Origin of the sequence: Coleofasciculus sp. (genome assembly GCF_046565525.1) — a bacterium.
Classification (GTDB): Bacteria; Cyanobacteriota; Cyanobacteriia; order Cyanobacteriales; family Coleofasciculaceae; genus Coleofasciculus.
On record NZ_JBKHUP010000026.1, the window covers coordinates 1 to 57,671 of the forward strand.

52 protein-coding genes and 1 tRNA gene (1 of these 53 running past the window's edge) are annotated in these 57,671 nt (G+C 45.6%); 20 read left to right on the forward strand and 33 right to left on the reverse strand.

The features are described 5' to 3' along the window. Window positions 1-166 precede the first annotated feature (166 nt). A tRNA-Arg gene (locus ACLGGO_RS11550) sits at window positions 167-240 on the reverse strand. Window positions 241-715: 475 nt separating this feature from the next. Between ACLGGO_RS11550 and ACLGGO_RS11555 the strand changes: the two genes are divergently transcribed. From ACLGGO_RS11555 to ACLGGO_RS11585, 7 genes are all read left to right on the forward strand, one after another. Next, window positions 716-1,375 (forward strand): Npun_F0813 family protein, encoded by a 660-nt coding sequence (locus ACLGGO_RS11555; RefSeq protein WP_446334516.1) that lies wholly within the window; start codon window positions 716-718, stop codon window positions 1,373-1,375. Between the two features lie 129 nt (window positions 1,376-1,504). Then, the gene (locus ACLGGO_RS11560) at window positions 1,505-2,545 is read left to right on the forward strand and encodes a hypothetical protein (RefSeq protein ID WP_446419423.1); all 1,041 of its coding nucleotides are present in this window, start codon (window positions 1,505-1,507) and stop codon (window positions 2,543-2,545) included. A gap of 8 nt (window positions 2,546-2,553) precedes the next feature. Next, window positions 2,554-3,579 (forward strand): hypothetical protein, encoded by a 1,026-nt coding sequence (locus ACLGGO_RS11565; protein ID WP_446419424.1) that lies wholly within the window; start codon window positions 2,554-2,556, stop codon window positions 3,577-3,579. 201 nt (window positions 3,580-3,780) lie between these two features. Then, the gene (gene bchI, locus ACLGGO_RS11570; protein WP_446334519.1) at window positions 3,781-4,875 is read left to right on the forward strand and encodes a magnesium chelatase ATPase subunit I; all 1,095 of its coding nucleotides are present in this window, start codon (window positions 3,781-3,783) and stop codon (window positions 4,873-4,875) included. A gap of 338 nt (window positions 4,876-5,213) precedes the next feature. Beyond that, on the forward strand, window positions 5,214-6,008 hold the full coding sequence (locus tag ACLGGO_RS11575; protein WP_446334520.1) for an ABC transporter ATP-binding protein: 795 nt from the start codon (window positions 5,214-5,216) through the stop codon (window positions 6,006-6,008). Window positions 6,009-6,211: 203 nt separating this feature from the next. Further along, window positions 6,212-7,444: an RNA-guided endonuclease InsQ/TnpB family protein gene (locus ACLGGO_RS11580; RefSeq protein ID WP_446336354.1), complete on the forward strand. Its 1,233-nt coding sequence runs from the start codon at window positions 6,212-6,214 to the stop codon at window positions 7,442-7,444. A 28-nt stretch (window positions 7,445-7,472) separates the two neighbouring features. After that, the gene (locus ACLGGO_RS11585) at window positions 7,473-8,876 is read left to right on the forward strand and encodes an MlaD family protein (RefSeq protein WP_446419425.1); all 1,404 of its coding nucleotides are present in this window, start codon (window positions 7,473-7,475) and stop codon (window positions 8,874-8,876) included. Window positions 8,877-8,932: 56 nt separating this feature from the next. Here the strand turns inward: ACLGGO_RS11585 and ACLGGO_RS11590 are convergent, their stop codons facing one another. Continuing rightward, window positions 8,933-9,238, reverse strand: a complete 306-nt coding sequence (locus tag ACLGGO_RS11590; RefSeq protein WP_446336349.1) for a DUF3288 family protein — start codon at window positions 9,236-9,238, stop codon at window positions 8,933-8,935. Window positions 9,239-9,674: 436 nt separating this feature from the next. Here ACLGGO_RS11590 and psaC point away from each other — a divergent pair, with 436 nt between their 5' ends. Further along, entirely contained in the window at window positions 9,675-9,920 is a 246-nt protein-coding gene (gene psaC / locus ACLGGO_RS11595; protein WP_006616272.1) for a photosystem I iron-sulfur center protein PsaC, read from the forward strand. Window positions 9,921-10,301: 381 nt separating this feature from the next. Beyond that, a complete protein-coding gene (gene glmS, locus ACLGGO_RS11600) occupies window positions 10,302-12,254 on the forward strand; it encodes a glutamine--fructose-6-phosphate transaminase (isomerizing) (protein WP_446337045.1) in 1,953 nt (650 codons plus the stop codon). On the opposite strand, the gene ACLGGO_RS11605 is transcribed toward glmS, so the two are convergent. Next, window positions 12,237-12,380 carry a hypothetical protein gene (locus ACLGGO_RS11605; RefSeq protein ID WP_446419426.1) on the reverse strand — a complete coding sequence of 48 codons (144 nt, stop codon included), beginning with the start codon at window positions 12,378-12,380 and terminating at the stop codon, window positions 12,237-12,239. The two genes, glmS and ACLGGO_RS11605, sit on opposite strands and share 18 nt — an antisense overlap. A gap of 250 nt (window positions 12,381-12,630) precedes the next feature. Here ACLGGO_RS11605 and ACLGGO_RS11610 point away from each other — a divergent pair, with 250 nt between their 5' ends. Continuing rightward, a complete protein-coding gene (locus tag ACLGGO_RS11610) occupies window positions 12,631-12,840 on the forward strand; it encodes a hypothetical protein (protein ID WP_446337047.1) in 210 nt (69 codons plus the stop codon). 8 nt (window positions 12,841-12,848) lie between these two features. On the opposite strand, the gene ACLGGO_RS11615 is transcribed toward ACLGGO_RS11610, so the two are convergent. Next, window positions 12,849-13,901 carry a pentapeptide repeat-containing protein gene (locus ACLGGO_RS11615; RefSeq protein WP_446419427.1) on the reverse strand — a complete coding sequence of 351 codons (1,053 nt, stop codon included), beginning with the start codon at window positions 13,899-13,901 and terminating at the stop codon, window positions 12,849-12,851. A gap of 1,295 nt (window positions 13,902-15,196) precedes the next feature. Here ACLGGO_RS11615 and ACLGGO_RS11620 point away from each other — a divergent pair. The 3 genes from ACLGGO_RS11620 to ACLGGO_RS11630 all read left to right on the forward strand — a co-directional run bounded on the left by ACLGGO_RS11620 (window position 15,197) and on the right by ACLGGO_RS11630 (window position 18,560). Then, window positions 15,197-16,219 (forward strand): CHAD domain-containing protein, encoded by a 1,023-nt coding sequence (locus ACLGGO_RS11620; protein ID WP_446419428.1) that lies wholly within the window; start codon window positions 15,197-15,199, stop codon window positions 16,217-16,219. Between the two features lie 134 nt (window positions 16,220-16,353). Continuing rightward, window positions 16,354-17,001 (forward strand): Crp/Fnr family transcriptional regulator, encoded by a 648-nt coding sequence (locus tag ACLGGO_RS11625; RefSeq protein WP_446419429.1) that lies wholly within the window; start codon window positions 16,354-16,356, stop codon window positions 16,999-17,001. A gap of 947 nt (window positions 17,002-17,948) precedes the next feature. Next, on the forward strand, window positions 17,949-18,560 hold the full coding sequence (locus ACLGGO_RS11630; RefSeq protein ID WP_446337108.1) for an alpha/beta hydrolase: 612 nt from the start codon (window positions 17,949-17,951) through the stop codon (window positions 18,558-18,560). A gap of 69 nt (window positions 18,561-18,629) precedes the next feature. Here the strand turns inward: ACLGGO_RS11630 and ACLGGO_RS11635 are convergent, their stop codons facing one another. The 3 genes from ACLGGO_RS11635 to fraC form a co-directional block, all read right to left on the reverse strand. Continuing rightward, window positions 18,630-19,412 carry an ABC transporter permease gene (locus ACLGGO_RS11635; RefSeq protein WP_446337051.1) on the reverse strand — a complete coding sequence of 261 codons (783 nt, stop codon included), beginning with the start codon at window positions 19,410-19,412 and terminating at the stop codon, window positions 18,630-18,632. 56 nt (window positions 19,413-19,468) lie between these two features. Beyond that, complete coding sequence (locus ACLGGO_RS11640; RefSeq protein ID WP_446419430.1) at window positions 19,469-20,488, reverse strand: DUF5357 family protein; 1,020 nt, start codon at window positions 20,486-20,488, stop codon at window positions 19,469-19,471. A 79-nt stretch (window positions 20,489-20,567) separates the two neighbouring features. Next, window positions 20,568-21,128: a filament integrity protein FraC gene (gene fraC, locus ACLGGO_RS11645; protein ID WP_446337053.1), complete on the reverse strand. Its 561-nt coding sequence runs from the start codon at window positions 21,126-21,128 to the stop codon at window positions 20,568-20,570. A 250-nt stretch (window positions 21,129-21,378) separates the two neighbouring features. Here fraC and ACLGGO_RS11650 point away from each other — a divergent pair, with 250 nt between their 5' ends. Further along, window positions 21,379-22,512: a cob(I)yrinic acid a,c-diamide adenosyltransferase gene (locus ACLGGO_RS11650; RefSeq protein ID WP_446337054.1), complete on the forward strand. Its 1,134-nt coding sequence runs from the start codon at window positions 21,379-21,381 to the stop codon at window positions 22,510-22,512. A gap of 57 nt (window positions 22,513-22,569) precedes the next feature. Here the strand turns inward: ACLGGO_RS11650 and ACLGGO_RS11655 are convergent, their stop codons facing one another. The 6 genes from ACLGGO_RS11655 to holA all read right to left on the reverse strand — a co-directional run bounded on the left by ACLGGO_RS11655 (window position 22,570) and on the right by holA (window position 26,450). After that, the gene (locus ACLGGO_RS11655) at window positions 22,570-23,271 is read right to left on the reverse strand and encodes a cytosine deaminase (protein WP_446419465.1); all 702 of its coding nucleotides are present in this window, start codon (window positions 23,269-23,271) and stop codon (window positions 22,570-22,572) included. Window positions 23,272-23,304: 33 nt separating this feature from the next. Then, window positions 23,305-23,670: a Lin0512 family protein gene (locus ACLGGO_RS11660; RefSeq protein ID WP_446419431.1), complete on the reverse strand. Its 366-nt coding sequence runs from the start codon at window positions 23,668-23,670 to the stop codon at window positions 23,305-23,307. Between the two features lie 58 nt (window positions 23,671-23,728). Continuing rightward, window positions 23,729-24,166 (reverse strand): urease accessory protein UreE, encoded by a 438-nt coding sequence (gene ureE / locus ACLGGO_RS11665; protein WP_446337060.1) that lies wholly within the window; start codon window positions 24,164-24,166, stop codon window positions 23,729-23,731. Window positions 24,167-24,192: 26 nt separating this feature from the next. After that, window positions 24,193-24,663: a DUF4168 domain-containing protein gene (locus ACLGGO_RS11670; protein WP_446337061.1), complete on the reverse strand. Its 471-nt coding sequence runs from the start codon at window positions 24,661-24,663 to the stop codon at window positions 24,193-24,195. A 115-nt stretch (window positions 24,664-24,778) separates the two neighbouring features. Then, window positions 24,779-25,261: a DUF4168 domain-containing protein gene (locus ACLGGO_RS11675; RefSeq protein WP_446419432.1), complete on the reverse strand. Its 483-nt coding sequence runs from the start codon at window positions 25,259-25,261 to the stop codon at window positions 24,779-24,781. 208 nt (window positions 25,262-25,469) lie between these two features. Continuing rightward, window positions 25,470-26,450 carry a DNA polymerase III subunit delta gene (holA, locus tag ACLGGO_RS11680; RefSeq protein ID WP_446419433.1) on the reverse strand — a complete coding sequence of 327 codons (981 nt, stop codon included), beginning with the start codon at window positions 26,448-26,450 and terminating at the stop codon, window positions 25,470-25,472. A 33-nt stretch (window positions 26,451-26,483) separates the two neighbouring features. On the opposite strand from holA, the gene ACLGGO_RS11685 reads away from it, so the two are divergent. Further along, window positions 26,484-27,272 carry a DUF1868 domain-containing protein gene (locus tag ACLGGO_RS11685; protein ID WP_446337064.1) on the forward strand — a complete coding sequence of 263 codons (789 nt, stop codon included), beginning with the start codon at window positions 26,484-26,486 and terminating at the stop codon, window positions 27,270-27,272. 369 nt (window positions 27,273-27,641) lie between these two features. Here the strand turns inward: ACLGGO_RS11685 and aroF are convergent, their stop codons facing one another. The 5 genes from aroF to ACLGGO_RS11710 form a co-directional block, all read right to left on the reverse strand. Then, complete coding sequence (aroF, locus tag ACLGGO_RS11690) at window positions 27,642-28,700, reverse strand: 3-deoxy-7-phosphoheptulonate synthase (protein WP_446337066.1); 1,059 nt, start codon at window positions 28,698-28,700, stop codon at window positions 27,642-27,644. Between the two features lie 133 nt (window positions 28,701-28,833). Then, entirely contained in the window at window positions 28,834-29,310 is a 477-nt protein-coding gene (locus ACLGGO_RS11695) for a photosystem II biosynthesis protein (RefSeq protein WP_446337067.1), read from the reverse strand. Window positions 29,311-29,326: 16 nt separating this feature from the next. Further along, the gene (gene rpsO, locus ACLGGO_RS11700; RefSeq protein WP_446419434.1) at window positions 29,327-29,596 is read right to left on the reverse strand and encodes a 30S ribosomal protein S15; all 270 of its coding nucleotides are present in this window, start codon (window positions 29,594-29,596) and stop codon (window positions 29,327-29,329) included. A 93-nt stretch (window positions 29,597-29,689) separates the two neighbouring features. Then, window positions 29,690-30,124 (reverse strand): Holliday junction resolvase RuvX, encoded by a 435-nt coding sequence (ruvX, locus tag ACLGGO_RS11705; RefSeq protein WP_446337109.1) that lies wholly within the window; start codon window positions 30,122-30,124, stop codon window positions 29,690-29,692. A gap of 74 nt (window positions 30,125-30,198) precedes the next feature. Beyond that, on the reverse strand, window positions 30,199-31,443 hold the full coding sequence (locus tag ACLGGO_RS11710; protein ID WP_446419435.1) for a GNAT family N-acetyltransferase: 1,245 nt from the start codon (window positions 31,441-31,443) through the stop codon (window positions 30,199-30,201). Window positions 31,444-31,814: 371 nt separating this feature from the next. Here ACLGGO_RS11710 and cruF point away from each other — a divergent pair, with 371 nt between their 5' ends. After that, window positions 31,815-32,753: a gamma-carotene 1'-hydroxylase CruF gene (cruF, locus tag ACLGGO_RS11715; protein WP_446419436.1), complete on the forward strand. Its 939-nt coding sequence runs from the start codon at window positions 31,815-31,817 to the stop codon at window positions 32,751-32,753. A 43-nt stretch (window positions 32,754-32,796) separates the two neighbouring features. After that, complete coding sequence (gene cruG / locus ACLGGO_RS11720) at window positions 32,797-33,969, forward strand: 2'-O-glycosyltransferase CruG (RefSeq protein ID WP_446337071.1); 1,173 nt, start codon at window positions 32,797-32,799, stop codon at window positions 33,967-33,969. 158 nt (window positions 33,970-34,127) lie between these two features. Here the strand turns inward: cruG and rnhA are convergent, their stop codons facing one another. Then, the gene (gene rnhA / locus ACLGGO_RS11725) at window positions 34,128-35,027 is read right to left on the reverse strand and encodes a ribonuclease HI (RefSeq protein ID WP_446337072.1); all 900 of its coding nucleotides are present in this window, start codon (window positions 35,025-35,027) and stop codon (window positions 34,128-34,130) included. 365 nt (window positions 35,028-35,392) lie between these two features. Here rnhA and ACLGGO_RS11730 point away from each other — a divergent pair, with 365 nt between their 5' ends. Beyond that, on the forward strand, window positions 35,393-37,516 hold the full coding sequence (locus ACLGGO_RS11730; RefSeq protein ID WP_446419437.1) for a DNA polymerase III subunit gamma/tau: 2,124 nt from the start codon (window positions 35,393-35,395) through the stop codon (window positions 37,514-37,516). 160 nt (window positions 37,517-37,676) lie between these two features. On the opposite strand, the gene ACLGGO_RS11735 is transcribed toward ACLGGO_RS11730, so the two are convergent. After that, window positions 37,677-39,095 carry a glycosyltransferase gene (locus ACLGGO_RS11735; RefSeq protein WP_446419438.1) on the reverse strand — a complete coding sequence of 473 codons (1,419 nt, stop codon included), beginning with the start codon at window positions 39,093-39,095 and terminating at the stop codon, window positions 37,677-37,679. Between the two features lie 135 nt (window positions 39,096-39,230). Here ACLGGO_RS11735 and ACLGGO_RS11740 point away from each other — a divergent pair, with 135 nt between their 5' ends. Then, window positions 39,231-40,448, forward strand: a complete 1,218-nt coding sequence (locus ACLGGO_RS11740) for a bifunctional sterol desaturase/short chain dehydrogenase (protein ID WP_446419439.1) — start codon at window positions 39,231-39,233, stop codon at window positions 40,446-40,448. 93 nt (window positions 40,449-40,541) lie between these two features. On the opposite strand, the gene ACLGGO_RS11745 is transcribed toward ACLGGO_RS11740, so the two are convergent. From ACLGGO_RS11745 to galE, 13 genes are all read right to left on the reverse strand, one after another. Continuing rightward, window positions 40,542-41,843 (reverse strand): glycosyltransferase family 4 protein, encoded by a 1,302-nt coding sequence (locus tag ACLGGO_RS11745; protein ID WP_446419440.1) that lies wholly within the window; start codon window positions 41,841-41,843, stop codon window positions 40,542-40,544. 14 nt (window positions 41,844-41,857) lie between these two features. Beyond that, the gene (locus tag ACLGGO_RS11750) at window positions 41,858-43,405 is read right to left on the reverse strand and encodes an ArnT family glycosyltransferase (protein ID WP_446419441.1); all 1,548 of its coding nucleotides are present in this window, start codon (window positions 43,403-43,405) and stop codon (window positions 41,858-41,860) included. A gap of 514 nt (window positions 43,406-43,919) precedes the next feature. Further along, window positions 43,920-44,774, reverse strand: a complete 855-nt coding sequence (locus ACLGGO_RS11755) for a class I SAM-dependent methyltransferase (RefSeq protein WP_446419442.1) — start codon at window positions 44,772-44,774, stop codon at window positions 43,920-43,922. Between the two features lie 10 nt (window positions 44,775-44,784). Then, a complete protein-coding gene (locus ACLGGO_RS11760; RefSeq protein WP_446419443.1) occupies window positions 44,785-45,540 on the reverse strand; it encodes a class I SAM-dependent methyltransferase in 756 nt (251 codons plus the stop codon). Window positions 45,541-45,588: 48 nt separating this feature from the next. After that, entirely contained in the window at window positions 45,589-47,118 is a 1,530-nt protein-coding gene (locus tag ACLGGO_RS11765; RefSeq protein ID WP_446419444.1) for a glycosyltransferase family 39 protein, read from the reverse strand. A gap of 55 nt (window positions 47,119-47,173) precedes the next feature. Then, on the reverse strand, window positions 47,174-47,926 hold the full coding sequence (locus tag ACLGGO_RS11770) for a class I SAM-dependent methyltransferase (RefSeq protein WP_446419445.1): 753 nt from the start codon (window positions 47,924-47,926) through the stop codon (window positions 47,174-47,176). 85 nt (window positions 47,927-48,011) lie between these two features. Continuing rightward, on the reverse strand, window positions 48,012-49,295 hold the full coding sequence (locus ACLGGO_RS11775) for a glycosyltransferase family 2 protein (protein WP_446419446.1): 1,284 nt from the start codon (window positions 49,293-49,295) through the stop codon (window positions 48,012-48,014). A 27-nt stretch (window positions 49,296-49,322) separates the two neighbouring features. Further along, on the reverse strand, window positions 49,323-50,393 hold the full coding sequence (locus ACLGGO_RS11780; RefSeq protein ID WP_446419447.1) for a glycosyltransferase family 2 protein: 1,071 nt from the start codon (window positions 50,391-50,393) through the stop codon (window positions 49,323-49,325). A 45-nt stretch (window positions 50,394-50,438) separates the two neighbouring features. Continuing rightward, window positions 50,439-51,722 carry a glycosyltransferase family 2 protein gene (locus tag ACLGGO_RS11785; RefSeq protein WP_446419448.1) on the reverse strand — a complete coding sequence of 428 codons (1,284 nt, stop codon included), beginning with the start codon at window positions 51,720-51,722 and terminating at the stop codon, window positions 50,439-50,441. Between the two features lie 16 nt (window positions 51,723-51,738). Further along, on the reverse strand, window positions 51,739-53,547 hold the full coding sequence (locus ACLGGO_RS11790; protein ID WP_446419466.1) for an ABC transporter ATP-binding protein: 1,809 nt from the start codon (window positions 53,545-53,547) through the stop codon (window positions 51,739-51,741). 20 nt (window positions 53,548-53,567) lie between these two features. Beyond that, window positions 53,568-54,707, reverse strand: a complete 1,140-nt coding sequence (locus ACLGGO_RS11795) for a glycosyltransferase family 2 protein (RefSeq protein ID WP_446419449.1) — start codon at window positions 54,705-54,707, stop codon at window positions 53,568-53,570. After that, window positions 54,682-55,866, reverse strand: a complete 1,185-nt coding sequence (locus ACLGGO_RS11800; RefSeq protein ID WP_446419450.1) for a glycosyltransferase family 2 protein — start codon at window positions 55,864-55,866, stop codon at window positions 54,682-54,684. Before ACLGGO_RS11800 ends, ACLGGO_RS11795 begins: the two co-directional genes overlap by 26 nt. A 23-nt stretch (window positions 55,867-55,889) precedes the next feature. Continuing rightward, complete coding sequence (gene galE / locus ACLGGO_RS11805; protein WP_446419451.1) at window positions 55,890-56,972, reverse strand: UDP-glucose 4-epimerase GalE; 1,083 nt, start codon at window positions 56,970-56,972, stop codon at window positions 55,890-55,892. 258 nt (window positions 56,973-57,230) lie between these two features. Between galE and ACLGGO_RS11810 the strand changes: the two genes are divergently transcribed. Beyond that, window positions 57,231-57,671 carry the 5' portion of an AAA-like domain-containing protein gene (locus ACLGGO_RS11810; protein ID WP_446419452.1) on the forward strand. The gene runs 2,097 nt beyond the window's last position, so 441 of the gene's 2,538 nt are visible here — the first part of the coding sequence; it begins with the start codon at window positions 57,231-57,233; its stop codon lies off the right edge, out of view.

Sequence of the window (57,671 nt, forward strand, 5' to 3'; positions counted from 1 at the left end):
TGAGCTGTTGGCGAAGCCTTCGGGAAGGGTACGCTCACTCGCTTCGAGGAGGGGGAATCCTGGCGAATTTTGTTGAATTAACACCCAACTCCCGGACATCGTCCGGCTGAGTTTGGCTAATGCTAATATCTGCCTGTGTCTGATCACCTTTTCCCCAATTTCAGAGCGCCCTCGGTAGGACTCGAACCCACGGCCAAAGGATTAGAAATCCCTTGCTCTATCCACCTGAGCTACGAGGGCATAGATTTATAATACAAAAAATAGACACCTAACTGGCAATATTCATCAACCAATCGATCCCAATCCGAGCGATCGCTGTTGAACTTAACTTTAGTTCAGGGTAGCAAAAATATAGGATATCGTTGATGTAGCATTGTAACCGACATTGGTTTTTATGTGTGCCAGGTGCTTTTCGGTGATATTTGAGGAAACTAAAGACTCAAGCAGCTTAAGGTCAAGGTAGACTACTATAAACCAACATAACGGATCAATACTTGTGTCAACTACCCCACCCATACCTTGGGGTATGGAAGAGGTATCTAGTTGAGAAAAACGAAAAACAGATGAGTTGCCAGTTTAGGGAAATAGCGAGAGCGCCAACGAACCAAGCTGTGCTTCTGTGTCACTCGCCCAAGTCCCAAACAAGATAGTTAATTAAATTACAGCCCGTCCTATAGCACCACCCTAGCTCGGTCAGGAGTCATTTGCCAGTGTTATGTTTATTCTCAAAAGGCAGGATGTTGAAATTTCTAGCATTCAGCACCCGAAGCGAGAGCAGCAAATCCCGATTCTCACTTATCAGGGGCAAACCTTTCGCTTGATTAGCGTGTTTCGCGCTCATCAGGAAGAAGAAGCCCGCTCCTTTTGGCGAGATTTGACGGATAATCAGGGAAAAGCTTGTGTTTTATTAGAAGAACCTGACCGCTTTAGTGTGTGGGGAAAAATCCGTCTGGAGCAATTGGGTACAGAAGGCGGTCCAGATACCAAAATTGTTCCCTATACCCAAGCCTGTCTCCTACTCCTGCAAACGGTTTACCTCGATGTGGAAGATTTGCTCGGGAATAGGCAAGCGGGATTATTTCAGAAGGATATCACAGAAGTCTTTCAACAATGGCATTTTCCTCAAGCCGATTCGCCAGAAGCCGTGAATCACTTACTGACTGTCGATCCCCTCAACACTCTACAGGTTCCGCCGTGGGAAGAACACCATCTAATCACGCTATTGCAGGAACTCTATCGCTTGGGGAAGGAATACTTTGGCAATGGGAATTTTGCCGAAGGAGTGGGCGATATCTTGCAGGATATGCAAGCAACTGAGCAAAGTCAGTTTATGGAGTGGCTCAAATCCTCTCCCCTAGGGAAATTGTGGCGATAATGGATGACGTTGGATAAATAAATGTATCATAGACAGTCCTCAAGATGGCATTTTAGGGCATCAGCCGCTAAGGTTTATAGAATAAGTACTGTGTAATTGCCATTGTTAGGGATCTCAAAATAAAGCATTATGAGCAGCTCAGTAGATAAGTCATCTGGAACTCAATCCCTACTGACCGGTCAGAATATCGTCTATGCAGGAATTGCCTGGGCAGTCGTGTCCATGTTGTTTTTTCTACTGTTTAGCGTCAAAGCACCGGGAGAAGATTATCCCTTTTGGTACTCCTTTAGCACGTATCTCCTAGAATGTTTGCCCTTCTTAGGAGCTGCTTTACTCTGCTATAGAAATTGGCGTAGCCCCCAGATTGCCAGTGGACGCAATGTCTGGCTGGGAATCGGTTTGGGTATGTTTTTTTACTTTATCGCTAACTTGATATTTGGGATATGGGAGCTATATTTTAGTCTTGATCCAGATGTATCTCCTGCCGATTTCTTTTATGTGATTTCTTATATCTGTATTGGTTGGGGCATGATCTTAGCCGTTCTGCCGAGGCGCTTAAACTTAGAGTGGAAGCAATGGCTAACGGTAGGATTAATCGCCGCTTTGGGTATTGCCTTGGCAGTTTGGGTTTTATTAGCTCCTCCTGTAGCGGTAGAGTCAGAGGCTGAAACTTCTCTCTGGCTGAGAACTGAGCAAGCAACAGAAACACCATCTCCCCTATTGGTTGCCTCTACCGTACCACAGGTTGCAGTTAGCCCAACTGAACTAGCTGTAACGCCTGCAGCTGAGGCTCCAGAAGCCACAAACTTGCCCAGTTGGGTGATTTCCCTGGACAAAGCACTAAGTCCCCTCTCTAGAACGTTGAATTTTGTCTACATCGTTTTCGATGTCTTCCTACTCATCATTGCCTCAACACTTTTGTTAGCATTTTGGGGGGGGCGCTTTGCCCAATCATGGCGCATGATTGCAGCGGCAACGTTTTCCCTCTACATTGCGGATATGGGGTTTAAAGTTTATGATGCTCTGGCTAAGGCTCGTGGTCAGGAATATGAAAGTGGAGGTCTCCTGGATGTCTTCTTTATATTTAGTGCCGTACTTTTTGCCATAGGCGCTGCCCTGGAATATGACGTATCAAGTCGTTCTCGCCGCAGTTCACGTCGGCGAACTTAAAATTAGCTATGAGTCCCAGAAAACTAACTGAAACCGACAAAAAAGATATTTTGAACTTGTATCGACGGCCCGAAGAGACCACCTCAACCCTGGCTGATCGTTATGGTGTAAGTAATTCAACGATTAGCCGCCTGCTCAAAAGCAGTTTGTTAGAGTCAGACTATGAAACACTCATCCAGCAAAAGCGAGCCAATCGGACGCCAGGGACGGGGACGTCAGGGGCGAAGCCAAAACCCAAGCTATTGGAACGGATTGAACCTAAATTTTCGGTTACCCCCTCTCCCCAACCCTCGATAGAATCAGAAGACGAAAAATCAGAAGATGAATCGTCAGTATCTGAGGATGCAAATCAACGTCGGCGGCGCAGGCGTTCTTCTGTCATCGATCAATTGGATACAGAGTCCAAGGCAAAACAAGGTGAGTTGCCTCTGGACTTTAATCGCACAGAAGCTCAAAGGGATACAGAAGACTCAGAAGACCTGATTGAAGAGATAGAGCAGGTAGAAACCAACCCCTTAGAGAAGTTGCTGGATGATGAAGATTTAATGGATTTAGATGAGGATTTAGATGAGGATTTAGATGAGGATTTAGATGAGGATTTAGATGAGGATTTAGATGAGGATTTTGAGGAGGATTGGGACGAAGACGAGGAAGATATTGCTACTCCAGAACCTCTGACCACGACTTATGTTCCCAGTGGTGCAAATGTTCAGGTCTTACCCCTTTCGGAAGCTTCTTTTCCGAAACCCTGTTATTTAGTGATAGACCGGGCAGCCGAGTTAATTGCGCGACCTCTGCGAGAATTTAGTGACTTGGGACGTATTCCGGCTGAGGAAGTCCAGCAACAAACTTTGCCAGTTTTTGATAATCATCGGGTGGCACGACGTTTTTCCAACCGTTCCCAGCGCGTGATCAAAGTTCCTGATGGGCAAATGTTACAGAAAACCTGTTCTTATCTACAAGCCAAAGGAATTACCCGCCTTTTGATTGATGGTCAGGTTTATTCCTTATTGGTAGCACCGTTGCTGGAATAGGGACAGATGCAAGTGATTCGTCATTGGTCATTTGTTGATTGGGAGACAGGGAAATTATACCGGGCTACCCCAACAAGGGCGGGTTGAGTTCAGTTAGAGGGTGTCTCCAAAATGTTCTCAGTAAAACCCGTCCCTACAAATTGGCTCCTCTGTGGCACAATAAAAGGCGTGATTTAGAAGATCGGTTATCAGGTAATCAAAGTGAGTCTGACTGCCCAAGCCCCTAAGACTGCTCGCCGCGTCGTTTTTCCGTTCACTGCCATTGTGGGTCAGGAAGAAATGAAGCTGGCTCTCCTGCTGAATGTCATTGACCCCAAAATTGGTGGGGTGATGATTATGGGCGATCGCGGTACGGGTAAGTCCACCACCATTCGGGCGTTGGCTGACTTGTTGCCAGACATTGAGGTGGTTGCCGACGATCCCTTCAATAGCGATCCCAACGAACCCGACTGGATGAATAGTAATGGAGGAGTAGAATCTGCTCCAACCGTTAAGAAAAAAGTACCGATGGTTGATCTGCCTTTAGGGGCAACCGAAGACCGAGTGTGCGGCACGATTGATATTGAAAAGGCATTAGCCGAAGGGGTGAAAGCCTTTGAACCCGGACTGTTAGCCAAAGCCAATCGCGGAATCCTCTATGTGGATGAAGTTAATCTGCTTGACGATCACCTAGTTGATGTGCTACTCGACTCGGCTGCCAGTGGGTGGAATACAGTCGAACGAGAAGGCATTTCTATTCGCCATCCGGCTCGTTTTGTGTTAGTAGGTTCTGGCAACCCGGAAGAAGGAGAACTGCGTCCGCAACTCCTTGATCGGTTTGGTATGCACGCGGAAATCCGCACCGTCAAAGAGCCAGCCCTGCGGGTCAAAATTGTGGAGGAACGGGCGGCGTTTGACAAAAATCCATTGGATTACATCAAAGAACACCAAGCGTCCCAAGAGACTTTGCAGCAGCAGATCGTCAGCGCCCAGACACAACTGCCCCACGTTGAAATGGACTATGACATGCGGGTGAATATTTCTGAGGTTTGCTCAGAATTGGATGTCGATGGATTGCGAGGGGATATTGTCACCAACCGTGCTGCAAAAGCTCTGGCTGCTTTTGAAGGGCGCACGGAAGTCACAGTCGATGATATTCGTCGGGTGATTACGTTATGCTTGCGTCACCGCTTGCGGAAAGACCCCTTGGAGTCGATTGACTCAGGCTATAAGGTGCAAAAAGCCTTCTGTCGTGTATTTGGGTTGGAGGCAGAATCAGAAGCGGATTCAGCTATGGCAGCGAGTGGTTCTCGTTAATGAACTCCCTACCCATCCCCACCGTCTCGTGCGGTGGGGATGGATAGGGAGAAAATTTACTTTAGGGGCGGGTTTAGATGCTTTCCTTAGAGGAAATACTGATAACATTTCAACAAAACCCGCCCTTACTCAAAATGCAGATGTGTTTCTTCTCATGTAGCACCATCCTGCGCTAAGACAGTAGGAACGAGGTTAATCATGATCGCGATCGCTAATTGTAAGTAGTTGGACACAATTAAAACTTTTCGACTGGTAGGAATCACCGCACTTCTCTGGTGGTGAGGATGTTAACCCAGACTCCCGCGAATAGCTTGAAACGGCTTTAACCCTCCCAATTCATGCGAAATCCCACTAAAGAACCACTGATTGAACTAAAGGGAGTCTCCAAGTCCTTTGGGGGTAACGTTATCCTGGATAATGTTGATCTGACCATTTATCAGGGTGAAGCCTTAGGTATCATTGGACCCTCTGGAACGGGTAAGTCTACAATTCTACGCATGATGGCGGGTCTAATGCCACTGGATGCAGGTGAAATCTATGTGCAAGGACAAAAGCGTTCTGGTTTAATTGAAGATGCCAAAGACCCAATAGGCATCGGTATGGTGTTTCAGCAGTCCGCTCTGTTTGACTCGTTAACTGTGCGTGAAAATGTGGGGTTTTTCCTCTACCAGCATTCTAAACTGTCTGAGGAGCGGATTCGGGAATTGGTGGATGAAAAGCTAGAGATGGTGGGGTTACCCGGAATTGGTGATCAGTATCCGGCTGAACTATCAGGCGGGATGCGTCGGCGGGTGAGTTTTGCCCGGGCGATTATGACCAACCCCGATCATCCCCAAGATAACCCAGAAATTTTACTCTACGACGAACCTACTGCTGGACTTGACCCCATCGCTTCTACTGTGATTGAGGATTTAGTCCGTCAACTTCAAGGTGCTGAAGGCGGATGTAAGACTCATGTTATGGTGACTCACCAAGAGAGTACCATTCGCAACACCACAGACCGAGTTGTTTTTCTCTACAAAGGCAAGGTACAGTGGCAAGGTCATATCAGCGAGATTGATACAACCGATAATCCTCTGGTGCGACAATTTTTTAGTGCCAGTACTAGCGGACCGATTCAGGTGGTTGGTTAGGATAAAGGCAAGGGCTTGATCGGTCATTTGTCATTATCGTCTATCCAGGCAAATGCCCGTCAATTCACCACCTAAATCGCGAGGGGAATCTTGCTTCAACCTTCACGAAGTGGAGGTAAGCCTTTGGGGGAGAGCGGGAAATGCCAACGCTAAACGCCCGAAGTATTTCCAGTTATTTCCCGCTAGTTGGTACAATGGTAGCCATGAAACAAGTCCTCACGATAGTCATAAAGCTTCAACCCTCCCCTGAACAGGTTGCCAAATTAGAGGCAACCCTTCAGGCGTTTGCGGATGCTTGCCACTACGTGAACGAACATACAGCACCAAAACTGACTAACAAAATTGCTATCCAATCTTTGACTTATCAAACCATTAAAAGCCAATTCAATTTGGTAGCCAATATGGCAGTCAGAGCTTGTGCAAGAGTAGCGGCTAACCGAAAGGTTGCCTTTTCCAAGGGTAAGCCTGTTAAAGGCTTTATACCAAGCAGTATGGATTGTGACAAGGACTTGTTTCGACTTCGTGAACACGACTGGACGGTAAGCCTTGCCACCATTCATGGTAGAGAGCGAGTTAAGTTAAAGCCAGGTAATTACCAAAGAGGAAAACTCAAAGGGAGGAACCCGACTTCAGCTCAACTGTGTAAGCACCGCGACGGTCAGTTCTACCTGCATATTCAGATTAAGGATACCCCTCCAGACCCAAAAAATACCGATAAGGTAATTGGTGTCGATTTAGGGCGTCGCGACATTGCTGTTACGTCAGAGGATGAAAGGTGGGACGGCTTGCATATCCAGTCGGTGCGAGATAAGTTTTCCAGAGTTAGAGCATCTCTCCAGAAAAAAGCCTCGAAAGGCACGAGAACAACTCGACGTAGATGTCGAGTTGTTCTGAAACGGCTGTCGGGGAGGGAGAAGCGCTACCAACAATGGCTCAACCACAACATTTCCAAGTTGGTGGTCAAACGAGCAGTTGAGTTAAGTGCCTCAATTGCTATAGAAGACTTAACAGGCATTAGAGAAAGAACTAACCAGCAACCGAGAAACAAGACTGAGCGAAGACACTCAAATTCGTGGGCGTTCTATCAACTGCGAACGTTTATCGCGTATAAAGCCAGGAGTGCTGGTGTTCAAGTTATCCCAATTCCCCCTGCCTATACTTCCCAAATGTGTCACAAGTGCCTGCATATTCATCCGATAAAAGGAAAGTCTTACCGTAGTGGCAAGACTTTTAAATGTGGGCATTGTGGTTGGCATGGGGATGCTGATTTCAACGGAGCCAATAATATTGCACTTGTGGGGCTGTCTATAAACCAGCCTGGAGGCACGGGGTTGTCGTGCAAGTTAAATCGAACTGTCGAATATGTTCAGCTTGGCTTGTTCGATGACTTCAGGGCTACTGAAAACCCAGACCTCTGCGATAGCAGGTCTGGGTAGTTTATTAAGGGTACAGTGAGGAGAAACCATGCGATCGCGAACCGTTCGAGAAGGCTCCGTTGGCTTATTAATTCTAGTTGGATTGGCAGTGTTTGTCGGCTTGGTCGTTTGGATTCGGGGTTTGAAGTTTGGCGATAGCAGTTACAGCTTTGTCGTTAACTTTCCTGACGTCGCCGGGATGAAAGAAGGAGCCACTGTGCGCTATCGCGGGGTTGATGTGGGCAACATTACGGATATTCAAGCCACAACCAATGGCGTTGATGTCACCATTGAAATTGAATCAGAAGACTTAGTGATCCCAGAGGATGTCGCCATTGAAGCCAATCAATCAGGTTTAATTGGTGAAACCTCGGTAGACATTACCCCACTCCAACAATTGTCCCCTAGTATCCAATCGATGGAGCCTCTGAGTCCTGAATGTAATTCGGATGTGATTATTTGTAGCGGTGAGCGGATTCAGGGTGAGATTGGGGTGAGCTTTGTTGAACTTCTCCGCAATACTGATCGCTTGACCACCATCTACACCGATCCCCAATTTTTTAATAATATTAACGACCTCGCCCAAAATGCCTCCCTCGCCGCCAGTGGTATCGCTCAACTTGCGGGTGAATTATCCTTATTATCTCGTTCCGTGCGCCAAGAAGTCGGCGGCTTTTCTCAGGCGTCTGATGCGATTACGACGGCGGCTACCCAGACGACTCAACGCATTGGCAATACGGCGGAGCAATTTAGCCAGACAGCCGTTCAACTCAATCGATTAATTGCCTCAACGAATGATTTAGTCAGCAGAAATCGGGCGGTTTTAGGCGGAACTTTAGCCAGTGTTAGTGAAAGCAGCGAACAGTTGCGCGTTCTGTTAGGCGACTTGAGACCTGCTCTAGAAAATGTCAACACGACTATTGATTTAGTGAATGCACGAGTCGATCAAGCGGATATCAGCAACATTATCGAAAACGTTGAAACCGCCTCCGAAAATTTAGCTACCCTCTCCGCTAATGCGACTGAGGTATCTGCTGATTTGCGCGATCTCTCTAATTCGTTGGACAGTCCCAGCACTGCTATAGTATTGCAACAGCTATTAGACTCAGCACGGGTAACCTTTGAAAATACGCAAAAGATTACATCAGATTTGGAAGATTTAACGGGTGATCCTAGGTTCCGTCAAAATCTCAAAGAGTTAGTCAACGGATTGAGTGAACTTGTCTCCTCCACGGAACAGTTAGAACACCAAATCGAAGTAGCGCAAGTTGTAGAAGCCGCCAGTGCTGAAATTACAACAGCGGCGGTTAAGGTAGTGGATCAATCCCGTGAGCATGATCTAGCATCCATTAATGAGGAGTTGGTTAAGTCTGAACATCGACTCAATCACCATCAACATATCCTGAAAAAATTGCCGCCAATCCCCAAAAAGCAATCGGTGGATACAGAGTGAGGGTAAGGGGCGATGGAAAGTCTCAACTATCAGATAAATGTAATGATAGCTTAATTCTAAGTCCAGTCATCTTGGCTATCTACAGACTGGGGTTGCTTGGAAACTTGACCTTGGCTGTGAATTTGACGGGTTAACTCAAATAACTCGTCTTCTGTTAAATTCCACTGCTGAAGAATCCGCTCAAGCCCCTGTTGAATCTCCCTAGCGCCAGGAAACCGAGAATAGCGAATCCGTAACCGCGCCAATTCCGTCAACTGGTAATCCGTCGGATCAGCTTTTATTTTCAATAGACTATCCACGATCGCGCGATCGCTCTTTTCTTGCGGATGGTTTTGATCTTTGTTTTCTAGAATTGATGACATAATCTAACTTGACTTTTGTGCCGTTATTCTTTATGTATCCGTTTTCAGTTCACCTCAGATGTTACAGAGTTTAAAGTTCTGTAACTTAATGCTCAAACAGATGAGAGCGCTGCGGTAAACTAAGCCTTAATCCATTGTCTGTTTTACCGCGATCGGCGAGAAGACTCCTGTGATCATCTTTGATTAGACGGCGAGAGCGATCGCCCGTGTGTGAGCAGATCCATCTGCAATAATAGATTGCGTACTGTCACAGAACCTACCGTTAACCTGAATAGGGATTAACGGGGGCTTGTCAAAAGTTGGGGCTGTGCTCAGCTTACCTGAGTCATCAGGTAAACGGTATACCATTAGAATCCCTGAGTATCCCTAATTGGGATTAGCGTGGGGAGGATATCTAAATCAATCACCGATAACTCTCGTTTGGAGTCGTTATTCTATGTCTCATAGCGTCAAAATTTACGACACTTGCATTGGTTGCACCCAATGTGTGCGGGCTTGTCCCCTCGATGTGTTGGAGATGGTACCCTGGGATGGCTGTAAAGCTGGTCAGATTGCCTCTTCTCCACGTACCGAAGATTGCATCGGTTGCAAGCGCTGCGAAACCGCTTGTCCGACCGATTTCTTGAGCGTTCGAGTTTATCTTGGCGCTGAAACCACCCGCAGTATGGGTCTTGCCTACTAAGGGTGTTTTGAAAATCAGTCTATACTATTGTAGGGGTATGGCTGCATTAGGATTCAAGCGATCGCTTGCATGGTAATGCTGCTGTGTCCTTACTCAGAAATTGCCAATTTTTCAGTAAATTGAGATACAAAAAGGCAAGTTTGGGAGGGACACGACATGTCGTGTCCCTTCTACAGATGGCACTTCAACGGTAAAGCCTGTGCGTAAGTCGTGGTAACGATTCTTGACGTTTCCACGGATTGCCCTCTAGCCTATGGGAATGAGGGGGTTTGGGGGAGCTATAGAACCTCATCCTCAACGCAACGAAGTGGAGTACAGTGGGGGTGCCTTCACTCCCCCAAGGAAAAAACAGGTATTCAATTTTGAGGAGGGAGCGGTTCAATGTGTGGAATCGTCGGCTATATCGGCACGCAACCAGCGACAGATATTTTAATGGCAGGGTTAGAACGACTCGAATATCGAGGCTATGATTCTGCTGGAATTGCCACCGTCGGGGAAGGAAAAATTCAGTGCGTTCGCGCTAAGGGTAAACTCTATAATTTACGGGAAAAACTTGAACGCACCGAGAACCAAGCCAGACTCGGTATTGGACATACCCGTTGGGCAACTCACGGGAAACCCGAAGAATACAACGCCCACCCCCATACCGACACCCATCATCGCGTAGCCGTGGTGCAAAATGGCATTGTGGAAAACTATCGGGAATTACGGGAAAGCTTAAAAAAACGGGGACATGAATTCCGTTCTGATACCGATACCGAAGTGATTCCCCACCTGATTGCCGAATTTCTCCCCGAACCCTCAACCCCTGATTTTCAAAACCCGAATGCCTTGCTAGACGCCGTGCGCCAAGCGGTGAATCAACTCCAAGGTGCGTTTGCGATCGCACTTATTTGTGCAGACTATCCCGATGAACTCATTGTTGCACGACAACAGGCTCCTTTAATCCTGGGATTTGGTCAAGGGGAATTCTTCTGCGCCTCCGATACCCCCGCCCTTGTCCCCCACACCCATGCAGTGTTGAACCTAGAGAATGGGGAACTAGCACGGTTAACCCCCCTAGGGGCAGAAGTCTACAACTTTAACGGGGAACGTCTTCGCAAATTCCCCCGCACCCTCAACTGGAATCCCGTACAAGTGGAAAAACAGGGATTCCGTCATTTCATGCTCAAAGAAATTTTCGAGCAACCGGGTGTGGTGCGAACCTGTTTAGAGGCTTATGTTAACAGTAATTGGTCTGTGGGAGAAAAGGATGGCATTACCCCAATACCTGATCAAAACCAAGTCGCCGGAGAAACCCCATCCACAACCACGCCGATACAATTGGGACTTCCCGAATCCTTGTATGAGAACTTAGAACACGTTCAGATATTGGCATGTGGCACCAGTTGGCACGCCAGTCTGGTGGGGAAATACCTGCTAGAACAATTAGCCGGAATTCCCACGATGGTACAATATGCCTCAGAATTCCGCTATGCCCCCTCACCTCTGACGCGCAATACCCTCACCATTGGCGTCACCCAATCCGGAGAAACGGCTGATACCCTAGCCGCGTTAGAGATGGAAACACGGCGACGCAGTGGTTTAGGAGTAGAGTATCAGCCGCGATTGGTGGGGATTACCAATCGTTCAGAAAGTTCCCTGGCGCATTTAGTACCGCATATTATTGAAACCTATGCCGGAATGGAAATCGGTGTCGCCGCCACTAAAACGTTTGTCACTCAGTTAGTGGCATTTTACTGTTTAGCCCTAGATTTAGCCTATCGACGCCAAACTCTACCCCCGTCGCGGATTGCCGAAATTATTGAAGGGTTGCGCCAACTTCCCTCCCAGATTGAATTAGTCCTATCCAGTCAGGAGCATTATATTGGAGAGTTAGCCACTGAGTTTGCCGAAACTCAAGATTTTATCTTTTTAGGGCGCGGAATTAATTTCCCCATTGCCTTAGAAGGGGCGCTGAAACTTAAGGAAGTTAGCTATATTCACGCCGAAGGGTATCCGGCGGGGGAGATGAAACACGGACCTATTGCCCTATTGGATGCCAAAGTTCCCGTGGTTGCGATCGCGATGCCTGGTACTGTATATGAGAAGGTGCTATCTAATGCCCAAGAAGCCAAAGCAAGGGATGCGCGATTGATTGGGGTGACACCCATGCATGATCCAGAAGCCGCTCAAACCTTTGATATTTTATTATCAGTGCCTGTAGTCGAGGAATTACTCTCTCCGATTCTGGCGGTGATTCCATTACAGCTTTTGGCATATCATATTGCTGCGCGACGGGGTTTAGATGTCGATCAACCTAGGAATTTGGCAAAATCAGTCACGGTGGAATAACTCCCCACTTCCCAATAATTTCCCGTCTTCTAGCCGCACCTCTGCCCGAATCATCCCCAGTTGCGCCTGTCGTAGGGCTTTTGATTTAATCGCTGCACTCTCTAACTGACGGTAAAATTCGCTCATTTTCATAAACAGCACAGGCTCTCCCAAATTTATAACTCTTGCCCACCTTACCTAAAATCGGCTGATCTATGGGGAACGTCTTATATGGGATTTTCTCTCATTTGTGACATATATCACTGCATAACTTGATCACAGATCACGATTGGCTTTTTAGAAGAATCACAAACCATCTTTTAGAACGATCACAAGATTGACATAGAAAATCATTCATAATTATGACAACAAAAAGAATTTAATATTTCTGAAGTCAATGAACGTTACTCTGCCTCATACAAATATCGAAGATTTAGTGACTCAAATTTTAATGAATCGCTGCATCACCCCCTCCGACCAGCAATTTTTAAACTGTGCTTTACTTTATAAAGATAGTTTAAAGGAGCATGAACGAATTCTCATTGAGCGAGTTTTTTATGGCGTCCGACATGGATTGCTTCAAATTCTGGAATCCACCTCGGTTTAGAGGACGCTCTAGGAGTGTATCCTACCATTGGGCATGATAGTTCCGGCTAAGGAAGCATTACTTAAATCCGCTCCCATTAAATTCGCGCCAATTAAGTTAGCCCCCTTGAGATTAGCATGACTCAAGTTAGCATTAGTTAAATAAGCCAGAAGTAAACCCGCTCGCTTTAGATTTGACTGAGCTAAGTTAGCATGGTCTAAGTTTGCCTCTAGCAAATTAGCCCCTGACAAATTGGCTTTATATAAATTGGCTCGGTTCAGATTGGCTTTGCTGAGTTGGGCGCTCTGCAAATTGGCTTTTTTGAGGAGCAATCCACTCAGATTGGCGAGACTGAGATCCGCGTTTGGCAAATGGGCGCCACTCAGATTAGCCCCCGTAAGATTCGCTTGACTCAGATTCGCACCACTCAAGTCAGCCCTTGACAAATTGGCATGACTCAGATCAGCGCCCTTGAGATCTGCATCACTCAAGTCAGCCTCTGTCAAATTAGCATCTCGCAAATCTACCCGATGTAAATAGGCTCGAATTAAGCAAGCGCCCGTCAGGTTGGCTCCCCTTAAGTCGGCTTCGCTGAGAATGGCTCGATTTAACGTAGCACCCTTCAAATCGGCGGCTTTGAGACTAGCACGACTGAAGGTGGCTCCCGTACAGTTCGCCTTTGCCAGTTTGGCTCGTTTCATTTTGGCATCGATGAGACTGGTGCCAATTAATGTAGCATGTCGCAAATCCGCGTCGATTAGGGTAGCGCCACTGAGAATCGCACCACTCAAATCAGCTTCCCGGAAAATTGCAGCAGTCATATTAGCTTGGCAAAGCGTGGCTTCAATCAATAGTGTGTTCTTAAGATTAGCCTTGCTTAAATCTGCATCCTTAAGCTGAACACCAATCAGTTTAGCTTTGGCTAAATTAGCTCGCTGCAAATGGGCAGCACTCAAATTAATGCGACTCAGATTTGCTTCAGTTAAATCGGTTCCCATCAAATTAACTCCGGAAAAATTTCGTTCTCCCGTTTCGTGCAAACTCAGAAGTTTGGATTTACTTAAACATTGAATTGATTTCATAAAAACTGCCTGGTTTTATGGCTTTGGTTTGGCTACAGGCTATCCATTATGGTGTCAACTTGCATTCTATAAATTAGGATTCACCTTCTCCATGAGTAAGATCATGGATGAATTCCAAAAAAGATAAGATTACCCTCAATAAATGGGCAGTCTAAAAAATGCTAATTTTGTTCAGTTTAGGGTTGGAATCTAGATTTCAGTTAATTCCATCTCCCGGTAAAACGCTTAGATAATGGATGCCACAGTTTCTGGACTAATTCGATATACCAATCGTTATTGATTCATCAAACTGTCGTTTTTCATTCAAACTTATGAACATAAATCAGCTTGTGGCGAATCCGTTTTTATCACCTCCAAAAGTTGGCATAACTAAAGCATAAATAATAGGTATAACTCATCGCCAATTCCCGGTTTTGTTTCTACCAATTTCTAGCTCAGCGCGGTATAAATAAGTACTCAGCGAATACCTCATCTCAACCTCGTCCATTGAGAAAACTGGAGTTTTTTCTCAGGGGAAAACTACGGTTTTCAATGTAAACGCGGTTTAAGAGATATAAAGATAATCAATATCCTGAGCATCAACTAGGAGATAACTGCTCACTGATATTAGTTATTCCCACCGCTACAAAAAGCCTTTTCCTGACGATGAGTTTTCATGCCAACCAGGTCTGGGCATTAAGCTAGAAAAGTCGCTGGTTGCTAATGCCCTAGTGAATTTTACTGCTGCTCCCAAGTCTTGAGGAGGCATCATACCGTTGGAGTTGGATTGCGTTAGCTAGTTGTTTGTAACTGATCGCCCAATTGTCAGTCGCGGTGACATCCTCCCACACCAAATCAAAGATTCTGGTGTGGGCTTCCAAGCTTCACAACTTGGATTTCCTGGTTTTTCCCGTTCGGCTGACGCTCACGGCGGAAGCCTTGCGGGATTTCGACACTTACCTAGACTGAGACGAGTACATTTGAGTCCCCTCAGACTATAGGTCGCCAACAGGTTGACTTTGATTAGCCCAAAGGATGGCAAGAAGCCATGTCGAGAGAACTCATCCTTTAAAGATAATCCTTAGATGCCAGATCCGGCAAGGTATGATTCATGGCAAAATTTGCCGAGGAAGCCGATTCCGATCAAAAATCATCCCCCAGATGTTCACCTTCCTGTCATTAGGTAGTGGAGATAACAATTTTTGAGTCACGAGTATGGTATGATATGTTGATACAAATTTTCAGAAAAACAAACGTTTACCCCTATGTTGTTCCCCGGGGGCAAACGTGCCGGATGTCTACCGCACACCATACCGATGATAACCACTCCCTCATCAAACCCAAAGCTCTTGGGCTATTGGGCTTATCTAGCTATTGAAAAACATTTCCAGAGAACCATTCAGTATGAAACTGATGTTCTCAAGGATAAAGATCCTGAAGCGCTACACCAAATGCGTGTAGGGATGCGACGGTTACGAACAGTAGTGAAAGGTTTTGACCCAGCCTTGGTGTTACCCAAAGCCGCTAGGGAGAAAAAGATTGCTAAAGTAGCGCGACGGCTGGGACAACTGCGGGATTTAGACATCATGCAAGATGCGCTGCAAAATCAGTATCTGCCCACTTTGCCCAACTCTGAACAAAAAATCGGCAAAAAAGTATTAGGCACTTTAGCAAAGCGGCGTCACCATGTCTTAGTTCAGGTTAAGAAAACCCTCAACGACAAACCCTATCAGGAAATGAAACTGGCATTTCAAGATTGGTTGCAGACGCCGACTTACGGATTTTTTGCCGAATTTCCCATTGATCAGATTTTGCCTGACTTACTGTTACCGTTTGTGAGTCAGTTTTTCCTCCACCCCGCATGGTTGATGGGCGTAGAATTCTCAGACGGACAGAAGCAGGTGACTCAGGATTTGAGTTTAGAGCATGTCGTTGAACTCTTAAGTAACCAGAGTTCAGTGTTGCACAGTTTGCGGAAACAAGCTAAACGAGTGCGCTATCAAATGGAATTATTTACTGAATTTTATGATACGCCCTATCAGGATTATGTGAAAGAGATTAAATCTATTCAGGGTACTTTGGGACAAATTCAAGATAGTTTCGTCTTGGCAGAATTTCTATCGGATTGTCTACACTTAGAAATTAAGAAGGAACTACCAACCCTAGTAGAGGAGTTGAGTGGCAATCGTTATCAATTATGGCAGGAATGGCGAGCGCTCCAGGAACGATATCTCCATCCCGAAACCCGCCAGGACTTGCGTCTAATCGTTGTACACCCGCTTACCACCACAACTTATCCCTCACCTGTTAGTGTCGAAGACGCACAACATGACAACTAGAATAAATACCTCATAAAAATAAAATATTTAATTGACTTAATCTTTTGATTACCGAGCCTTTACCTTGATTGCTTACAGTAGAGCTGCCCTGCTATACCAGCTTGTGAAAATCTGGCTGGAGAGAGTTGCAGCTCATGATTCCAACTTCCAGAGCCGTTTTGGACGTAAACCCGACTCAATCTTTTGGTCAAGCCGAAATCCAAGATTCACGTCGATTGCATTTTTATGCTAAAGGGGACAAAATTCCCCTAATTGCTCAAGGAGTTTGGCAAGTCTCTCTAGGAGTAGTTCAGCTGAGTACCCTTTGCCAAAATGGAGAAGAGGTGTGGCTTGGTTGGGCAGAACCTTCAATGTTTTTTGGTCGTTGGTTTTCTCTACTGAGTGCTTACCAAGCTATAGCATTGTCTGACGTGCATCTGATTTGGTTTTCTTTAGAAGAGATTAATGATTCACCTCGATTGGCTCAGGTAATATTACCGCAAGTTATACACCGGATACGCCAAAGTGAGGCACTCCTAGCCATCGCGGGTCAGCGTCGAGTTGAAGATCGTTTACAACACTTGTTGCTGTTGATGCAACAGGAAATGGGTCAACCTGTACCCGAAGGGACTCGTTTGAAGATACGCCTGACGCACCAAAACCTTGCCAATGCCATCGGTACGACCCGTGTTACCGTCACCCGACTCCTGAACAAGTTAAAAAATCAGGGCAAGATTAGCTTTGATAGCAATCGCCACATTATTGTTAAACAAGGTAGCTTTAAAAATGTTGCTGAGTGGTAAGGAATTAGATCCCCAACTTCTGCAAGAAGTTGGGGATCGGGTCAGGGCTGAGTAACTGTAAGTGACATCTCCTACACCAAGTGAGTACAGTATGGTGTAGGCTCTAGAGCGACTCCAGCTATTGCCTCGGACATTGACTGAGCTTTATTAACGACACGGGATGCCCCACCGCGCCGGAAAATACAAAAGTTTTGTCACCTGCTCCTTGTACTGCTGGAATTTTACCCGCCCACAGATGCGACTACGTGTAGTCTGTTTCTGGACTCAAGCCTATATCCCAGGTTGTCTTGGTTCAGAGTACAGGCAAGCGGTTAGCTTTTAATTTATTTAACCTGCACCTGATAAGGGTAGCAAATTGAAACTGTTTTGACAACCATGAAACAGTGAACAACGCGAGTATCAGATAGGGAATATGAGCATCTAACCAAGTTCTGCAAATTAACACTGAAGTTCCCAATCTGATGTTGTCAATCAATGGGGTTCAATACCCCATTGATTGACCGCCTATCCCTCTCACGCCAATCTAAATACAGATATGGCGTGAGGCGTTAGGCGTCCAGCTAAATCATTGGACACCTCTACCGATTTATTACCCAAACCCCCCTGTTGAATCCATGATTGTGCCCTGCGTCTTCCCAGGACGAAGGATAAATTTTTTTGTACGTCAACTGCTATATTTTCTCGGATTGAACGCCAGAGAACGCCACCGTCCGGGAAATTTAGGCATTCCATGACAAAAAATAACCCACTTGATGTCATGGATGTAGCGATCGCTTATCCCGCTCTGGCGAGAATACCCCTACTATACAAGAGAGGGATAGTGGGGAATGAATCACCTCTGGTGAGAAAACTTGTTTTCGTTTCATTCGGATGGTATTCATCCTCGCAGGTATAATACCTTTGTAACCCAAGTATGGTCACAGGTTAAATTTTTCAGGAGTAAGCCCCTGTCTTTGGAGACGATTTCAATTCCACCAGCTACAGGTCAACAACCAGTGGGACTGGTTGTGATTTTGCATGGCTGGGGGGCTAACGCTAAGGATTTGCAACCTCTAGTGCCAGCATTGGCTCTATCTAATTACCATGTTTTGCTACCCAATGCACCCTTTACCCACCCCCATGTGCCTGGAGGCTATATGTGGTATGACTTGGAACGAGAAGATTATCAGGGATTGGCACAAAGTCAGCGTCTTTTGACAGACTGGCTAAAGTCTTTAGAAAGTTTCACCCATATTCCTCTTGGCTCTACTATTGTGATGGGCTTTTCTCAAGGGGGAGCCATGGCTCTAGATGTTGGCTTACATTTACCCTTAGCGGGTTTAGTGTCAATGAGTGGTTATTGGCATCGTACACCTCAAGAGATTGAACCTCCTTTGCCCCCTGTTTTAATCGTTCATGGTAGACAAGATAATGTTGTCCCTTTGAGGGTAGCTCATCGATTGCGGGATTATTTACTCGCCTTAGGCGCCCCGATGCAGTACAAAGAAGTGGATATGGGGCATGAGATTGCGCCTGAAGTGGTAGAAATTGTGCAGGATTTTATTTTGGTGAATACATGAAGTAGGGAACAGGGGTGCACAGGAGGACATGCTTCGCCCAATCCCCAATCCCTAATGCCCAATTACCAATTAAAATTCACGTCGGGAGAAAATCAGAATCGCGATCGCAAGCAGCAAGATCGTGTAGACTATGGCATAAGCGGCATGTCCTAACAGAGTCAAAGAGGAAGGGAGCAACCCATAAACCGCCTCATTTTTCAAATTCAGACGAGATAAATCGGGTAACACTAAGTAAAGAGCTTGGGTTATCGTCTCTAGAGTCGCGTTTTCACTGAGTTTCCCTAACTCCAGCACATCGCGACTCAAATGTCCCATTAAATAAATACCAACGGTTAGGAGTGTGGCTAGAATTGAGCTGGTGAATACGCCAAACATTAGCGCTACAGCTACAATTAGGCTTAACTCTAAAAACTGATAAAGTGCCGAAATCAGTAGGCTGACTAAAGGGTAATTAATGCCATTGAAACTGAGGAGAGCTAAGTAAATAGCTGTCATGGCGATAACCAAAACCGCAAGGACTCCTAGTAACCCTAAATGTTTGCCAATAATTAATTCTGCCCGTGAGATGGGTTTAGGGATTAAAACCAAGACAGTGCGTTTTTCGATTTCCTTATTAATCAAACCTGTCCCGACAAATATGGCAACGAGTACTCCCAAAACACCAATCGCCGCTAAACCTAAATCCATAAATATTTTATCTTCTGTGGTAGCGGCAACTTCCCCTAGGAGTGGTATCGCAACAACCAACAGCAGGGCAAAAAAGCCAATCACATAAAAAATGCGATCGCGAATGACTTCCTGAAACCCATTCGTGGCAATTGTCCAAATTCTACCTAAAGTTTTAGTTGTCATTTGTTTTTTGTTCTTTGTTCTTTGTCAATTCATTCGTTGCGTCTAGAATTCATAATTCATAAAGTTGGAGATTGAGAGGTAACAATCGGTTTAGGAACGCCCCATCCTTCTGCCGGATCGCATTTTACCTGACCGAGAAGACTAATACCGATGTCAGTTCGCCGAGTGACGGATATGATCTGACAAGACTTGGTGAGTAAGTAGGGTTGGGGTTGCGATCGCGGACCTTGCCAAAGGGCTTGTAGGTCTAAGTTATACCCCGAATCCCGGAGCGAAATCTCTCCGGAACTCACTTGCCACAAATTGTCTTCTTTAATATCATCAGAGGTGAGTTCTTGCATCACTTGGGCTTTAATCTGCTCAATCAATTGCTCGCGTTCACTGGGGAGAAGCATTCGCTCGACATCCGACCAAGGTTGATTATCAAGTCGTTCTTCTAAGCGAGATGCCATCAAATCTAAAATGGTAACCCCCCGGGGTAACCTTTGCTGGGATTCCTCGATGGTTATTCTGACAACAAAGGCACTTTGTCTAAATGTATCAGCCGTGATTGTGGGATATTGAACTAACCAGTTTTGCACCAGAAAATAGAATTGAAACCAACTGCTTAATATCAACTGAGTTGTGAATAGCCACACCAGGGGTTGACGTTTGTCTCTATCGGGAATTTTGGGCTTAAAATTGCCATCTAAACAAACGGGCAATGCGGCAACTACTGCCGATACGAGGGGCCAGAACACTAAAGCATAGGGTGATAATTCTCTTGTAAAAACGCCAGAAAGATAAATAGTAATCAGCGCTCCAGTAATCCAGGGACTTAAGGAAACTTTGCCAATGCTGAAGGCTTTATTGCTACTCGTCGCCCAAAAGACACCTAGAATTAAAAATAACCAACTAAAACTCTCTAATAGAATCTTAAAAATGTTCGTTGCCCAAAATGACATGAGCCAGGAGAAAATACTTAGCCCAATCAAGGTCTGCCAAGAGAACGCCTTAGAAGGAACAAATACTCCTAATAAGAATTTCAGGGTATTGTTGAACCAATTCAAAAAATTATCAAAAATATTCTTGAGCATCGTTTTGATTTAAAAATAGGGTTTAGGGGCTTCAGGATAGTTAGAATTATCCCGAAGGTATTTCAGGTTAGGGGTAGATTCAGAGGGCGCGATTAAACTCCAGAAACCGTAACACCAAAATTAGCAAAATAGCGCTGTAGCTATAGGCATTAGCCAGTAGCACAGCAAAGGCAGGATTAGGTTTTGATTGGGTAATTTTGCGCTTGGGCAAATTAAGCAAGCTGGGTCTTTTATTTGATAAATTGGAACTCGTATTCAACTGTTCCGGGTTATCATGAATCCAGATTTTTAGTAATTCCAACCCCAGCAGTTTGATGATAAAAGTAAAAAAGAAAATACAAATGCCCAGTGAGATTATTAGAGGATTTGCTTGATCTAATCTACTGCCAATGGGATGATCGAAGAAAATAAAACTAACGATTTGATTCTGCAAAAATCGGGGCAATATAGTTTCTAGGAAGAAAAAAGTTAACCAACCAATGACAACGCTCCATAAATTCAGTGAGGTGGCATATTGAATACTGGTTTTACGAGTGAGTTTTAGCCGTTGGTGCAAAACCCTGGCTTCTAAGGCGATCGCAACCAAGAGGAATAAGATTTGAAAGAGGAGCAGTTGTAGGGGCAAAACAATATCTATCATAATAGTTTCCTTTTGATCGATGTATCAGTTCCTCGTGTAGTGCGGAAAAATTAAGGAGCGATAAAAAAGTAGATATGATAAACCTAACATCCTTGGAGGCTTCTACCTGCTACCTTATTCCCCCATAACGGCAACGGGGATATTTTTATACTATATTAGACTGGCTGGGATAAAAGGGTGAAGGTTATTCTTAATATTCCCAGTTGTATCGTTAAACTGAGTTGGGTTGATAAAGTCCCAAGGATCGTCAATGACTAGGACAGGTATTGGTATTCGCACGGCGGCTGAGCGTACAGAACGCATCACCGGTCAGATTCATGTTTACGATGGCGTGGGTAAGGGGAAGTCTCAAGCCGCATTGGGCGTGGTTTTGCGCTCGATTGGTTTGGGGATCAACTGTGCAGAATCCAGTCGGGTGTTATTGTTACAGTTTCTTAAGGGACCGGGACGGAACTATGATGAGGATGCGGCGATTGAGGCGTTGCGACGGGCGTTTCCTCACTTGATTGATCAGGTTCGCACGGGACGAAGTGAATTTTTTACTAAAGAGGAAGTAACCCGGTTTGACAAGCTAGAGGCGCAGCGAGGGTGGGATGTGGCGAAAGGCGCGATCGCGTCAAATCTCTATTCGGTTGTGGTTCTGGATGAGTTGAATCCCCTGCTGGATTTGGGGTTACTCCCGGTTGAGGAGGTGGTGCAAACCCTGACAAATAAACCCCCGTCTCTGGAAGTGATTGTCACGGGACGAGGAACGCCGCCAGCGCTGTTGGATTTGGCAGATTTACATAGTGAGTCGGTTCCCCACGATCACCCGGTTTCTCGGGAACAGGGGATTGAGGGAATTGAAATTTATACGGGTGCGGGGAAAGGGAAATCGACCAATGCGTTAGGAAAGGCGTTACAAGCCATTGGTCGCGGAATTAGTACGGATAAATCCCACCGGGTTCTGATTATGCAGTGGTTGAAGGGAGGGACAGGGTATACTGAAGACGCCGCGATCGCAGCCTTACGCCAAAGCTACCCAAATCTGGTGGATCATCAGCGTTGTGGGCGAGACGCGATCGTTTGGCGGGGACAGCAGCAAATTTTGGATTATGTAGAAGCAGAACGGGGATGGGAAATTGCCCGGGCGGCGTTAGCGTCAGGGTTGTATAAAACGATTATTCTGGATGAACTGAATCCGACGGTTGATTTGGAACTGTTGCAGGTTGAACCCATTGTCGAGGCGCTGTTACGGAAACCCCGTGATACGGAAGTCATTATCACAGGTCGTTGTAAAAATCAACCCGCTTACTTTGAATTGGCAACTGTCCATTCGGAGATGATTTGTCATAAGCATTATTGTGACAAAGGAGTGGATTTGAAGCGAGGGGTGGATTTTTAATCGTCATCTGTCATTTGTTAGGGAACAGGGGAGTACGTCAACTAAGCTAGAGTTGGGCTATTCCCAATCGACAAACTGGGCATAGAGATAGGCGATCACTTCCCCAATGACGGTTCGTACCCCTTCGCTAGAGTGCCACCACTGTTTAGGATCATACTCTTGAGGTTCAGCCGCAATCACACCGACTCGGATTTCTGGTTCTAATACGGCTTTAAATATAATCCAGCTTCGACGGGCATGAGGTCCTAAGGAATAAAGATTTATCGATTTTACGTCTAATTCGGACGTCGATAACCATTCCCGTAGGGCGATGGCGCTTGCTTGAGTTCGATGTTTAATCACCTTGGGGGCGGGAACAGCTACCAGTTGTTCTGGGTTAAACCCCAAAACGATAAATGTGGCGGCGGTGAGTTCGGCAAAATTCTTGTATTGGGCTAAATAATATCCCTTCGAGACGGGTAAACCCGTGGTAATCAGGTGATTATAAGACCCGCGCTGGAAGAGTGCGATCGCGTCCTTAATTGCATAATCCGGTATCCAGCCTTCCACCACTATGACATCAGCCGCCACGGGAGAGTTAACCGCTAGGAATGGGTAGATAGTGCTGAGAGTGAATACCATTAAAGCAATTATACAAATAAATGTAACTATCCATCCCTGAATAGTCAGAGTCCATTGGCTTTTGCGATGGATTAAACGGATTTTCACTTTAGCGGTTAACCTGTTAAACTGTAATTTTTTTATTTGACTGTTCGAGATATTCACTCTCTAATTTTAATCAGGTTAACTCAGCTATTCAGTTTCCACTAAAACGGTAACGGCGGCAACAGCAATTAGCATTTCGTCATTTTTATCATTAAGTTCAGGAATGGCTCGACCTTGAACCACCATTCCACCCGATTGTACGGTGAGTGATTTTTGTCCAAAGGGTAACATGGCGAGAACCTCCTCCTGTCGCACTTGTTCCGGGTAAGGTACAGCGACTTGCACTTCCACAATCATTTGATTGGGATCGCTCAAACCCGCAACTTCCCAGACACCGGGTAAAGCGTTGTGCGCGATCGCGTTCCGCACAGCCCTAGATGCAGCGACAGTGGGTTCCTGTCCATGTTGGTCTACCCCCATACCCATTTCAATAATCAAACGTTTGCGAGTCATAGCAACTGTTATATCCTAAATAATGCATAACTTGTATTTTGTGACATACTCCCGACACTTATCTGTGATGGTGATACGCGCCAATTTCGGGTTGAAAGGGGACAATTTCTGGCTTCACCTCCACGCCTAACTGATTGAGCATCGCCTGTAAAACGGGGTCAGGTGATAAGCGTAAATAGTGGGGAGTGAGTTCTAAGGGGACATGGCGATTACCCAGATGATAAGCAGCTCGCAGTAAACTCAGAGGATTGGAGGAAGTAATGGTTAAAACAGGTTCGGGTTTCGCCGCAATCTGAACCACCACCTCACCTGTCTGTGATTGGAGTAAATCCCCATCGTTGAGGATAGTCCCTCTCGGTAAACGCAGATACAAACTTTGACCCTCTGGGGTTTCAAAGCGGTAGCGCGTCCGGGTGCGTTCCTCTGCGGTGAGGGAAAGTGTAAAATTAACGGAGATTTCTGTTGCTGAGTTCAATCGTTGCGTCAACATCAGCATAAATCGCCCAACTTGTCAAGCTAAAGTTAACGTTGCAGGCGAATCAGTTCATTCTGAATTTGCCGTTGTAAATCAGGGTCTAATTGGGCAGTATAAGTCATGGCGTTAAATTGAGCCATGCTGAATCCCTGACTTTCGCCAAGTTCTTTGGCGGTGTTGCAGTAGTTGACTGCAATACCTTGAACATCAGAAGGGAGTTCTTTGAGGGAATCGGGTTGGGTACAGGTAATACTAGGAATCTGCTCTTGATTCATCTGTTGCTGAATTTCGCTGAAGGCAGTCTGACGGCTACCTTCTATCGCCAGAAGCGCCTTGGCGTAATTTTTGATGTCCTCTTCAGTGATGGTTTCGGCTGGCAATGGGGAGATAGAGGGACTAGCCTCTGGATTGGAGTTAGATGCACATCCAGAGAGGATGAAGGCGAGTGCGGCGATACAACTCGTCCAGGGAATCCTATAGGTTTGCGATCGCGCCTGTATGGGCATGGAATCCGACAAAGTAGCTTTATTTTGACAGGTTTTGACCGTTTGGAACTCAATAAAACTCAGGGTTCGATGTTTTATCTATAGAGTTCCTTACCGAGGGTTATCATACCACAAGAGTGGTTGATCGTTACCTTGATTCTTGCTGCCTTTGTAATGCATCTTGAATCCGTTGTCGTAAATTACCATCTTTTTCCGCCAGACGTGTAATTTGGTTGAATCGAGAGGGGGTTAAATAATTGTTGACCAACGCCGAAGCTTGGTTACAATAATTGTTGGCAATTGCTCGCGCCTCCTGAGACGGCAGTTGATTGATGGTTTCTGATCGATGACACTGGATATCGGGAATGTTGCCATTTACGATTTTTTTAATTTCGTTATAGGCAACTTGACGTAGGGGTTCCATCGCTAAAACCGCTCGCGCGTAGTTGTTGATATCATCCTCTGGAACGGCTTGTTGAGCATGGACAGCACGGTTGAAGTCCAAGGTTAGGGACTCTCGGGCAAGTTCGGGGATGAACCCAGACAGTAAACCCAAGGTGGTTAGTGCCGTTACAATCAGTGGACGAGAGAAACGAGTCAAATGAGGGTGATTACAGTAAAACGTAATCATGACGATTGCAAATAATTAAAAGTACACAACAAAACCCACAGTGGGCTTGTTTTTCCTGAACTATTTTAGGGGATAGAAGTTCCGCTATTTAGAGATAAGGGGGTAGCGGAGCTGGGGGAGCTGGGGGAGCTGGGGGAGCTGGGGAAGTTAACTCAAAACTCTAACCTATTCCCTATTCCCTATTCCCTGACGAATGACGAATGACAAATCAACAGCAAATTTGGCACAGTTTGATCACCTGGGTTTGCAGGGTGGAGAGTTCATCAGCACCTCGTTTGAGGCTGACATCTAACTCTAGCAGGACTCGTAAAGTTGCGGTTAACTGATCTAGACTAAGGTGCTGCACCTCTTTTTTCAGGAAGTAAATACGCTTGGGGTTACCGACTTCGGCGGCGGTAGCAATGACTTTTATATCCTTTTCCCCTTGAGTGATCATTAGCTTGACCCATAACCAGGTGCGAAACTGTCCCACGAGGGTGGCGACGATTCGTAATGGGTGTTCGTTGTTGTTGATTAAGTCAGCAATGAGTCCCAAGGCTTTGGTGGTATCGCCTTTGAGAATACTCTCGGCTAGTTGTAGGCTATTGTGAGTTGTGGTGGTGACTAATGCAGCAACAGCGCGTTCATCTAAGCTAGTTGTCCCATCGCCCGCGTAAAGGCGTAACTTGTCCAGTTCGTTGGCAAGTTGACGGGTATTGTTACCCACCGCATCGGCGAGGAGTTCAGCCGCTAGGGGAGTGAGTTTAACGCCAGTGGTTTGGGCGTAGGATTTAACCTGTTGGACTAATTCCTCGGTTTTCCAGGGGGGGATTAGGGGAAATTCTCGGATTTGGGCGTGTTCTTGTAGCAGCTTGGTGGACTTGAGTCGTTTATCAGGTCGATGATGAGTGGTGAGCAGTAATATAGATTCTGGCGGAATAGCGGGGAGAGTGCGTCCGAGTTCAGCGAGTACTTTGTCGGAACAGTTCTGGCAAACGGTGGTATCGACTAACCAGACTAATCGTTTTCCCATTCCAAATGGGGGAGTCATCGCCTGATTGAGTCCCTGAATGAGGGCGTCGGGTTGGTCTGGGGGAATTTTATCATAGTTAAAACTGAGCCAGTTAGAGTCGAGGACGGACTGGCGTAGTTCGTTTACGGCTTGATTCAGGGCAAAGTCATTATCTCCCCAATAAAGATAAATTGGCATAAGGACGTTTAGCGCATTCGGAGGAAATTCAACGTGGATGATACCTATCCAACCTATATCAATCGGGTGGCGAGGATGACTGTATCTGATAGTTATCACTCTCAGTTACCCAATATCCAGGAGTCACCTAAGTTTGAGCGTCTGGCTGATGGCACAACCAAGGCGGTTAATTTTCCAGGATACACGGTGATGACGCCACCATGGGAGGATGAGTCAGAGAATGAGGGGTTTTATAGCAGTTTGCAGGAGTTACAACGGATATTAGAGAAGGAATTTAAATCGAGTTTAATGCTATCGCTTCCGCCTGAGAGTTTTCATTTAACCCTAGCGGATTTAATTTGGGAGAATAGTTATCGGGATACGGTGCAGGATAATCCGGAGTTTGATCAGCAACTTCAGGAACGAATTGGGGAGAGTTTTGAGCAATATAAGGGGTTGTATAGGAATCCCTATCCTATATGCTGGCAGTTTTTCGGCGTGATTGTCATGCCGCGTGCAATTGGGGTTTGTTTGGTGCCAAAAGATGAGGAGTCTTACAAACGAGTAGTTGAGTTCCGGCGCTGTCTTTATCAAAATCCGGGATTGATTGGTTTGGGAGTTGAGCAGCAGTATCATTTTACGGCACATATTACCCTAGGATACTTCGGGGAAATTCCAGCGCAGCTTGAGCGCGATCGCATCAGTAGTATGTTATCGGATTTGAATGAGCAATGGTTAGCTAAAGATGTTAATTCGTTTTGGGTTAAGCGGGCTCAATTGCGGAAGTTTGATAATATGACCCATTTTTATCGCGAATCGGATTTTCCGGTTGTTGAGTTTTGAGTGTCAGGATGAGATGATAGCAAAGCCTAAAAGTTATGTGTGATGGCTCTGGGGCTGTAAAACGTTCCAAGTCTAACTATGCATTGGCTACGTTTCGTACTGGGAAGCAGTACAACGCCGACCTTAGTGCCAGCTACAACATAGCAGCTAGGTATTGGCTTAAAACCATTAAACCCACTCGGAGAAATCGCAGTGGGTCTGTTCCGGGCGGAAGTTCCCGGACGGAACCGAGAATACCGGGTCTACTCTGTCATTTATGGAGCTAGACGCCACGCTTCTATTCGTAAGAATGAAGCGTGGAGTATTCACTCAAAGAACAAGGGCACGGTATTGCCGTGCCCCTAAGATATCATTGATGTGTTTGAACACTTATACCATCGCCATCGCGGGTTCGTGCCAACGCCCAACGGCTTTACCAATCACCGCCATTTCTGTGACCAAGCTATCAAAGCTATCCGGTGTCAGGGATTGGGGTCCATCGGATAATGCTTTGGCTGGATTGGGATGAACTTCAATCATTAACGAATCTGCACCGGCTGCGATTGCGGCTTTTGCCATCGTTGGCACATACTCAAACCAACCCGTACCGTGACTTGGGTCAATCATAATCGGCAAATGGGTGAGCGATCGCAAAACAGGTAACACTGATAAATCTAGGGTATTGCGGGCATATTTCCGGTCGAATCCTCGTATTCCCCGTTCACACAGAATCACATTAGGATTCCCAGCCGCTAAAACATACTCCGCCGCCATTAACCATTCATCAATGGTTGCCGACATTCCCCGCTTCAACAACACCGGTTTATCCTGGGCGCCTACTTTTTTCAACAGGGAGAAATTCTGCATATTGCGGGCACCGACTTGCACCACATCGGCGACTTCGGAAATTTTATCCACATCCGCTGTATCCATGACTTCGGTAATGATCCCCAAACCCGAAGCCTCCCGCGCGGCGGCGAGTAACTCTAAGGCGCTTTCTCCATGTCCTTGGAATGAATAGGGCGAAGTCCGAGGTTTATAAGCACCCCCCCGCAAAAATCGAGCGCCCGCCGCTTTTACCCGACGTGCTGTCTCGACAATCATCTCTTCGTTTTCTACCGAACAAGGACCTGCTACCAGCACCACCGGATGATTCTCGCCAAAGGTAACGGGTCCATCGGGTGTTGATACCACAACTTCGCCAGCTTCCCCATTACGATACTCACGGCTTGCCCGTTTAAAGGGTTTCTCAACCCGCAGGACTTCTTCTATCCAAGGGCTAATTTCCTGAATTTGCAGGGGGTCTAAAGCCGCCGTTTCACCAACTAAACCGATAACAACCTTGTGTTTACCCACAATCGGTTCCGGAGTCAGACCCTGTTCGCTGAGTTCCTGACTAATGCGATCGATTTCGGCTTCTGGAGAGCCGACTTTCATGACTACAATCATAAGTTTTAAGGTTTAAGTTTTCAATTGGGGAAGTTTTAAGTTTTGAGTTTTGAGTTAACTCCCTCATCTTCCTTCCCCTGTTCCTGGAACTCCTGTCCTCCCGCGAGCCCTGGCAATCTTACCGAAAGCTGGGCTAACTTTTTTTAGCCTCTCTCGCCTCACGCCATGCTGATGTGAGTCGTCCTAGGTTGGTTGTGAATTCCTGCCAACCCAGTAGTGTTCCGGGGATGTCTTCTTCCCAGGATGCGGAAAGGACGCCATAGCTCAAGCCCAACACCCCTAAGCCAAAAAAGCCCATACTTACCAGAACCACAGCGACATTGGGTAATTTGATCTCCAGGTTGACCACCAGAAGATAGCTGACCACAAATGAGAGAATCCCCAACGCTGTCGGAATACCGCACAGCAACGCCATGCGGCGTACCATACGCTTACTCACCTGATCAGGGATAGCCATCGACTCAGAACTGGAAGCCCTGGGTTTATCGGGTTTCGCTTTTGGTTTCGCCTCCGCTTTACTGGCTACAGGTTTTGCCTGTGGTTTCGACTTTTTTTTGCGCTTCTGGCTCGGCTCAAAGGGTAAAGGATTGCGGGAGGGTTGATCAGACATAAGCTTTAATGGGTGTCTAGCCGCGAATACCTAAGCGCTTGATCAAGGCTTGGTAGTGTTCAGAATCGCTTGCACGAATATAACTGAGTAAGCGCTTGCGCTGACCAATCATCTTTAATAATCCCCGACGGGAGGCATGATCCTTTTTATTGGCTTGTAGATGTGTACTCAAACGACTAATGCGATCGCTGAGCATAGCAACTTGCACATCTGCCGAACCCGTGTCGGTTTCATGAGTTTGATAGCTCTCAATAATTTCTTGTTTGCGTTCTTGGGTTAAAGCCATGGATAAACGTTCGTTGGTATAATCCAGCAGTTTTTCATCTTATCACTTTTCCGGCTTGATGGTACTCGCTCCTTGAGAAGCAAGCTACATGGTTCATGGTTCACGGCTTGAGCGACGAGTATCCAGCCACTGTTGGAGTATGATTGCTGCGGCTTTGCGGTCAATCAGAGCTTTATGGCGAGAGGGCGCAAGCTTCTCGGCGTGAAGTAACTGTTCTGCTTCAACGGAGGTTAACCGCTCATCCACATATTCTACGGGTAATTGTAGGGCAGCACTCAAACGACGAGCATACTTTTGCACCTGTCGCGCCTGAAATCCCAGGGTTCCGTTCATTGAATAGGGTAGCCCAATAACTAGAACCTGAACCTCGCGTTGTTCTACGAGTTCTCCCAACTGTGATACATCCTGCTCAAAGGATGTTCGCTTGATTGTGGTTAAACCTGTAGCAATTAAACCGGTGCCATCGCATCCGGCGACACCAATGCGCTTACTACCAACATCTAAGCCTAAGGCTGAGATTTTCTGCATCATTGTGAAAAGAGTCCCTACACAAGCGCCATACCCTCTTTCCAAAGGGTGAAAACGCAAAACTCAAAACTCCCCTAGTCAGCATCTGTAGAATCGGCTGGAGGTTGAATATCCTTCTCCTTCGACTTCTGTTTTGACGAGGGATTGGTTCCATTGGTCTTAGAAGCCGCGTTAGGTTGTTTGGAGAGGGATTCCCACCAGGAGATACGGCTGGGGATGGGAGTACGGGCTGGCTGGAGTCCCTGAAGCACTTCTGATAACTGTAACCCCTCTAATTTCTTCGCTTCCCGGAGTTTATGCCAGACTGAACGAGACATGAGCAGAGTATGCTCGATTCTCTGAGCCTCTAACTGTTCCAGGTAGTCTTCTCGTTCCGGTTGATAGTCGGCTGAAGCCAGATGTAATGACTGGGCAGGATATTGTTGGCTAATCCGTGCCATTTGTGAGAATAACTCTGGATACAGGCAAGTGTAGGCAGGGTGAACGGTGAGCTGGGCTTCGTGGGATCGACTTCCATCTCGGCAAAGGGTGAGTTGAAAATAACCAATAGCCGCTTTCCGCTGGGATTCAAACACATAAGCGTTGATTACTTCAGTGCGATTGAACCACTGCTGGAGTGTCGAGACTAGCGATCGCATAAACCCTGTTTTAAAATCCTCGATATGGCGGTCAAAAACTTGACGCACTAACGGAGGCATGGACGCTGTATCTAGCTGATACAAGAGTTGGGCATCAGCATTGCTCACGGGGAGCAAGTTGGGTAAATCGGGTTCGCGATCGGCTAGTTTAGCTAGAGTAATATCATTAATTTCCCAATATGTCAATTGCGCTAGGGGTTGAAATCCGTTGTGCCGATACAGTGCCAGGGTATCTTTATTATGGATATTGACTTCTAGTAACCAGGTGCGGGCTTCCCAGATGGTCTCGAAGCAATGGCGCAAGAGTGCGGAGCCCGTTTCGAGTTTGGCGGGTTTATTACTTGCTCGAGAAGACTGATCAGGAGTAACTAACACCTGTTCCACGCGCCAAGTACTGCGAGTCCGATTAAAGGGCGAGACTTTAATTAATCCCCGCAACTGCTGAAATTGTTCAGCCACATAGAAACAAAAATCATACTGGCAAGGATTCGGGAACCAATTCAAAAGCATCAGCAACCCATACCAGCGTCGAACCTGCTGAAGTTTGCGAATGAAGGTTAACGAACAGCTATTACACTCTTGCTCCGTTGCTTGAGTAGTAAGCTGCTCAATTCTCTCCAAATCGCCGTATTGAATTGGACGAATGACAGTCTTCGCGTTTTCCGGAACAGGTGAAGTCATTTTGAGTAAAGATGCTAGGAAGCCAACAGCAGACAAGAGCAACTTTTTTGCCCTGTAACAAACAGTGACAAGATTAAGGTTACTGCCCTGCCAATATATTAACGATTTTCCCGCCCTGTTCATGGGGACAAGGGAACGGGGACAAGGGAACGGGCACAAGGGAACGGGGAACGGGGAACGGGGAAAATTTCCCCCCTCACCCTCATCATTCACACAGGGGTACTAGGGACTTTTTTCGTAAACATTTGTAAACTATTAATCATTGCTGCTTGTATACCCGCAAACCACTATTGCCTTGCTGCATCTGAATCGGAATGCTGTGTCTTGCCGCTAAGACAAGTCGGGGGTTTTCACCATTTTAGGAGTTTTTCATGAAGCAACTGATCAAAATTGAGCGCTTTTTGTTGATAGGTCATATTGGGGCTATGGCATTTGGACTGGCAGGTCTACTGCTGGTTTTGCCTCACCCGGAATGGATTCTCAGCTTACCACCACAGGGAAAAACCGTATTTCAATGGTCAATGGCTGGGGGTGGAGTCGTCTATATTATTTTGGGGGCACTAGCTGTCGCGATTTATGCCTACCGAACTCTGGGACTGTGGCAATGGCTAACGTTCATGGTACCGGCTATTGTCATTTCCTTGGCAAGTGAACTCCTAGGAACGAGTACAGGTTTCCCTTTTGGACACTATGGTTACTTAAATGGCTTAGGCTATAAAATCGCCGGTCTTGTCCCGTTTACGATTCCCTTATCCTGGTTTTATTTAGGATTGGTGTCTTATCTATTGGCTCGTGTGGGGTTAGAGGCTAGAGTAGCGACAAACAGGTCAGTCAGTTGGTTACGTCACTTCGGTGCGATCGCGATTGGTGCTGTCTTACTCACCTCTTGGGACTTCGTTCTTGACCCCGCGATGAGCCAAGCCGCTGTCCCCTTCTGGTTATGGGAGCAACCGGGTGCCTTTTTTGGGATGCCGTATCAGAATTTTGCTGGCTGGTTGGGAACAGGTGCTGTATTTATGACGGTCGCGACTCTATTTTGGCAGAAAACGCCAATGGCATTGTCTAGAAGCCAATTGGGATTACCCTTAGCCGTTTATCTGAGCAACTTTGTCTTTGCGGCTGTGATGAGTATCGGTGCCCAAATATGGGTACCTATCGGCTTAGGCATTGTGTTGGGTGTTGTTCCCGCCGTGGTATTGTGGCGGATGGCAATGGCTGCACCGACACCGAATACCGTTGAACAAGCACTACGCGATCGCACTCCAGAGGAGAAAGTGCCTGTAGCATCTATGGGAGTTTCACCTAAGTAATCAGGCTCCCCCTACCCCTCCACACCTCTGCCCCTGTGCTTAAATGATATTTGCCCTCATCCTATTACTGATCCAGATCCCCGCTACTTTAATCCTGCTCTCACGCCTGCTCAAAGGTCCAGGGCGTCGTCCTCCCGTAGAAGCCAAGCTCCCTACCCCCGATCAGTTGGGGGCGGTTAGTGTGGTGGTGCCTACACTCAATGAACGAGAACGGCTCAATCCTTGTCTAATAGGCTTAAGTCAGCAGAGTTACGAAGTACGCGAAATTATTGTGGTGGATTCTCACTCCACCGATGGCACACCGGAGTTAGTCAAAGATGCCCAAATCAAAGATCCACGATTTCGGCTGATGACCGATGACCCATTGCCACCGGACTGGGTAGGACGCCCTTGGGCATTACATCAGGGCTATTTGCACAGTTGTCCCGATAGTCAGTGGATTTTGGGTATAGATGCGGATACCCAACCCCAACCTGGATTAGTGGCGGGGTTAATTCATATCGCTGAAACCTTAGGGTTTGACCTGGTGTCTCTATCACCGCGATTTATTCTCCAGTATCCGGGGGAATGGTGGCTACAACCGGCGCTGCTGATGACGTTGGTCTATCGATTTGGTCCGACAGGTATCACTAGCAATCCCGCCGAACGGGTGATGGCAAATGGGCAGTGTTTTTTATGTCGCCGACAGGTTTTAACTCAACTCGATGGTTATAGTAGCGCCAAGGGTTCATTTTGTGATGATGTGACCCTAGCGCGATATGCCGCCAAACAGGGATTTAAGGTGGGGTTTTTGGATGGTGCTAACGTGCTCAAAGTTCGTATGTATGAGGGCGCTTGGGCTACCTGGCGGGAGTGGGGGCGATCGCTCGATTTAAAGGATGCTTCTAGTCCGGGTCAACTCTGGAGTGATGTATGGCTGCTGCTGAGTACTCAGGCGTTGCCTCTACCTGCCTCTTTAGTGGCTTTGGTGAGTTTGAGCCTGGGCATATCTTCACCCGTCCTCATGAGTGTCCTAGGGTTAAATCTAGGGTTACTGGTAATGCGCTGGGCATTAGTTGGCGCGATCGCTCGTTCTTATGATTTCACTCCATCCTCATCCCCCGCATCTTGGCTATTCTGGCTTTCTCCTTTGGCTGACCCCTTAGCCGTGCTGCGGATTTTCCTGTCCGCTAGGCAAAGACCAAAACAGTGGCGGGGGCGGATTTATGGGAGTTAGGAATGGGAAGATGGAGTAGATGAGGGAGTCGGGGCGGGCGCGAGTCGCATCCCTTGTGAGGTGAGAAACGATAATCGTCAAAAGAGCCCCTACAGGCTCAAAACTCACGCGCCATGCCCTATGCGCCAAGTGAAGGTCAAAACGTCCCCAATCCCTAACTACTCTTCATCACCAGATCTAACTTGGTCTACCCGTTCTAACTGCCATAGAATCTGATTGCCTTCACGCCGCACTCGCGAGACAATCCAGTTGCGCCAGGGCCAATGATCTCCCCGACTGGTGACTGCACTGGCATTGATATCCATTAAATCGGCTAGTTCGGAACTACTAATTAGATAGCCCTCACTAGCGATTTCATCAGCAATGCGTAGGGTTTCGATTAAGTTTCCCAGTTGAGCAACTCTAACTTCGCGGGGTAACTCGTCATTGGAAGTGTTTGGTGAATCCGGTACATCTATCATCGGTTTTTCAGAGGTAGGAAGGACCTGTGGTACATCTTTGTAAACTACCTCAAAAGTGGTCTTTTCATCTGATACCCCTGTTACGGGTGTCTTCCGCGTGGGGGTGCTGGAATTACCAAAGTCCGACAGTTGTGTTAATCTGGGAGATTTACCGTGGGCAAAAGCATTAGCAATTTGATCACAACGCTCATTACCTTGATTACCACTGTGTCCCCGTACATGTTGCCAAGTGACGAGGGGAGAATTGACCGCATCTAGTTTTTCCCATAAATCTTGATTTAAAACGGCTTTTCCCTGAGAGGTTTTCCAGCCTTTGTTTTTCCAGCCCTTAATCCATTTGGTAATGCCGTTCTTGACGTATTCACTATCCGTGTAGAGGGTAATCGGGTGAGTGTTTCCCGATCTCTGAAGCAGTATCAGGGCTTCAATCGCTGCCAAGAGTTCCATCCGGTTATTGGTGGTTTTTGTCGTAGCCCCCCCGATTTCATGCACAGAACCATCGGTAAAATACACAACCGTACCCCAGCCACCTGGACCTGGATTGCCAGTACAGGCTCCATCAGTATAAACACTTTTGATTTGACGAGTTACAAGCATTGTTTTGCATTATGAGTAGACTCCTAAATGGTTTTAGCAGAGTTCCTACCCCATCGGCACAACGGGTGATCAATGAGTTTTGAGTCTGTAGGGGCGGGTTTTACTGATAACGTTCCGGATAAAGCCACCTGAATCGCGAGGGGCTACCTCTTCAACGAAGTAAGAGGTAGGGGGATAGGGGGATAGCTACCTGAACTAAACCCGCCCCGACTCATCCTTCGCTTCGTTAGTCGGACATGATTTTGAGTTAGGATCTCAAGTGACAATGATAGATAGTACAATTGTTCATCCTCCCCATCTCCCCCTGCTTCCCCTGCTTCCCCTGCTCCCCCATATCTCCCAGAACCCTTACATCCTGAAGCCGCGTGAGTTACGAACCCCTCCATCACAAATATCGCCCTCAGACGTTTGCCGATTTAGTCGGTCAAGAAGCGATCGCGCAAACTCTCACGAATGCTATTGTTCAAGAGAAAGTAGCCCCAGCTTATTTGTTCTGTGGCCCCAGAGGTACGGGTAAAACCTCGTCAGCGCGGATTTTAGCTAAGTCCCTCAACTGTCTGACTACCGATAAGCCAACGCCTCAGCCTTGCGGTACCTGTGACGTTTGCCGCACAATCGCTCAAGGAACCGCCCTGGATATCACCGAAATTGACGCGGCGAGTAATACGGGTGTGGATAATATTCGCGAAATCATCGAACGCGCCCAATTTGCCCCGGTTCAATGTCGCTATAAGGTGTATGTGGTGGATGAGTGTCACATGCTTAGCAGTGCGGCGTTCAATGCATTACTCAAAACCTTAGAAGAACCGCCGAAACATGTTGTTTTTGTCTTAGCTACGACCGATCCCCAACGAGTTTTACCCACAATTATTTCTCGCTGTCAACGGTTTGATTTTCGCCGCATTCCGTTAGCGGCAATGGTCAAGCATCTTCAGGTTATTGCCACCAAAGAAACCATAAATATTACAACGGATGCAATTACCTTGGTAGCACAAGTGGCGCAGGGGGGATTGCGAGATGCCGAGAGTCTGCTGGATCAACTCAGCTTGTTAGCCGGAGAAATAACCGTTGAGTGTATCTGGGATTTAGTCGGGGCAGTACCCGAACGAGACTTGCTAGCACTGAGCCAAGCGATCGCGAGTAATGATGCTCAAGTCGTTCTCGATTGTTGCCGCAATTTAATGGATAGGGGACGAGAACCTTTAGTTGTGCTGCAAAATTTAGCCGGATTTTATCGGGATTTACTTATTGCGAAAACTGCACCCAATCGTCAAAATTTAGTGGCTGTCACACCGCCTACCTGGAAACAGTTATGCGAATTTGCTCAAACTTTGGATACTGCGGATATTTTACGCGGACAGCAACACTTAAAAGCCAGTGAAGCACAAGTAAAAAATACAACGCAACCGCGCCTATGGCTAGAAGTCACCCTGTTAGGTTTATTACCCGACGCTCTACGGGTTGAACCCGGGGCAACTCAGACGCGATCGCACCAGCCACCGTCACAGGTTAGCCAACCGAAAACACAGCCGCCAGAACCTCAACACCGGACTCAACCTGCCTCCCCACCCCCTGCTGCGGCGAATCAAACACCAGCCGCGAAACCCATTTCCCAAATTCCTGAAACTCAACCGCCACCCCAGGTAAAAGCATCGGAGTCACCTCCTCCATCTTCCAATAACGGGACAGTTCCCTCTATTCCTGTTCCTGAACAATCGGCTGATACAGAACACATTTGGCAACAGATTATTGAAAATTTGCGACCCTATAGTGCCAAAGAATTCTTGCGTCAGCATGGTGATTTAGTGAGTTTTGATGGAACAGTGGCACAGATAGGGATCACAACTAAACCCTTGTTAAAGTATGCCAAAGATAATCTGCAGAATATTCAAGCAGCATTTGAAGCTGTGTATCAGAAACCTATCAAAGTAAACTTCACAGTTATAGGGGGGAAATCGGCTAAACCAACGGCGACGAATCGGGAAGTTGTTACCCCTTCAGAGTCTAAATTATCGTCAAATGTAGAAGACGAGACGCCTAAGGAAGATAAGAGAGAGATAGAAGAAGAAGATAGAGGAATGGTTATTCCTCAACCCGAAAGTCACCTACCCCAACCGAATCAAACTTTGTCTGATAGGGCTGAGGAAAATATGCCAATTTCCCTACCTCAATCTTCGATATCAGCACCTATAGACGCCGGAGAGTGGGATGAGGAAAAAATACAGGATGCCGTAACGACTATAACAAAATTTTTCAGTGGGAATGTTATTACTCTAGATGACGAATTGAATATGCCGGAGTTGGAGGCGAGTTCATCTACAGAGGACACGAAGCAAATGCATTCCCTTCAATCTCAGTCCTTTAATGATAAGGCATCAACGGCAATTCAAGAGAAACCAACGCCAGGAAAAACGCCGGATAATTCTACTCTATTATTCCAGAGACCTGATACATTGGAATACGATAATGACGGTGATATTGCGTTTTAGTTATTTGTCAAGGGAACAGAGTATAGGGAATGATGATTGTTTAGCCGGATTTGATATCACTTAGTAGGGGCGGGTTTAGTCACTTATGGGTGCACCCGAAAAGATAGTAGTGAAAGTGAGCCCCTACACAAGCGCCAGGTTCGCTGAACGAAGCGAAGGGTCAAAACTCAAAGCTTTCCTTCTCCGTGCCTTGATGCACGGTTTTCACCCATTTTAATCGCTTGGGACGCACTGACATGCGAGCCGTTGTTGCTGACATCACCACCATCCAATGCAGCATGTATAGAACACCGCGTACTGTTTGCAAGGCATTGAGAAATACAGTGCCGACTGTCAAAGGTTCATCCCGTTGAATCCGACGCAATCCCGTAAACATGCCGATGAAAGATAGAGTCAGCGCTAATCCTGTAATCGGACTATAAAGGGGTAAACGAGAGCGAAGCAGCGCCATTAAACAATCAGGTATAGCTGCCGTTGGCAATAGGTACTGAATAATTAAAAATGAGAATAAATCGATGGTTTTGCCAAAACCCAAACGATTACTCGCAATCAGACGCCAGTAATCTAAATAACGCTGATATCCCCCTTCTGCCCAACGACTACGCTGATGCCACAGAGATAGGGCGCTAGTCACCCCTTCTTCATCCACCGCCGGGAATTCTAGGAAACGAATATTCCATCTATCTAGGTGCAGGCGTATGGTTAAATCCAGGTCATCGGTAATGGTTTGCTCATTCCAGCCGCCACAGCGTTCTAATGCCAAACGGCGCACAAACTGACCATTTCCCCGCAGTTCACCAATTCCATCAATGGCAGTCCGTTGCTGTTGAAAGTAGCTATCCAGCGCCATTTCTGCCATCTGTCCTTTTGTCCAGAAATTCAGGGATACATTCGCGATTGCTTTTCGTACCTGTACCGCCCCAACTTTCGACTGATTAAAGATTGGCAGCACTCGCCGCAGCAGATCTGTGGTCAGATGAGCATCGGCATCAAATACGCCAATAATTTCCCCTTTTGTCAGGGGTAATACCTGATTCAACGCTCCGGATTTACCCCCTGTCGCGTTTGCATCGCGATGAAATACATTTAACTGATCGTATTCTGCCGCGAGTTGCTCTAAGAGGATGGGGGTTTTATCGGTACTGTGATCATTAATTACCCAGAGTTCGCAGCGTTCTTTGGGGTAATCTAAATTGCACAGCATCCTCACCAGGTTCTGAATCACCGCCTCTTCATTTTTAGCTGCTACCAGTAAGGACACATAGGGAAAATCAGCCGGATTGTCTCCCTGTAGCGGTTTCGGCACTCTGAGGGGTCGCGCCACTAATACCCGTATCGCCTGAATACCCAACAGTGCGGTTAAACCAAAGACTAACCAAGAACCCCAGGATAGAAGATGCAGAGTAATTGTCCCACCCCAAATCAGGGTTAGCGCCAACGCCGCTTTGCGTCGTCGCCCTTCGAGTCCCTGAAAGAAAAAGTCACTTTCAAAATCATCTTCAGACCACTCAGACAGCAGAGAGCTAAGGGGATCAAGCTCACTGCTATGATTATTCTCTGTCCAGGAGTTCTCTGGCATAAGCTCCTTGATTTCTCCACCCACACAAATTGTATCTAATTGTATCTTATTTCGTTAATTTTTTTATACTTTGAGGAGTATGCTCTAGGATTTTAACGTTTGCTCTTTCTGAATGGGTGAGGATATAGCATTTGTATGGTGATGTCTTTTGTGAGTACAGCAGCATGGGGACTGGGTTCTGTCCTGTGGGTGGAACTAATCCGCGATTTTTATCACATCCTGTCCCATCATTGGACGCCCTTATATCGGTTGCATGTCTGGCACCATCGGGTGTTCAAACCGGATTTAACGTCGGTTAGTGAGCAAATTTATCGCCAAGCTCATTGGTACAATGATTTACCGGAATCCCTGGTCATGTTGCTGTTTAGCCTAGGACTGTGGGGGGTAGCTTATATCTGGACACAACCCCATTGGGTGGCTTTGGCGGGCGTTGTCTATACCTTAAGCTTTTTAGGAGGTGCGATCGCGCGGGGGAGTGGACTCTCCGGTGCGGATGAATTAACCGACTTAACTCATCGTCCGGGACAATTCTTTACTCCTCCCTCAAACTGGACGGTAAATCGCCCCTATCATTGGCGACATCACTTTGATAACCAAAAGGCTTATTATTGTGGCACATTGACCTTCGTCGATAAACTTATGGGTACCGCGCTATCCCTGAAAGGCAAAACTGTAGCCGTTACCGGGGCGTCTGGCACACTGGGGCGATCGCTGTTGTATCATTTGCACCAACGGGGGGCTAAAGTTATCGCATTAACCTCAAAGTCAGACCCGATCATTTTAACGGCAGAGGGCGAACCGCTATGGGTGAAAACGATAACTTGGCAGGTGGGAAACGAATCTGACTTAACGGCTGAGTTAGAATCGATTGATATTCTGATCCTCAATCATGGGATTAACGTCCATGGGGAGAGAACCGCTGACGCGATCGCGAAATCTTATGAGGTGAATACATTCTCCAGTTGGCGGTTATTAGAATTATTTTTGCAGACCGTTCGCACCAATCAAGATATTGCCCGCAAGGAAGTGTGGGTCAATACTTCAGAAGCCGAAGTCAGTCCAGCCGTCAGTCCTCTGTATGAATTAAGCAAACGGGCATTAGGGGATTTAGTCACATTACGCCGCTTAGATGCGCCTTGTGTGGTACGGAAGCTGATTTTGGGACCGTTTAAGAGTAATCTCAATCCCATTGGCGTCATGTCTGCGGATTGGGTTGCCAAACAAATTATCAACTTAGCGGTTCGAGATGTACGGAATATTATCGTCACGATTAATCCGCTAACCTTTTTGGCATTTCCGATTAAAGAGTTTTTTGTCAGTCTGTATTTCCGACTCTTTAGTCACAAGGGATAGGGAAGCAGGGGTGTAGGGGCGGGTTTTACAGATAACTCATGGCTACACACGGATAACTGAACTAAACCCGTCCTTCTCTGGGAAGCATCGCATTTAGGATAGGTTTGAGCTATCACTAAAAAGGAAATCGCGCAATTGCTTGCCTACTGCCTCTAGAGAAAAGCTAGTTTCGACTCGATGTCGGGCACGTTTCCCTAACTCACACCGCCAAGCTGGATCATCGAGAACTCGACCGAGAGCCAGTGCTAGGGCGGTTGCGTCTTCGCGAGGGACAATCAGTCCCCCTGATAACTCACCCTTCTCCAGAATATCAGGTACACCGGGCGCATCAGTAGCCACGACGGGTAAACCACAAGCCATGGCTTCTAGAGGGGCAACGGGGAAACCTTCATGGCGAGAGGGGAGAGTGTAGAGGTCAGCTGCAGCCAGATAGTTACGGATAGCCCTGCGGTCAAGGATGTACTCATTGATCCAAATTACACCGGGTAAGTGCATTTGTGAAATCCGTTGACGCAGTTGATCCGCATCGCTACCAGTGCCCACCAGCAGTAGCCGCAAGTCTCGTTCTGGGCGGTGGCGATAAACCTGTTCCCAAGCCGTGGTTAGGATATCGAGTCCCTTACGACGCAGGTCAATTCGCCCATGCCAAACCACCACCTCAGCCTCTGGTGGGATTCCTAGGGTTGCTCTGGTGGTCACGCGATCGCCCTCATCCCATATACTCAGGTCTAAGGGGTTGAAAATCTGGGCTATTTTGCTCGAAGGTACACCATACCGAGACTGCACTCGCTGGACTTCCGTCTGGGTGGCGACAATTAAACCAGCGCAAGCTTGCATGGAGAATGGACGCAGGGGACGTTCCAGGCGACTCATCTGGAAGTCTCCCCCCTGAAACGTGGCAAATACGGGTAAGCCGATTAACTGCCCTAACAGTACACACATATCAAAGCGAGCATATTCGTATTCTTGACATAAAATTGCCTGACAGCCTTCCTGGCGTAGTTCGTGGGCGAGTATCCTCAAGGGCGTAGCGAGGTAGGGGGCAATGTCTCGTAGTACGGCTGATAACAGGTAACTCGCACCTCGAACCATGCGGCGGTGGATAGCGCGATAGCTTTTAGGGGCAGGCAGTACACAGATCGTCGCACCTGTTGGTAAATGGGTATAGCGTGTCGGTGTATTCACCTGGGCTGAAATGCAAAATAATACCGTCCGCACGCCAGCAAGTTGCAAGGCGTCGATGTAGCCGAACATCCAGCCCCCTGTCATTTCCTGACAGAATCCCTCAAAGGAGATGCCAATACTGTCGAGAAAGTCTTCAATTAGATCGCCCCAATGCAGTAATGCGATCGCGGGTTGTGTTTGGGGGCTTACTCGATAGTAGCTTGCATACATATCCAATCAACTGTTCAGCTTTTGGTTTTGCTATTTCTTACGACAAATGTATAACAAGGATAACTAGCATTTAACAATTTTAAATTATACTCCTGTTCTAAGTAGGATTTTATTTTAAAGTCGCAAGTAACAACTATTTCATCATCAAAAATATTGTCTTTGGAAGATTTCAATTGAATAGAGTAAGAATTGAGATTATAAACCTTTGTGTAAAAAAGTAAATGGGCATTGTAATCATTATTAACGACTGATAAATTTCTTAATTTCGGATAGGTGCGATTAAGTTTTTTAAAATAGTCGCCGTACATAAGTTGTGGGTTATCAGGTTGGCTCCAGTCATAAATAATTCCCTGGTGTTTATATATTTTATTATAAACTGTATCTAAATAGGGTATAACAAAGATACTACTCACAAGTATACCAATTAACAACTGTCGCTTAAAGCCATAATCAATTTGTAGTTCACTGATAGTTAAGTTTAAAATTTCAGATAATCCTATGCCAACAATCATAGAAGCTAGTGGATACACAGGTGCATCATACCAAGGTAGCTTTGTTTGAGCAAAAGAGACTATCAGTAAATAAGAACTCAAGTAAAATAAACCAAAAATAACAAAATTTTTTATTTGACGACTACTCCTAGTTATATTGACGACAATAAAACTAATCGGGAGAACATATACCCAAGGAACAAATTTCTGCTTAATTTGACTTAAATAAAAGGAAATGGGTCCTTGATGATTCTCAAGAGTATTGGAGTACCTTCCTATGATTTCGTTCGCTATTACAGCCTTTAAATAGCCGGGATTGTAGTATTCTCTTAAAATATAAAAGCTAGAAACTGAAATAAAGAATATTATTGCAGCAATGTAAATTTTAGGTGAAGATAACACCTTGCCTAATTTTCTTTGATATGCAGCATATAATACCAAACCTGGTACAGCAAGAATGCCAGCAACACTTTTAGTTAAAACAGCCAATATTAAAGCTGTAGTTGCTATAAAGAGATAAAAATTCTTTTTATCTACATTACAGTGCAAGTAGGTAAAAAATGAAAGAGAGTAGATAGTAATCCAAAGCACAAGCATGGCATCGAAATCACCAGTTCTAGCTACGTGTTCTCCTATATATCCAATACTTGTTACTAAAACTAATCCGCTGATTAAGCCTATTTTAAGATCGTTAAAATATTTTGTTCCAAACCAAAAAATAATGATTGTTGTACTCATAGCACATACCGCTGATGGCAAGCGCAGAGCAAATTCGTTATATCCAAAAACTTTCATGGATAGAGCTATGCACCAAATGAGAAGAGGTGGTTTGGTTCCCACCATTTCAGGTTGACCATCATAATAGGTGACAAGCCAATTACCATTAACGGTCATTTCAAAAGCATTTATTGCTCGCCTTGACTCGTCCCACATACGGATAGAAATTGCATCAAGTCTAAAAAAGAAGACAAAGTAACAAGCTGCTAAAAGTAATAAAAAGCTTATGATGAATCTGTATTTTAATATCTTTATTATTATTGCTTTTTTCTTGGTCATTTTAATTTTATTCATCTTTGATTAAAAAAGATTGTTCCTATTATATTTTTCCTTGTCATTTAGTGAGTGACGCTACGGCATAACCCGTTAGTGGGTTAAAAGAAACAACGTAATCATCCTTATCAACTACTTGTTGTGGAAACTGAAGCTACCATCATCAATAACGGCAACAAAAAGATTAGATATCGGTCATAAAAGCCAAAAGCTCCTAATCCCACAAATCCCAGCGGGATAAAGTAAATAAATATAGCAGAAATACCGATTACAGCGATCCATCTTCTGTCTGTGATTTGAGACTCTTGATTCTTAGCAAGGATTTTGGGCGTTATTTCGAGTTAACTTAGACTGTTGAGGCATAAAATCACGGTATAACTGAATTTGGAGCCGTTTTAACTAACAGTTTGGCATAGTAAGTCCGGAAGAGCCATACTTTTATATTTACTCTGAAAAAACAGGTTTATTTTCTTTCAATGCACTATAGGTTATTTGAATAACTGGGGCTGGATAGGGTTGAAAAACTTAAACCTGATCACAGCTTCACAGGGCTAACTTTGAAGATAAGTAGATCTTGTGGGCTTACCCAGGTTGACGTGCTACCAGACCAGAGTCCTAGGACAGGTGCTTGGGCTAACTCTAAACCCGCTTGTTTGGCAAAAGACTCAATCAGACGCAGGCGATAAGCAGTCATCTGTTCAGGGTTGTCTGGATTGGCAATAGCAAAGTTGTCACCGTAGTGTCCATATTGATGGTCAAAATTGAATTCGGGTCGTGCAAACCCCAATGGTCTTGGCTGTCCAGGTCGATAATTGTCAGACAAGAAGAAGCTGAAAAGACATCGTCCCTCTGGCTTAAGAACCCTGGCAGACTCCTGGAAGTAGTTCGCCGCAGCCTCAGGCAGCAGATGCGTGAAGACAGAGGCTGCATAGACGATATCAAAGGAATTATCAGGATAAGGAAAGCGATACCTATTGGCACCTACCTCTCCCTTGGGATTATAGAAAGTGTTATTGATATCTGCCCAGATAAAGCAGAAGTTTGGGTAAGCCTTATGAAACGTTTTTTCCAGGAATTTAATCTTGTTTTGGCAGATATCAAAGCCATCATAGGAACCATCTGAGGACAAGATATAGCGCAGGGGAAAAGCAATCCGCCCAAGACCGCAGCCTATTTCAAGGATATTGCTGTTTCGGGTTATGCCACCATAAACTCGTAGGAGCATACTCCATTCTTCCGCCCAACGAAACCACTCTTCGAGTACATCAATACCTTCTTGATGCATTAAATTTAGAGGTGGAATTAGTTCAGGTTCGTAGGCTACAGAAGCTTGTTTAAAGGGAAGCAGATAAGTTAAATTTTTGACTGTAAATTTCCTCAAATTTATCATGGTTATGTCTCTAATTGTTGAAAATTTTCTGTGTTAATCGATGAAAAGCCGTAGCAAGTCTGTGGATAGGCTTCCGGTGAGCTGAATCAGATAACAACGTCTGGAACATAAGCTCTTGCTCACAGTCGATAACCGGAGGCTGCTCAATTGGATTGGGCAATAGCAGTGCTAAGGCAAAGCCTCCCCACATCTCTCCTTGAAACCTTGGGTTAGAGGACAAAATACCCTGAATGAAGTCAACATTTACCCAGTGTACATGGCGATTTGATGACCAATTTGCATCTAAAATGGCACGACGCACAACGGGGTTAAAGCTATCATGTATCAGTATGTAAAGTGGTGTGCTGGGTTGAAATTTAAGTACATTTTCTATATCCTGCTTTGTACCAGCATAGGAATGAGATCCATCGATCAGAACGAATTCTAGAGAAGCACCACAGTTTGCCAGTTGTTCTAGTATAGGGGGTAACGTTTTCTGTGAACGCCCTATCGTCAATTCAACATTCGGAAATTTTGAACCGAGTCGCTCAATTAAGGTCGTATCAATATCAAAGGAGTAGACTTTTTCAGAAAATTTTGATAAGACAGACAAGCTACCTCCTCCTGCTGTTCCTATTTCAATGGCGCACTTAGGTCGAATCTTGTCTAATAGCATGATTAAGGCACAGCACTCAGCGGATGACATTTGCCATTCCGGAAAGTAACCATCTGCATAAAAAATAGCTTCGTAGCTATTACTGGGTGTCCATAGTTGGGTATCGCTCATCTCTGATCCTATTTCGGTAATCCTGAAAAAAACATAACAAACATGAAACTACTTTTTCAAACGCCATAACCCCCTAGACTGATTAACTCGCTCCACATTATAATCGTATTTTTTTTCAATTTCCTTGTATAATACTTTAGACGTGTGAAATAAAAAAATATCTGTGTAATCATTAGGAATATTGGGTGTGTTTGGCTCAACCAGTAATAGCAATTTAACTTTAGCATCAAGCAAATAGCTGAGAGAAAATAATTCACCAGGATTTAAGTAGTAGTTTGTACTACTAATTAAAAGAGGACGACTTGTCGGGTTAATAATGGAAGCTATTGGGATATTATCATTACTAAACTCCTTGTTCCATGCTGTTTTTTGAGGCAAATTAATGGCACAGGAAATAATTTCTATTGAAATCAGCATTGCTGTTATTATTTGCCATACTTTTTGTTTTGAAATATGACTAGAGGTAATCTTCGTACTAAGAAAATAACTTACAGCCAGTTGAATCGATAAATAACTCGGAATTAAATAACGATTGACTGTCGATCTGCGTCCGCCAAAGATTAGGTCTGGTAGTAATAGCAGCAGTAATGGAATTCCACCTAATGCCAATAAAAATAACCAGATTTTCCGATCTGATTTTTTCAACAAAAAGTAAACTGAATACCCAATTAATATTAAAACAGGCGGAGCGACAATAATTAAAGGATTATCGATTTTTTGGAAATCAAAGAAAATCCGCGTCAAATCCCCCAGCCAATTTTTGACTAAAAATGACCCCGATACTTCTTTTGCTGTCCAGCTTACCCCATTGGTGTCGCGTAAATTAATCAACCACGGCACAAAAGAGAGAACTGCTAATAGGGAACTTAACCCATAAGCCATTAGATTTCGACTTAAGCGAAAGCTCTCAGAGATCAAGACATAGACACCGTATGCTAGCACAAGTAACAGGGAAAGGTAATGGGAGTACAGCGCCAGAGATAGGGTGACGCCATAAATTATCCAACTTTGCTTAGTCTGACATTTTATGGCTCTAAGTAGCGCTGCACTGGATAACAAAATGGTCACTGTCCATAAACTATACTGCCGTGCTTCTTGAGCATATAATACATGAAAAGGTGATAGGGCGATTAGAGCAACGGCTATCCAGGCTGTTAACGATGACTTGAATAACTCTCGGCACAACCAGTAGGCACTGGGAAAAATGAGCAAACTAATGACAGCAGATAAACTTCTTATCCCGGTTATTGAGTCACCGAATCCTTGAACCCATAATCGTGCCATGGCGTAATAAAGAGGGGGGTGTTGGGGATCTTCTTCGGCAAGGCGTTTGACTGTATCAACGACACCCCGTTCAGAATTAATCCGTTGGTACTTATGCAACTCTTCGATGCTAATTACCTCACCTGTAAAGACACCCTGAGTTAATTCCTTAAGGGAGTAACCAGAAAGCCGTAAAGATGTGTAAGTTTCATCATGCCAGTAAATTTTTTGATCGAGATTGGCGAAGCGAAAGAATATACCCATAACTAATAATACAATGATTAAAAAGCGAATTATGTTGGGCGTAAATTTCATAAAAATAGATAGACACCATTGCTGGCAATAATACTTAATTAAAGGTTAGAATGTTTTAAAGCAACTCTGCCCTTTTCTGCCAAGCAGATGCAGTTTCTGTACCTTTGGCTTCAGGCTTGTGTTGGACGTAACTTAACCAGGTAATGGGACTGAGTAAGGCGCAAACGAACTCACGCTTAAGGGGGGATAAATGAGAGAAAGCAACATCATGGCAAAGCACCGTGATCGGATTAATAAAGCTAGCATAACTCTGGCAGGGTAAACCGATCAGGTTCTTCAGTTCATCTAAGGTGTAGCCACGTCGTACATGACCCCATTCAGCCATAACATCGGCATCACTAGGGCAGATAGGTTTCATGAATTCGTAGTAGGGAAACCGCCAGTTTTCGTTGGGAGTGCTGACTAAGAGAAAACCACCGGATCGCAGCACTCGCCGTGCCTCTGATACAGCTTTTTCATGGTGTGGAATATGTTCTAAAACATCGAACATGGTGACAGCATCAAATGAATCATCCTTGAAAGGTAGCGCCGTTGCGTCTCCACAAACAAAGCGGACTCGTTCCTGTTGATTGCAGGGCGCTTGGGAATATTCAGTATTAAGATCCAGGTTGGTGACTTTTGCTTGGGGATATAACAAAGCCGTGAGACCACTCTGACCCCCACCGACTTCGAGAATTTCTCTAAAATTTTGCTCTGGAGCAATGCGATGAATAGCACGCATTTTTTCTCGGTAAAAAAAGCCCTGACTTAGGGGACGAGAAAAAGGATTTTTCGATAAAAAATGATTGAGTGGTGCTTTATTTGTCATGGGTGAGGGGTTGATACTTATTATTTTCTGTACAGAGCCTAATCTAGAGTAAGCCTCAATGAAACTAAAAAAAGCTTTGCCCCTTTCACACTTGGACTCGATTTTGTAAATAAAACTTGATTCCGGCTAAGCACCCCAAAATTTCTGTGACTAAGGTTTTGTGCCTGGAACTAAAGCCTCTGAGGATACCGCCTAATAATACCTTGGCGTAATATCCCGGTAAAATGACAAATAAGCGAATCAAGTTACCCCAGTGTTTATATCGGGCGAATTGAACTAACAGAGCAACAACATGTCCCCGCATGTATTGATACATCTGCTGTTTATAACGCTCAAGTTCTTTGCGGTGGTAGTGGAAAACCACTGCTGTTGGTTCGTAACGACAAAGCCAACCTTCAGCTAAGACTCGATACCAAAATTCCGAATCCTCACTACAGCCAGATGCTCCCGCCCCTAAGCGTTCATCAAAGTTGCCAACTTGATCAAAAATATGGCGACGAAACGCCATATTAGCACCTGCACCGATGCGCCATACGGGAACACCCAGAGGTTGAATTGACTCAAAAAAATGTTGATCAAAGATGCGCTTTCGGTATCCCCAACTAAAGTTTCCGTGACCCGTTTCAAAGGTTAATTGAGATTCGGTTTCAAGTTCTCCGGGTAAGACTAATCCCGTCACCGCCATCACTTGAGGATTCTCAAAGCCTTGCTGAATTCGACGAATCCAGTCCGGATGAACAGCTACATCATCATCAGTGAACGCAATAATCTTGCCTGTACTGTGGCGAATGCCTGTATTACGCGCTACACTCAGACCCGGACGAGGTTCTAGGATGTAGCGAACACCAGGTATTTGGGAAACCACTTCCCTTGTTGCCTCTGTAGCGGGTGCGTTGTCTACGACAATAATTTCCTGGGGAGGCTGTGATAAACTTTGGAGCGATCGCAAACATTTTTCTAATTGCTCTGGACGGTCTCGGGTACAAATCACAACGGAAACCGTTTCACTGTCAGATTCTTTTGATAAACATTCATCAAGTCTCTCTAGAGGGCGGTCTAATGCTAATAAAGTATAAAAATCTGGGGGTATCGCTGGGGGCTGGTGTACGGGATGCTCCGATAGCGCCGCTTTAAACCCTTGAGGCAAAAGCCGATCGCCAACGGCAGGCGTAATCGTTTGTACAATTAGATTGGCGAGTTCCGTAGCACTCATCGGTAACTGTGCCGCTGAAATCGCGCGATCGCCCAGGGGAACGCCATGCAACCAAAACACCAGATACAGTCCCTGATAGTCCGGTTCAGCCGATAATGCTGGGATGACTTCACTTAACTCAAGGTGGAGAATTTTCCAAGGAATAAACGTACTCATAAAATCTACTGATTAATTCACTCGTAATTAATGTCCGGTAACATCCTGGCAACTGACAATTTTTTCACGATTCAATGTCAACATTGAACGGCATTTGCGCCCCAGCAAGCCGATTCCTTCAAAGCAAAGCACACGAATCATCCAGCGCCAAATTCTGGCAGAACGACTGCACTTGAGTGCTTCTTGAAGTTGGGATACAGTGGCGTCTACATCGCCAGTAGCGAGGAGATTCCCTGCCGTTTCTACTGCCCAACCTGCATAGGTTTCTCTCGCCTGACTGGTCAATTGGTAAGCGACGGTAGGCGGCAGATAGTCAGGTAGATAGGATTCTATAATTTCTGTTGCTTTACGCATATCTTGAACCAGCTTGTTGGTTTTGACAGAACGTTGCGTTAGCGAACCCAGTCGCTTAACTCGATAGACAGCAAGAGGCTCAACTTCAAACCCGATGGGGTACTCCGTCGCTATTCTCACCCACATTTCCCAATCCTCCCCGCAGCATGAAAAACGGCGGTCAAACCCACCCAGTTTTTCGTAAACATCCCGCTTGACAACGATTGAGGGTGTGGTTATCCGTTGTCCGGCAGCAATCTGTTCTAACCAATTCGGTACAATGCCACTTTCCGGTTTTTCGAGGTGGGAAATGCTTTGCCAGTGTCCGTATTCGTCCATATAAATATGGCGACAGAACGCCGCACCAATTTCTGAATTTCCCTCAAAAGCCCTTTGAAGTTTACAATAGAAGTTATCCCGCACATAATCGTCACCATGAAGGATGTGGATTAACTTACCACGCGATCGCTGCAAGCAGGTTTCAAAATTGCGGATATAGCCAACATTTTCTGGCTGTCTGTAAAAATGCACTCGACCTTGACCCAGTTCCTTTACTACCGCTTCTGGATCATCCTGGGTAGAATGGTCATCAATCACCTCAATTTGCATCACCTGCGATCCTGGGTCTTGAGCCAACACACTTGCCAAGGTTTCCCGCAGATATTGAGCGCAATTATAAGTAGGAATCATCACCGACCACAAAGGGCGCGGTTCTCCCTCTGGTATCGGTAAAATTGTTGCTCGATAAGGATGTTGCTCACTCATAGCTCATGGGGATCATTACCGGATAATTTGCTAAAAATTGAGAATTTATTTTTGCAGGATAATGTTATCATCTTGAGGGCAGCTAAGTTTTTGAAGCGCTAGCCCTGGCTCTGAAATAAATTGCTGCTTAATCTGCTCAATACGCCTCTGTGAACGAGGATATTCTCCCAAAAGCCCGACAATTCCCCCCCAGAGTTCGGCGAGAATCATTCCCGGCGGTAAAGGATGAAGCCCCATCAAACTCTCTGCAAGCTGGCGTAACTGGTATTGAAACCACCATCCGACCAACAGGCGAAAGCTTAAACGCATGGAGATGTCTTGCTGGTAAGATTTAACCACAAATGCCATAAAACCTAACCCCCACGTCCAATACTGATGGCGGAGTTTTGCCAGTTCCCGACGGTGTTGGTGAAACACCAGGTATTGAGGTTCGTACACTAAAGGATATCCTGCCCGAACTACGCGGTAAAAGATATCCAAATCCCCGCCACCCGGAAGCGGTGCGCCTGTATCTAACGCCTCATCAAAGCCACCCAGTTTGAGTAAAGCCTCCCGGCGAAACGCCATATTGCATCCCGCACCAAATCTGCCAGCACCACAGGGATAGTCAAAACTTCCCGGTAAGGTTTGACCATGGCAGATTTTCTCAAAACCGCGCCGAAATCCGCCCCTTTTTTCAAACAGAATTTGTGCCTCTGTGACCAACTCATAGGGCAGAACCAACCCAGTAAACCCACCCGCATCGGGATTTTCTGCCCAGGCTTCTACCAGTCCATTGAACCATTGACGGTCTACAGTTACATCATCATCAAGGTATGCCAGAAGTTCACCTGTCGCCTCTTGCAAAGCACGATTGCGAGCAAAATCCAGACCCGCTTTCGGCTCCCGTTTATAGCACACGGTCGGTAATGTGTCAATTAAATCTTTGGTGCGCTCATCAGACGGTGCATTATCCACCACTAAAATTTCAAAACAAGGCGAACCATCTGATAGTTGTAGCTTAAGTAAAGACTCCAGACATCTTGCCACATTGTCGGGACGGTCTTTGGTACAAATCGCCACTGTTAGGGAAGGAAACTCCTCTGGATTCGCCGGAGACACTAATTCTTCTCGGATACTTTCCTGAAGCAGCTTTGTGCCAATTTCCCGACTCAGGAGTGGTGCTAAATCTTCAGGAGTCATTACGCTGTTTGGCGGGAGTTCTTGCATCACCAAACCGATGGGTCTGTCTTTACGGCGCAGTACCAAAGCGATACCCGTTTCGTCCTCCTTTGTGTGGAGGGTGGGTAGGGGTTGAGTGACTTCCAAATCAATGATGGAGTAGGACATAAGTCTCGTTTCAGGGTCAAGCTGGAGAATGGTGATATTGCAGTCGGTGGAGTTTGGCAAAGAGTCCGTTGAGTTGGAGAAGCTGCTGGAGATTCCCCAACTCAACCACCTGTCCATTCTCCATCACAATAATCTGGTCTGCTTTTTCGATAGTAGACAGGCGATGGGCGATGACAATGACGGTACGGTTATGGCTAAAGGTATTCAGCGCTTCTTGAATTAAGTGTTCTGAAATCGTGTCTAGGGCGTTGGTTGCTTCATCTAGAATCAGAATTTCTGGATTGCGGATGATAGCACGGGCAAGGGCGATGCGCTGTCGCTGACCGCCTGAAAGCCGAATTCCTCGGTCACCCACTTTGGTCTCGTAGCCTTGGGGGAGTTGCATGATAAACTCATGGGCATTGGCTTGTTTGGCGGCGGCAATTACCTCTGCTTCTGTTGCTTCTAAGCGACCATAGGCAATGTTCTCCCTGACGGTATTACTGAAAATATAAATGTCCTGACTGACAATTGCCAGATGACGGCGCCAGGATAGTAAATCTAATTCTTTTAAGGGGTGATTGTCTACATAAATTTCGCCTTCAGTAACCTCATAAAAACGGCAAATTAGGTTAACGAGGGTAGACTTCCCCGCACCGGAAGGACCCACAAACGCGGTGGTTTTACCACGGGGAATTGAGATTGAGATATTATGTAATGCTGGTTTATCGTGGGGATTGTAGCGGAAGCTAACGGAGTCTAAAGAAATAGCCTGCTGCAATCCGGAAAACGTCAGATTGCCAGAGCGGATATAGGGCTTGTCCGAGGGTTCCAGAAAGTACATTACATCATCCACTGAACTCGCTAACATCAGCAACTTAACGCGATTGCCACCGAGCAGTTGCATCTGCGGCTGGAGTCGGTAAAGAATGAACAGGAAGGTCAGCAGGGTAGGTAATGCAGTTCTATCTTGCAGCAGCGCAATCACCATAATGCTCAACACGAGCAATGCCGAAAGCACCTCATAGAGCGGATTCACTGACGCCGATAGAGTATCGAGCTTCATAAAGATATTACGGACTTGCTCAGACGCCTGATCAAACTGCTTTTGCTCGTAAGGTTCCCGTCCAAATGCTCTAATGGTTCTCATCCCTGCTAACCCTTCATACATTCGTCTTCCGAGGGCGGCATTCACTTGTACTGCCTTTTGTCCCAAAGCTTTGGACTGGCGCGTCACAAACTGGATAATTAGGGAAATCAAAAGCATGATCCCGCCCACTAATAGCGTCAACTGCCAGGAAATCAGCAGGAGTAAGGCGACATAGACAAAGGTAGTACAGGAACTTACGATCAGGTTGACCAATACCCCTAGTGCTTCACTGGTGCGCCATGTCTCAGTTGCCAATGTATTGAGTAATTTGCCGGAATCTTTAGTTTCTAAGAAGCTGTAGCTGACGCTTAATAACTGATCGAAAATACGAGAGCGCAACCGATGACTGATACGCGAATTTAACCATGCCAAGAGAACCGAGTTACCGTAGGTTAGGCAGTTTTTCAGTACAATAGCGCCAAAGATAAATAGGGGAATAACGACTAGGCGCTGACTGGTAGGAACGGTACTGAGAAATTGGTTGAGAAAGCCGATTAAAGCATTATCACTGACTGTTGGGTTGGAGGTTTGAGACAAGTTCTGTAGAAAAGGAATGAACAAGCTAACCCCCAATCCTTCCGAAACTGAAGATAAAATTCCCAGGGTAACAATTGCCGGAATTGCCCAAGGGTAAATTTTTAGCAGTAGGAGTAATCGTTTAATAACCTTCTTCTCCCTGATTTTGATACAACTCAGTTTTGATTACCTAAAGTTAATTATTGAATTGCATAACTCCTTTGCAAATATAGCCATTTCAACCGAGCTTGCTCGTACAGTTTTGAGGGCAACAGATTGCGAATTCTAATTAAACGGTTAATGTCTGATTGTGTGAAGGGTTTTGAGCCAGATTTTTTTGATGACTTTAAAATCTTATTCTCAAGGGAGAAAAGCTTAAATATTCTTGCTTTTTTAATTTTTTGAAATAAAATATAATTAATTATTTTAACGATAATTACGTACAAATCATGTCGAATTAGAGTCATACTCACATCGAATTGCCATGCTTTATATAACCAGTACAGAGCTATGCTCGGATTTCCATCTTTGCTACTTTGATGAGCTAAATACATATAAAAATTACTGATAGACCACTGATAAACAGCAGCAGGTATTTCTGGATGTCTTTTTTGGACAGCTTCCAATACTAAAGACTGGGATTTAGCCATTGATTGATAGTTTCGGGACATACTGTTAGTGAGCTGACGATAGCCAATTAGAAACTCTGGAACAACTCGCACCTGATAGCATTCAGCAATACGCAGATAAAGATCCCAATCTTCACAACCTTGAGCCTCTTGGAGTCTCAGATCACAGTTATAATCGCCTACTTTTTCAATACAACTACGACGGATTAAAGCCGCACTGGCATTACCTAAAAAGTTTCGATACACCAGTATTCCATAGACTTCTCCTTCATAGTTATAACTATGAAATCCACCACTAATGAAGTCTTCTTCATCAATTTCAACTGACCACGCATAAACTAAACCTACTGATGCATCCGCTTCCATGATGCATTGGACTTGCTTTTCTAAATTATGAGGATACCAAATATCATCAGCATCAATTGGTGCAATGAATTCTCCCTTAGCGTATTGGATAGCCAAATTTCGCGCAGCCGCCACTCCTGAATTAGGCTGTTGCAATAAGGTAACACGGCGATCTTGTTGAGCAAATGAGTACACAATCTCAGCCGTCCGGTCTTGGGAACCATCATCGACAACTAAAACTTCGATATTTTTGTAGGTCTGGGATAAGACAGATTTTAACGTTTTTTCAAGAAACGCTTCTGCATTGTAGGCGGGTATAATCACTGAAACTAGAGGATGACTAATAAATTGATGATATGCGTTCATGTTTTTTTATCTTGGGGATTTGCCAGGTTTTTGGTGTACCCAGTACTAGGGGGGCTATTTTATGTAATACTTTCTCTGCCAAAACTTTAAAGTTGGTCGTGACTTTTCGTTGGTTAATATCTTCAATTCTAAGTACTCGATTATTAGATTTTAACTTTTGCTTTAACTCTCCCCAAAACCAATGATCTGTCCAAATTAGAGACATTACTGGGTAAGCCACTATCTTAAAAATGGCTTTAATTAAAAGAAGATATAGACCTAAGCGGAAAAAAGGCGTAATCAAGTCTGCTTGTAAAGCCTTATAAACCCAAAACAGCGTACTCTTATCTCTAGCACAGCGACTACTTTCGCTGGCTAGATGCATGTAGAAACTACTATTAGACAACTGCTGAATAACAGCAGGCATATTAGGATATTTTTTGCGGATAGATTGCCATATTAAATCGCGAGACTTTGCCATGGAATCGTAGTCACAAGACATGCTGTTAGGACGCTTGCGATAACCAACCATAAACTCTGGAACTACTCTAAATTGATAATTTTCAGCAATCCGTAGGTAAATATCCCAATCTTCACCACCTTGACCTTTCTGTTCTCTGAGTTGGCAGTTGTAACTACCACATTTATCCAAACAAGAACGGCGAATTAAAACACAACTAGCGTTAGCGATAAAATCGTGACACAGTAGAGTTACATAGACCTCTCCCTCAATCTTAGCCGCACGAAACCCTCCAGTTGGTGAATCATTTTCATCAATATCCACTGACCACGAATAAACTAACCCAACAGAGGGATCAGATGCGAGAAAACATTGGACTTGCTTTTCAATATTTTCGGGATACCAAATATCATCCGCATCAATGGGAGCAATGAATTCTCCTTGAGACTTTTCAATGCCTAAATTCCGGGCGGCGGCGACTCCGGCATTTTTCTGTTGCAACAAGACTACCCGTTTATCTTGTTGTGCAATCGATTTAATAATCTCAGGGGTTCTGTCTTGGGAACCATCATCGACGACTAAAACCTCTAGGTTCTGATACGTCTGAGATAGAACGGATTTTAGTGTCTTTTCAATAAAGGCTTCGGCGTTATAAGCTGGAATAATAACCGAAACCAGGGGTAAGGTAGAAGCTACGCGATCGCAGTTCGGGGTGATCATGAATTTTTGGGTTGCTGCTGAAACTATAAATATGCCCCAGATGCGCCAATACAAGGCTCAACAGTTCGTTTCGCTCGCCAACCGTGGCGTTGTTGATGCCAATGCCAAGCATGGGTGATCATATCCTTAAGTTCTGGGTATTGGGGCTGCCAACCTAAAACCTGCTTGGCTTTTTCTCCAGTGCTGACTAGCATAGGGGGATCTCCTGGGCGGCGAGGGCATTCGATCACTGGGATCGGTTGTTGGGTCACTGTTCTGGCGGTTTCAATCACTTGTTTGACGGAGAAACCTTTGCCACTACCCAGGTTAAAAATTTCACTTTCATCAGTTTGCAATAGTCGAGCTAATCCTAGCAAGTGCGCCTGGGCAATATCACTAACATGAACATAGTCTCGAATACAAGTACCATCTGGGGTAGGATAATCGGTGCCAAACACAGAAATGGATTCTCGCCAACCGAGGGCGCTAAACAACACGGAGGGAATCAGGTGGGGTTCTGGGGTATGATCTTCTCCCAAGCGTCCCGCCGGATCTGCCCCAGCCGCATTGAAGAAGCGGAAACAGATATACTTTAACTTGTATGCCGCCTCAAAATCAGCCAGCATTTTCTCGACCATCAATTTACTACTACCATAGGGATTGATGGGATTTTGGGTTTGTTCTTCCGTAATCGGTAATGACTTTGGGATGCCATAAGTGGCACAGGTGGATGAAAAGACTAGCTTTTTCACCGAAGCCGCCACCATAGCTTCCAACAGCGTCAGGGTTCCCGCCACGTTGTTACGGTAATACTTGGCTGGGTTGATGAAGGATTCCCCCACATAGGCACAGGCGGCAAAGTGGATGACCCCTGTGATAGAGTGAGTGGCAAATACCCGATCAAGTAAGGCGCGATCGCTGATACTCCCCTTAATTAAGGGAACCTGCAAAACGTTTTCCACGAAATCTCGATGTCCGCAGGTTAGATTATCCAAAATAACAACCTGATAACCCGCCTCCTTTAAGGCTTGCACGGTATGAGATCCGATATATCCGGCTCCCCCTGTAACCAGGAGGGTTGGTGTCTGTTGAGATGCAGTTGCCCAGGTTTTATCGGTTTGGTACACTCGGTTTTGAGCTAGAAGTCTTATAGATTGGTATTATTATAAACTTGTATCATACATTAGGTGCTAGTTGATACATAAGGGAGTACTTTATAAAATCTTCACACTAATCCCCAAATTATCAGGTTCTTATGAAGATTTCATAAAGTTAATTCATTGAGTGTGGTGTATAAGTTATCAGTCCTGGGAAATAGAACAATTTAGGATACAATCCTGTCAGAGGGAAATTCCGTATTTTCACCGACACCCCAGGTGCGTCCCATGATCGCAGTCCAAAACTCAGTCTATGAGTATCAAGTTGGGGGTTGTCTACCCATTGATGCTCCTACCTACGTCGTTCGACAAGCTGACAATCAACTCTACGAAGCGCTCAAAGCCGGCGAGTTTTGTTATGTCCTCAACGCTCGCCAGATGGGGAAGTCTAGCTTACGGGTTCGCACAATGCAGCGCCTGAATCAGGTGGGGTTTGCTTGCACGGCGGTTGACTTGAGTGCGATCGGATGCCAAAACATTACTCTAGAACAGTGGTATGCCGGGATTGTTTACACCTTAGCCAGCAGCTTCGATCTCATGGATGCTGGTGAATTGGAAACCTGGTGGTCTACTCGCCAGACTCTTTCTATTGTGCAACGTTTTAGAACGTTTATCGATGAGGTCTTACTCCGAGCAATTCCTCAGAATTTGGTGATTTTTTTTGATGAA

Bases quoted from the DNA above. Each gene is read 5' to 3' on its own strand.
- ACLGGO_RS11800 (WP_446419450.1), bottom strand. From the start codon at position 55,866: ATGATCACCCCGAACTGCGATCGCGTAGCTTCTACCTTACCCCTGGTT.
- ACLGGO_RS11590 (WP_446336349.1), bottom strand. From the start codon at position 9,238: ATGTCATCAATTCTAGAAAACAAAGATCAAAACCATCCGCAAGAAAAG.
- ACLGGO_RS11770 (WP_446419445.1), bottom strand. From the start codon at position 47,926: ATGACAAATAAAGCACCACTCAATCATTTTTTATCGAAAAATCCTTTT.
- cruF (WP_446419436.1), top strand. From the start codon at position 31,815: ATGAAGCAACTGATCAAAATTGAGCGCTTTTTGTTGATAGGTCATATT.
- rpsO (WP_446419434.1), bottom strand. From the start codon at position 29,596: ATGGCTTTAACCCAAGAACGCAAACAAGAAATTATTGAGAGCTATCAA.
- ACLGGO_RS11605 (WP_446419426.1), bottom strand. From the start codon at position 12,380: ATGAGCGAATTTTACCGTCAGTTAGAGAGTGCAGCGATTAAATCAAAA.
- ACLGGO_RS11625 (WP_446419429.1), top strand. From the start codon at position 16,354: ATGATTCCAACTTCCAGAGCCGTTTTGGACGTAAACCCGACTCAATCT.
- ACLGGO_RS11755 (WP_446419442.1), bottom strand. From the start codon at position 44,774: ATGATAAATTTGAGGAAATTTACAGTCAAAAATTTAACTTATCTGCTT.
- ACLGGO_RS11765 (WP_446419444.1), bottom strand. From the start codon at position 47,118: ATGAAATTTACGCCCAACATAATTCGCTTTTTAATCATTGTATTATTA.
- ACLGGO_RS11585 (WP_446419425.1), top strand. From the start codon at position 7,473: ATGCGATCGCGAACCGTTCGAGAAGGCTCCGTTGGCTTATTAATTCTA.
- ACLGGO_RS11650 (WP_446337054.1), top strand. From the start codon at position 21,379: ATGACTAGGACAGGTATTGGTATTCGCACGGCGGCTGAGCGTACAGAA.
- ACLGGO_RS11635 (WP_446337051.1), bottom strand. From the start codon at position 19,412: ATGACAACTAAAACTTTAGGTAGAATTTGGACAATTGCCACGAATGGG.
- aroF (WP_446337066.1), bottom strand. From the start codon at position 28,700: ATGATTGTAGTCATGAAAGTCGGCTCTCCAGAAGCCGAAATCGATCGC.
- ACLGGO_RS11795 (WP_446419449.1), bottom strand. From the start codon at position 54,707: ATGAACGCATATCATCAATTTATTAGTCATCCTCTAGTTTCAGTGATT.
- ACLGGO_RS11555 (WP_446334516.1), top strand. From the start codon at position 716: ATGTTTATTCTCAAAAGGCAGGATGTTGAAATTTCTAGCATTCAGCAC.
- ruvX (WP_446337109.1), bottom strand. From the start codon at position 30,124: ATGCAGAAAATCTCAGCCTTAGGCTTAGATGTTGGTAGTAAGCGCATT.
- ACLGGO_RS11745 (WP_446419440.1), bottom strand. From the start codon at position 41,843: ATGTATGCAAGCTACTATCGAGTAAGCCCCCAAACACAACCCGCGATC.
- psaC (WP_006616272.1), top strand. From the start codon at position 9,675: ATGTCTCATAGCGTCAAAATTTACGACACTTGCATTGGTTGCACCCAA.
- ACLGGO_RS11740 (WP_446419439.1), top strand. From the start codon at position 39,231: ATGGTGATGTCTTTTGTGAGTACAGCAGCATGGGGACTGGGTTCTGTC.
- ACLGGO_RS11735 (WP_446419438.1), bottom strand. From the start codon at position 39,095: ATGCCAGAGAACTCCTGGACAGAGAATAATCATAGCAGTGAGCTTGAT.
- ACLGGO_RS11580 (WP_446336354.1), top strand. From the start codon at position 6,212: ATGAAACAAGTCCTCACGATAGTCATAAAGCTTCAACCCTCCCCTGAA.
- ACLGGO_RS11640 (WP_446419430.1), bottom strand. From the start codon at position 20,488: ATGCTCAAGAATATTTTTGATAATTTTTTGAATTGGTTCAACAATACC.
- ACLGGO_RS11675 (WP_446419432.1), bottom strand. From the start codon at position 25,261: ATGATTACGTTTTACTGTAATCACCCTCATTTGACTCGTTTCTCTCGT.
- ACLGGO_RS11660 (WP_446419431.1), bottom strand. From the start codon at position 23,670: ATGACTCGCAAACGTTTGATTATTGAAATGGGTATGGGGGTAGACCAA.
- ACLGGO_RS11575 (WP_446334520.1), top strand. From the start codon at position 5,214: ATGCGAAATCCCACTAAAGAACCACTGATTGAACTAAAGGGAGTCTCC.
- ACLGGO_RS11695 (WP_446337067.1), bottom strand. From the start codon at position 29,310: ATGTCTGATCAACCCTCCCGCAATCCTTTACCCTTTGAGCCGAGCCAG.
- ACLGGO_RS11760 (WP_446419443.1), bottom strand. From the start codon at position 45,540: ATGAGCGATACCCAACTATGGACACCCAGTAATAGCTACGAAGCTATT.
- ACLGGO_RS11620 (WP_446419428.1), top strand. From the start codon at position 15,197: ATGATAACCACTCCCTCATCAAACCCAAAGCTCTTGGGCTATTGGGCT.
- ureE (WP_446337060.1), bottom strand. From the start codon at position 24,166: ATGCTGATGTTGACGCAACGATTGAACTCAGCAACAGAAATCTCCGTT.
- ACLGGO_RS11780 (WP_446419447.1), bottom strand. From the start codon at position 50,393: ATGAGTGAGCAACATCCTTATCGAGCAACAATTTTACCGATACCAGAG.
- ACLGGO_RS11560 (WP_446419423.1), top strand. From the start codon at position 1,505: ATGAGCAGCTCAGTAGATAAGTCATCTGGAACTCAATCCCTACTGACC.
- glmS (WP_446337045.1), top strand. From the start codon at position 10,302: ATGTGTGGAATCGTCGGCTATATCGGCACGCAACCAGCGACAGATATT.
- ACLGGO_RS11750 (WP_446419441.1), bottom strand. From the start codon at position 43,405: ATGAATAAAATTAAAATGACCAAGAAAAAAGCAATAATAATAAAGATA.
- ACLGGO_RS11610 (WP_446337047.1), top strand. From the start codon at position 12,631: ATGAACGTTACTCTGCCTCATACAAATATCGAAGATTTAGTGACTCAA.
- holA (WP_446419433.1), bottom strand. From the start codon at position 26,450: ATGCCAATTTATCTTTATTGGGGAGATAATGACTTTGCCCTGAATCAA.
- ACLGGO_RS11785 (WP_446419448.1), bottom strand. From the start codon at position 51,722: ATGTCCTACTCCATCATTGATTTGGAAGTCACTCAACCCCTACCCACC.
- rnhA (WP_446337072.1), bottom strand. From the start codon at position 35,027: ATGCTTGTAACTCGTCAAATCAAAAGTGTTTATACTGATGGAGCCTGT.
- ACLGGO_RS11710 (WP_446419435.1), bottom strand. From the start codon at position 31,443: ATGACTTCACCTGTTCCGGAAAACGCGAAGACTGTCATTCGTCCAATT.
- ACLGGO_RS11615 (WP_446419427.1), bottom strand. From the start codon at position 13,901: ATGAAATCAATTCAATGTTTAAGTAAATCCAAACTTCTGAGTTTGCAC.
- cruG (WP_446337071.1), top strand. From the start codon at position 32,797: ATGATATTTGCCCTCATCCTATTACTGATCCAGATCCCCGCTACTTTA.
- fraC (WP_446337053.1), bottom strand. From the start codon at position 21,128: ATGATAGATATTGTTTTGCCCCTACAACTGCTCCTCTTTCAAATCTTA.
- ACLGGO_RS11565 (WP_446419424.1), top strand. From the start codon at position 2,554: ATGAGTCCCAGAAAACTAACTGAAACCGACAAAAAAGATATTTTGAAC.
- ACLGGO_RS11775 (WP_446419446.1), bottom strand. From the start codon at position 49,295: ATGAGTACGTTTATTCCTTGGAAAATTCTCCACCTTGAGTTAAGTGAA.